This is a genomic window from Fructobacillus tropaeoli (assembly GCF_001047135.2).
GTDB lineage: Bacteria > Bacillota > Bacilli > Lactobacillales > Lactobacillaceae > Fructobacillus > Fructobacillus tropaeoli.
Genome location: NZ_DF968079.1, coordinates 176,663 through 234,333, shown reverse-complemented (window position 1 = coordinate 234,333; position 57,671 = coordinate 176,663). Strand labels below are relative to the sequence as shown.

The 57,671-nt window shown below is 45.1% G+C and carries 49 protein-coding genes, 1 other RNA gene, 1 pseudogene, 1 riboswitch and 1 other annotated feature (1 of these 53 cut by a window edge); of the genes and pseudogenes, 40 read left to right on the top strand and 11 right to left on the bottom strand.

The window, feature by feature from the left end; translation table 11 throughout:
* The 17 genes from mutS to AOQ32_RS02800 form a co-directional block, all read left to right on the top strand.
* Positions 1 to 306: the final stretch of a DNA mismatch repair protein MutS gene (gene mutS / locus AOQ32_RS02880; RefSeq protein WP_059393511.1), read on the top strand. The gene continues 2,430 nt to the left of window position 1, outside the view; only the last 306 of its 2,736 coding nucleotides appear in the window; the start codon falls outside the window, past its left edge; the stop codon is at positions 304 to 306.
* Positions 299 to 2,422 carry a DNA mismatch repair endonuclease MutL gene (gene mutL / locus AOQ32_RS02875; RefSeq protein ID WP_059393510.1) on the top strand — a complete coding sequence of 708 codons (2,124 nt, stop codon included), beginning with the start codon at positions 299 to 301 and terminating at the stop codon, positions 2,420 to 2,422. Before mutS ends, mutL begins: the two co-directional genes overlap by 8 nt.
* 85 nt (positions 2,423 to 2,507) lie before the next feature.
* Positions 2,508 to 2,993 carry a YehS family protein gene (locus AOQ32_RS02870; RefSeq protein WP_059393509.1) on the top strand — a complete coding sequence of 162 codons (486 nt, stop codon included), beginning with the start codon at positions 2,508 to 2,510 and terminating at the stop codon, positions 2,991 to 2,993.
* Positions 2,994 to 3,121: 128 nt separating this feature from the next.
* Entirely contained in the window at positions 3,122 to 4,000 is an 879-nt protein-coding gene (gene murB / locus AOQ32_RS02865) for a UDP-N-acetylmuramate dehydrogenase (protein ID WP_059393508.1), read from the top strand.
* Positions 4,001 to 4,003: 3 nt separating this feature from the next.
* Positions 4,004 to 6,103: a cation:proton antiporter gene (locus AOQ32_RS02860; RefSeq protein ID WP_059393507.1), complete on the top strand. Its 2,100-nt coding sequence runs from the start codon at positions 4,004 to 4,006 to the stop codon at positions 6,101 to 6,103.
* 2 nt (positions 6,104 to 6,105) lie between these two features.
* A complete protein-coding gene (gene cdaA / locus AOQ32_RS02855; RefSeq protein WP_059393506.1) occupies positions 6,106 to 6,930 on the top strand; it encodes a diadenylate cyclase CdaA in 825 nt (274 codons plus the stop codon).
* A complete protein-coding gene (locus AOQ32_RS02850) occupies positions 6,927 to 7,949 on the top strand; it encodes a CdaR family protein (protein WP_059393505.1) in 1,023 nt (340 codons plus the stop codon). Before cdaA ends, AOQ32_RS02850 begins: the two co-directional genes overlap by 4 nt.
* 57 nt (positions 7,950 to 8,006) lie before the next feature.
* Positions 8,007 to 9,371 carry a phosphoglucosamine mutase gene (gene glmM / locus AOQ32_RS02845; protein WP_059393504.1) on the top strand — a complete coding sequence of 455 codons (1,365 nt, stop codon included), beginning with the start codon at positions 8,007 to 8,009 and terminating at the stop codon, positions 9,369 to 9,371.
* 120 nt (positions 9,372 to 9,491) lie between these two features.
* Positions 9,492 to 10,193, top strand: a complete 702-nt coding sequence (rnc, locus tag AOQ32_RS02840; RefSeq protein WP_059393503.1) for a ribonuclease III — start codon at positions 9,492 to 9,494, stop codon at positions 10,191 to 10,193.
* Between the two features lie 24 nt (positions 10,194 to 10,217).
* Positions 10,218 to 13,775: a chromosome segregation protein SMC gene (smc, locus tag AOQ32_RS02835; RefSeq protein WP_059393502.1), complete on the top strand. Its 3,558-nt coding sequence runs from the start codon at positions 10,218 to 10,220 to the stop codon at positions 13,773 to 13,775.
* 19 nt (positions 13,776 to 13,794) lie between these two features.
* Entirely contained in the window at positions 13,795 to 15,120 is a 1,326-nt protein-coding gene (gene ftsY / locus AOQ32_RS02830; protein ID WP_059393501.1) for a signal recognition particle-docking protein FtsY, read from the top strand.
* Positions 15,121 to 15,123: 3 nt separating this feature from the next.
* Positions 15,124 to 15,465 carry a YlxM family DNA-binding protein gene (gene ylxM, locus AOQ32_RS02825; RefSeq protein ID WP_059393500.1) on the top strand — a complete coding sequence of 114 codons (342 nt, stop codon included), beginning with the start codon at positions 15,124 to 15,126 and terminating at the stop codon, positions 15,463 to 15,465.
* Between the two features lie 38 nt (positions 15,466 to 15,503).
* On the top strand, positions 15,504 to 16,979 hold the full coding sequence (gene ffh / locus AOQ32_RS02820; RefSeq protein WP_059393519.1) for a signal recognition particle protein: 1,476 nt from the start codon (positions 15,504 to 15,506) through the stop codon (positions 16,977 to 16,979).
* 109 nt (positions 16,980 to 17,088) lie between these two features.
* Entirely contained in the window at positions 17,089 to 17,898 is an 810-nt protein-coding gene (locus AOQ32_RS02815) for an HAD-IIB family hydrolase (protein WP_242976710.1), read from the top strand.
* A 262-nt stretch (positions 17,899 to 18,160) separates the two neighbouring features.
* Positions 18,161 to 18,922, top strand: coding sequence for a class A sortase (locus tag AOQ32_RS02810; protein ID WP_059393498.1), 762 nt, complete (start codon positions 18,161 to 18,163; stop codon positions 18,920 to 18,922).
* A gap of 36 nt (positions 18,923 to 18,958) precedes the next feature.
* Positions 18,959 to 19,582 carry a Holliday junction branch migration protein RuvA gene (ruvA, locus tag AOQ32_RS02805; protein WP_059393497.1) on the top strand — a complete coding sequence of 208 codons (624 nt, stop codon included), beginning with the start codon at positions 18,959 to 18,961 and terminating at the stop codon, positions 19,580 to 19,582.
* 107 nt (positions 19,583 to 19,689) lie between these two features.
* The gene (locus AOQ32_RS02800) at positions 19,690 to 20,322 is read left to right on the top strand and encodes a deoxynucleoside kinase (RefSeq protein ID WP_059393496.1); all 633 of its coding nucleotides are present in this window, start codon (positions 19,690 to 19,692) and stop codon (positions 20,320 to 20,322) included.
* Between the two features lie 49 nt (positions 20,323 to 20,371).
* Here the strand turns inward: AOQ32_RS02800 and mscL are convergent, their stop codons facing one another.
* The 3 genes from mscL to rpmF all read right to left on the bottom strand — a co-directional run bounded on the left by mscL (position 20,372) and on the right by rpmF (position 22,888).
* Positions 20,372 to 20,827, bottom strand: a complete 456-nt coding sequence (gene mscL, locus AOQ32_RS02795; protein WP_059393495.1) for a large conductance mechanosensitive channel protein MscL — start codon at positions 20,825 to 20,827, stop codon at positions 20,372 to 20,374.
* A gap of 40 nt (positions 20,828 to 20,867) precedes the next feature.
* Positions 20,868 to 22,580 carry an Rqc2 family fibronectin-binding protein gene (locus AOQ32_RS02790; RefSeq protein ID WP_059393494.1) on the bottom strand — a complete coding sequence of 571 codons (1,713 nt, stop codon included), beginning with the start codon at positions 22,578 to 22,580 and terminating at the stop codon, positions 20,868 to 20,870.
* A gap of 134 nt (positions 22,581 to 22,714) precedes the next feature.
* Positions 22,715 to 22,888 (bottom strand): 50S ribosomal protein L32, encoded by a 174-nt coding sequence (rpmF, locus tag AOQ32_RS02785; RefSeq protein WP_047974236.1) that lies wholly within the window; start codon positions 22,886 to 22,888, stop codon positions 22,715 to 22,717.
* Positions 22,889 to 23,093: 205 nt separating this feature from the next.
* Between rpmF and AOQ32_RS02780 the strand changes: the two genes are divergently transcribed.
* The 7 genes from AOQ32_RS02780 to tuf all read left to right on the top strand — a co-directional run bounded on the left by AOQ32_RS02780 (position 23,094) and on the right by tuf (position 29,824).
* Positions 23,094 to 23,762 (top strand): DUF1361 domain-containing protein, encoded by a 669-nt coding sequence (locus tag AOQ32_RS02780; protein ID WP_239061154.1) that lies wholly within the window; start codon positions 23,094 to 23,096, stop codon positions 23,760 to 23,762.
* 62 nt (positions 23,763 to 23,824) lie between these two features.
* Positions 23,825 to 23,949, top strand: a sequence feature (ribosomal protein L20 leader region).
* A 33-nt stretch (positions 23,950 to 23,982) separates the two neighbouring features.
* Complete coding sequence (infC, locus tag AOQ32_RS02775) at positions 23,983 to 24,501, top strand: translation initiation factor IF-3 (protein WP_047974237.1); 519 nt, start codon at positions 23,983 to 23,985, stop codon at positions 24,499 to 24,501.
* A 59-nt stretch (positions 24,502 to 24,560) separates the two neighbouring features.
* On the top strand, positions 24,561 to 24,758 hold the full coding sequence (gene rpmI / locus AOQ32_RS02770; RefSeq protein WP_047974238.1) for a 50S ribosomal protein L35: 198 nt from the start codon (positions 24,561 to 24,563) through the stop codon (positions 24,756 to 24,758).
* A 43-nt stretch (positions 24,759 to 24,801) separates the two neighbouring features.
* The gene (gene rplT / locus AOQ32_RS02765; RefSeq protein ID WP_047974239.1) at positions 24,802 to 25,221 is read left to right on the top strand and encodes a 50S ribosomal protein L20; all 420 of its coding nucleotides are present in this window, start codon (positions 24,802 to 24,804) and stop codon (positions 25,219 to 25,221) included.
* Positions 25,222 to 25,493: 272 nt separating this feature from the next.
* The gene (locus AOQ32_RS02760; protein WP_059393492.1) at positions 25,494 to 27,395 is read left to right on the top strand and encodes a ribonuclease J; all 1,902 of its coding nucleotides are present in this window, start codon (positions 25,494 to 25,496) and stop codon (positions 27,393 to 27,395) included.
* A 156-nt stretch (positions 27,396 to 27,551) separates the two neighbouring features.
* Positions 27,552 to 28,460, top strand: a complete 909-nt coding sequence (locus tag AOQ32_RS02755; protein ID WP_059393491.1) for a hypothetical protein — start codon at positions 27,552 to 27,554, stop codon at positions 28,458 to 28,460.
* Positions 28,461 to 28,636: 176 nt separating this feature from the next.
* Positions 28,637 to 29,824 (top strand): elongation factor Tu, encoded by a 1,188-nt coding sequence (gene tuf, locus AOQ32_RS02750; protein WP_059393490.1) that lies wholly within the window; start codon positions 28,637 to 28,639, stop codon positions 29,822 to 29,824.
* Positions 29,825 to 29,946: 122 nt separating this feature from the next.
* Here the strand turns inward: tuf and AOQ32_RS09040 are convergent, their stop codons facing one another.
* Both AOQ32_RS09040 and AOQ32_RS02745 read right to left on the bottom strand, forming a co-directional pair.
* Positions 29,947 to 30,078 carry a hypothetical protein gene (locus AOQ32_RS09040; protein ID WP_275542753.1) on the bottom strand — a complete coding sequence of 44 codons (132 nt, stop codon included), beginning with the start codon at positions 30,076 to 30,078 and terminating at the stop codon, positions 29,947 to 29,949.
* Between the two features lie 64 nt (positions 30,079 to 30,142).
* Positions 30,143 to 30,667 (bottom strand): hypothetical protein, encoded by a 525-nt coding sequence (locus AOQ32_RS02745; protein WP_059393489.1) that lies wholly within the window; start codon positions 30,665 to 30,667, stop codon positions 30,143 to 30,145.
* 317 nt (positions 30,668 to 30,984) lie between these two features.
* Here AOQ32_RS02745 and leuS point away from each other — a divergent pair, with 317 nt between their 5' ends.
* From leuS to AOQ32_RS02710, 7 genes are all read left to right on the top strand, one after another.
* Entirely contained in the window at positions 30,985 to 33,417 is a 2,433-nt protein-coding gene (gene leuS / locus AOQ32_RS02740; protein ID WP_059393488.1) for a leucine--tRNA ligase, read from the top strand.
* Between the two features lie 114 nt (positions 33,418 to 33,531).
* Entirely contained in the window at positions 33,532 to 35,685 is a 2,154-nt protein-coding gene (locus tag AOQ32_RS02735; protein WP_083994371.1) for a putative polysaccharide biosynthesis protein, read from the top strand.
* Positions 35,686 to 35,861: 176 nt separating this feature from the next.
* Positions 35,862 to 36,836 carry a YitT family protein gene (locus tag AOQ32_RS02730; RefSeq protein WP_059393487.1) on the top strand — a complete coding sequence of 325 codons (975 nt, stop codon included), beginning with the start codon at positions 35,862 to 35,864 and terminating at the stop codon, positions 36,834 to 36,836.
* 76 nt (positions 36,837 to 36,912) lie between these two features.
* Positions 36,913 to 37,009: riboswitch (purine riboswitch) on the top strand.
* Between the two features lie 89 nt (positions 37,010 to 37,098).
* Positions 37,099 to 38,211, top strand: coding sequence for an IMP dehydrogenase (guaB, locus tag AOQ32_RS02725; RefSeq protein WP_114679971.1), 1,113 nt, complete (start codon positions 37,099 to 37,101; stop codon positions 38,209 to 38,211).
* A 35-nt stretch (positions 38,212 to 38,246) separates the two neighbouring features.
* Positions 38,247 to 39,206: an IMP dehydrogenase gene (locus AOQ32_RS02720; protein WP_059393485.1), complete on the top strand. Its 960-nt coding sequence runs from the start codon at positions 38,247 to 38,249 to the stop codon at positions 39,204 to 39,206.
* A 3-nt stretch (positions 39,207 to 39,209) separates the two neighbouring features.
* Positions 39,210 to 40,751, top strand: coding sequence for a glutamine-hydrolyzing GMP synthase (gene guaA, locus AOQ32_RS02715; RefSeq protein WP_059393484.1), 1,542 nt, complete (start codon positions 39,210 to 39,212; stop codon positions 40,749 to 40,751).
* A gap of 266 nt (positions 40,752 to 41,017) precedes the next feature.
* Positions 41,018 to 42,883 (top strand): P-loop NTPase fold protein, encoded by a 1,866-nt coding sequence (locus tag AOQ32_RS02710; RefSeq protein ID WP_114679970.1) that lies wholly within the window; start codon positions 41,018 to 41,020, stop codon positions 42,881 to 42,883.
* 270 nt (positions 42,884 to 43,153) lie between these two features.
* Here the strand turns inward: AOQ32_RS02710 and AOQ32_RS02705 are convergent, their stop codons facing one another.
* The 3 genes from AOQ32_RS02705 to AOQ32_RS02695 all read right to left on the bottom strand — a co-directional run bounded on the left by AOQ32_RS02705 (position 43,154) and on the right by AOQ32_RS02695 (position 47,551).
* Positions 43,154 to 45,133, bottom strand: coding sequence for a glycosyltransferase family protein (locus AOQ32_RS02705; RefSeq protein ID WP_059393482.1), 1,980 nt, complete (start codon positions 45,131 to 45,133; stop codon positions 43,154 to 43,156).
* Between the two features lie 162 nt (positions 45,134 to 45,295).
* Positions 45,296 to 45,964, bottom strand: coding sequence for a phosphatase PAP2 family protein (locus AOQ32_RS02700; RefSeq protein ID WP_059393481.1), 669 nt, complete (start codon positions 45,962 to 45,964; stop codon positions 45,296 to 45,298).
* Positions 45,965 to 46,252: 288 nt separating this feature from the next.
* Positions 46,253 to 47,551, bottom strand: coding sequence for a sensor histidine kinase (locus AOQ32_RS02695; protein ID WP_242976709.1), 1,299 nt, complete (start codon positions 47,549 to 47,551; stop codon positions 46,253 to 46,255).
* On the opposite strand from AOQ32_RS02695, the gene AOQ32_RS08870 reads away from it, so the two are divergent.
* Positions 47,531 to 47,767 (top strand): hypothetical protein, encoded by a 237-nt coding sequence (locus AOQ32_RS08870; protein WP_199504890.1) that lies wholly within the window; start codon positions 47,531 to 47,533, stop codon positions 47,765 to 47,767. The genes AOQ32_RS02695 and AOQ32_RS08870 overlap by 21 nt on opposite strands.
* 89 nt (positions 47,768 to 47,856) lie before the next feature.
* On the opposite strand, the gene AOQ32_RS02690 is transcribed toward AOQ32_RS08870, so the two are convergent.
* Entirely contained in the window at positions 47,857 to 48,558 is a 702-nt protein-coding gene (locus AOQ32_RS02690) for a response regulator transcription factor (RefSeq protein ID WP_059393479.1), read from the bottom strand.
* A gap of 224 nt (positions 48,559 to 48,782) precedes the next feature.
* On the opposite strand from AOQ32_RS02690, the gene AOQ32_RS02685 reads away from it, so the two are divergent.
* Positions 48,783 to 49,133 (top strand): hypothetical protein, encoded by a 351-nt coding sequence (locus AOQ32_RS02685; protein WP_059393478.1) that lies wholly within the window; start codon positions 48,783 to 48,785, stop codon positions 49,131 to 49,133.
* Between the two features lie 137 nt (positions 49,134 to 49,270).
* Here AOQ32_RS02685 and AOQ32_RS02680 read toward each other — a convergent pair whose 3' ends face one another.
* Positions 49,271 to 50,305, bottom strand: coding sequence for a branched-chain amino acid aminotransferase (locus AOQ32_RS02680; protein ID WP_059393477.1), 1,035 nt, complete (start codon positions 50,303 to 50,305; stop codon positions 49,271 to 49,273).
* Positions 50,306 to 50,451: 146 nt separating this feature from the next.
* Between AOQ32_RS02680 and recU the strand changes: the two are divergent.
* From recU to AOQ32_RS02655, 5 genes and pseudogenes are all read left to right on the top strand, one after another.
* Positions 50,452 to 51,060: pseudogene (gene recU / locus AOQ32_RS02675) on the top strand (Holliday junction resolvase RecU); the annotation flags it as partial.
* Between the two features lie 191 nt (positions 51,061 to 51,251).
* Complete coding sequence (locus AOQ32_RS02670) at positions 51,252 to 51,809, top strand: SLOG family protein (RefSeq protein ID WP_059393476.1); 558 nt, start codon at positions 51,252 to 51,254, stop codon at positions 51,807 to 51,809.
* A 257-nt stretch (positions 51,810 to 52,066) separates the two neighbouring features.
* Positions 52,067 to 52,450, top strand: coding sequence for a cell division regulator GpsB (locus AOQ32_RS02665; protein WP_059393475.1), 384 nt, complete (start codon positions 52,067 to 52,069; stop codon positions 52,448 to 52,450).
* 57 nt (positions 52,451 to 52,507) lie between these two features.
* An RNA gene (rnpB, locus tag AOQ32_RS02660) (RNase P RNA component class B) lies at positions 52,508 to 52,876 on the top strand.
* A gap of 181 nt (positions 52,877 to 53,057) precedes the next feature.
* On the top strand, positions 53,058 to 54,545 hold the full coding sequence (locus AOQ32_RS02655; RefSeq protein WP_059393474.1) for an ABC transporter substrate-binding protein/permease: 1,488 nt from the start codon (positions 53,058 to 53,060) through the stop codon (positions 54,543 to 54,545).
* A 118-nt stretch (positions 54,546 to 54,663) separates the two neighbouring features.
* Here the strand turns inward: AOQ32_RS02655 and AOQ32_RS02650 are convergent, their stop codons facing one another.
* Positions 54,664 to 55,695 carry a lactonase family protein gene (locus tag AOQ32_RS02650; RefSeq protein ID WP_059393473.1) on the bottom strand — a complete coding sequence of 344 codons (1,032 nt, stop codon included), beginning with the start codon at positions 55,693 to 55,695 and terminating at the stop codon, positions 54,664 to 54,666.
* A 229-nt stretch (positions 55,696 to 55,924) separates the two neighbouring features.
* On the opposite strand from AOQ32_RS02650, the gene AOQ32_RS02645 reads away from it, so the two are divergent.
* Positions 55,925 to 57,085, top strand: coding sequence for an AI-2E family transporter (locus AOQ32_RS02645; protein WP_059393472.1), 1,161 nt, complete (start codon positions 55,925 to 55,927; stop codon positions 57,083 to 57,085).
* Entirely contained in the window at positions 57,082 to 57,594 is a 513-nt protein-coding gene (locus AOQ32_RS02640; RefSeq protein ID WP_059393471.1) for a tRNA (cytidine(34)-2'-O)-methyltransferase, read from the top strand. Before AOQ32_RS02645 ends, AOQ32_RS02640 begins: the two co-directional genes overlap by 4 nt.
* The last annotated feature ends 77 nt before the right edge of the window (positions 57,595 to 57,671 follow it).

Below are 57,671 nucleotides of genomic sequence, written 5' to 3'. Positions count from 1 at the left end.
GTAGAAGGTGTTGAAGAGACGTCTTCTGTGAATTCAAACGCTGCTGTTACTAGCACTGCTAGTCAGGCGGAGACAAGTGCTTCAACTGGGGCACTGCCAATTGGAGATGGTTTGGCACAAGATATCCCGCTCTTTGAGATTGCACCTGCTAAGGAAATGCCAGCACCAGTAGAAGTGGATTCAATTAATCCGGCTGACCAGAAAGCCCTTGATGAACTCGATCGGGTGAACCTTAACCAGTTGACTCCGTTGGCAGCCCTGAACTTGATTGCCAAATTACAGGAAATGAGGCAAGAAAATGACTAAAATTCATGAACTGCCTGAATTATTGGCCAACCAAATTGCGGCCGGCGAGGTGATTGAACGTCCCGCTTCCGTGGTCAAAGAATTGGTTGAAAACGCGATTGATGCTAATGCCACTCAAGTGGAAGTTGTGATTGAAAATAGTGGTCTAGATTTAATTAAGGTGATCGACAACGGTCAGGGAATTGATCAAGAAGAAGTACCACTGGCCTTTGTTCGCCACGCGACTTCGAAAATACAAGACCGGCATGATTTGTTTAATATCATGACTTTGGGTTTCCGTGGTGAAGCCTTGCCATCGATTGCGGCGGTTGCTGATGTGACTTTGCAGACCAGGACGCAGACAGCTGAAACTGGTTTTCTTTACCAGGTTAAAGGTGGCCAGGTGGCTCAAGAAGGGCCAACCGCCGGTCGCTTTGGGACTATTGTTGCCGTACGTTCGCTGTTTTACAATACACCGGCTCGGCTAAAGTATTTGAAAAAGCCACAGACCGAGATGTCTCTGATGGTGGAAACCATCAACCACTTGGCCATGGCTTACCCAAATGTTGCCTTGACACTGAGTCATAATGGTAAGACTTTAGTGAGAACACCGGGTAATGGCGATTTGCGGCAGGTCTTGGCAGTTGTTTATGACCGAAAAACGGCTGAAAAAATGGTTGCTTTTGAGGGCGCTTCTGATCATTTTAAGGTGAATGGCTACTTGTCCTTACCAGAACAGACCCGGTCTTCCCGGTCTTATTTTGCCGTTTTGGTAAATCACCGTTTTGTCAAAAATTTCTCTGTTTCAAATGCGATTAGTACAGGTTATGGTTCAAAATTGATGGTTGGCCGTTTTCCAATTGGTGCTATCAATATTGAGTTGGACCCACTCTTGGTTGATGTCAATGTTCACCCTCAGAAGGCCGAGATTCGTTTGAGTGAAGAGGGGGAGCTGACGGAGCTGATTACGCAGGTCATTGCTGACCGACTGAGTGGTGAAAACCTGATTCCTGCTGCACTCGATAACTTGGGGCAGGGTGAGACAGAGGAAAGTTCGGGTGCAGCGGTAGATGAGCCGACCGTTCCCGTGAAGAAGTCGGCTAAAGAGGTCCTTTCTGTTCCGGTTAAGGCTGACCGGGTGGTTGAGATTGACGACGAAAACCAACTAGCCGATGTGAAAGTTGCTGATTTTGCCAGCCGCTATGCCGAAGAAGAATACCGGCCGGCTTTTGCGGACGAAGATCAACCTCAGTCGAAGGTTGCTGAACCATTAGCAACTTATCAGCAAGATACCGCTACTGACCAGCCAACTAGCGATACTAAAGCGAATGGTGGCCTTTATGCCCATGCTGATACTGGTCTGGCCGCATTAGCCAGCCAGGCCATGGGTTTGAATCTTGATTCAAAGCAAAACGATGGGCTGAGCGGGCAGCAAAATCAGGACCAGCCTAAAGTGGCTCCTAAGCCCGTTAATCAAGATTTGGATTTAAGTGATGAAACTAGCAAAAAGACAGGTTTTCCTAGTTTGGATTATATTGGCCAGATGCACGGGACCTTTCTCTTTGCCCAAGACCAGAACCATTTGTACTTAATTGACCAGCATGCTGCTCAAGAGCGCTTGAATTATGAGTATTATCGACGGGTGGTTGGCCAGGTAGGTGAGGACCAGCAGCAATTGCTGGCACCGATTACTCTGACTTATTCGACCGCTGATATGTTAAAGATTGCTGATTTTCATGAAATTTTTGAGCAGGTTGGTTTGCACCTGGAAGAATTTGGACCCAATACGATTGCTTTGTATGAGCATCCGGCCTGGATTTTAGCTGATCAGGCTGAAAGCACGATTGCAGAAATGATTGACTGGGTGCTTCATGATGGTAAGCTTACTGTAGCAGCCTTTCGTGAAAAGGCTGCGATTATGATGTCTTGTAAGCGGGCGATTAAGGCCAATTGGCATATTTCAGACGAAGAAGCGAAGACGCTCTTACATGATTTAGCACAAGCTGAAAATCCATATAATTGCCCTCATGGTCGGCCAGTTTTGACTTCGTTTACTCTGAAGGAGATGGAGCGGATGTTTAAGCGTATCCAGGATTCACATGAATCGTGGCAGACGTACGATACCCATCCATTTTAAGCTGGGTTTAGGCAATATTTATGATGAACTTTTTAATTCGGGCGCATAATTTCGCCCGACTAGCCGTATTTTCAAAGGAAAATTAATGAACTATAACGATACAATAATTCGGTTGCGCTATGCCCTTGATTTATCTAATCAAGATGTCATTCGACTTTTTGCCGTCGGTGGCGTCAAATTGACGCAAAAGGATTTAGACCGAATTTTGACAAAACAAGAAGATGATAGTCAACCAGATCAGGCACTTTCAGCTCATGATTTGGAGGCTTTTTTGAATGGCTTGGTGATTGATAAGCGTGGTGAACGCCTGGACAAAGATGGGCAAGTAGTGCCACCTAACTTTGATATGACCAAGGCTGATTTGGTCAATAATGTTGCCATCAAAAAAATCAAGATTGCCATGGCTTACACATCGGATGACTTGCAACAATTATTGGCATTGGCAGGGGCGAAGGTCTCAAACGGTGAATTATCGGCGATATTGCGTCGCCCTGACCACCGAAATTACCGACCAGCTGGCGATCGTTATTTGCGCAAGTTGTTAGCCGGAATGGGCAAGAAGTACCGTTAAAACGGTCCTTTGTCCGAATAGTTGAAACAAATTCAAGAAAGACGGTGCTCTTGCGCCGTCTTTTTTCTTCCTATGAAAACGGTAAAGTTTGGTATGATAGAGAAGATAGGATACTAATGGAGAATACTATGCAAATTGCCCAAGGTTTAATACAAAAAGAGCAAGAAATTGCACCCTACGCCTATACTCAAGCTGGTGGCGTAGCGGATTATTTGGCGATTCCAACTTCAATAGCTGAGTTGACCGCCTTGCTGGATTGGGCCAAGCACGAAAGCCTGCCGGTTCATGTTTTTGGTCGGCTGTCCAACTTGGTGGTTCGTTCTGGTGGCCTACGAGGTTTGGTGATTTTGATGACCGAACTCAAGGCCGTTCAGCAAGAAAATAATCAACTGCTAGCCCAGGCTGGCTGTGACATTATTTGGTTGGCTGCCTTAGCCCGTGATAAGTCCTTAACTGGATTGGAATGGTCGGCTGGGATTCCCGGCTCCGTTGGTGGGGCGGTCTTCATGAACGCCGGTGCTTATGGTGGACAAGCCGATATGGTCGTTTCCTTTGTATTAGCAGTGATGCCTGATTTAAGCTTAAAGACTTTTACAAAGGATGAATTAGAGTTTGGCTACCGTCATTCTGTTTTTCAGGAAAACGGCGGGGTTATCGTCCAGGCAACCTTTGACCTGGCACCTGGTGACCAACAGGCTATTCAAGAAAAAATGGATCAGGTTAACCTTGCCCGTGCCAACAAGCAACCCTTGTCATGGCCATCGAATGGTTCCGTCTTTAAGAGACCAACTGGCTACTTCGCTGGCAAGTTGATTATGGATGCCGGATTGCAAGGTACACGTGTCGGTGGAGTTGAAGTATCGAAGAAGCATGCCGGTTTTATGGTCAACATGGATCAAGGAACGGGCAATGACTACGAAGACTTAATTCACCTTGTTCAAGAAAAAGTTTTTGAGGAGTACCATGTTCGCCTAGAACCTGAAGTTCGTATTTTAGGAGATCGGTAGCCTATGGATATTATTGAGTTAATGATTGTCTTAGTGATTGGTGTCGCCATCTCAAGCATCATCTCTCACTTTGTTCCAGCCGTCCCGATTTCACTGTTTCAAATTGTGATTGGCTTTTTATTGGCCACGATTGGTGGCACCTATATCGAAGTCGATTCCCACTGGTTTATGATGCTTTTTGTGGCTCCGATTCTGTTTAACGACGCCTGGCGCTTTCCAAAAAGGGAATTGTGGAAATTGCGGGTGCCAATTTTGATGAATGCCATTTGGCTCGTCTTAGTGACGACGATTTTGGGTGGCTGGTTGATTCATTTTTTGATTCCAGAATTACCGATTGCTGCTTCGCTGGCATTGGCAGCTGTGCTATCCCCAACGGATCCAATCGCGGTGCAAGCGATTGCCAAACGGGTTAAACTCCCTGAAAACCTTTTACATGTGGTGACAGGAGAGAGCCTGGTCAACGATGCGACTGGTTTGGTTTCGTTTAATACGGCTATCAAAGCAGTAGTAGCCGGGACTTTCTTATTAACGGATGCTTTGTTAAACTTTGCTTGGATGACCATGGCCGGGATTGTGACCGGCGTTATTATTGGGGCGCTGATTATTTGGCTGCGGGATTCCGTCTCACGCTTTGGCTTAGCTGATGTTGTTTTCTATACAGTGATTACAATTTTGCTACCATTTATTATTTATTGGGTAGCTGAGTATCCCATGCACGCTTCTGGTTTGATTGCCGTTGTGACGGGTGGAATCACTGCCAAAATCTTAAATGACCGCCATGTTGGCCTTTTATCGGCCGAAGCAACGATTGTTTCGGTCCATGCTTGGGAGGTCTTAGTTTACGTCTTAAATGGCCTAATCTTTGTCTTACTTGGCGTCACCTTGCCAAATGCCTTGCACAACATCTTAGAAGATACCAATATTTCCAACTTACAGGCACTGGCTTACGGCTTACTAGTCTGGTTTATTATCTTTTCTTTACGCGTGTTGTGGGCTTTGGCTATTCAAATCGGCCAAAGGTTGCGGCATAAGGCAAAAGTAGTTTCTTTGAAATCAGCCATTGTATCGGGTTTGACAGGGGTTCGAGGTGCTGTTACGATGGCCGCAGTTTTGACTATTCCTGTGGTCACCTACAAAGGCGAGCTGTTTATTGGCCGTGATTTAATGATTTTTATTGCGGCGGTAGTGGTCATCTTTTCTTTGGTAGTGGCTTCTGTCATGCTACCAGTTGTGACGAAGCAGACAACGAAGCACGATTTCACTCAACCGGAAGGCGCAACGGAGGTTGATGATGATTTGCCGGAGGAACACCGGGCTGATTTATCAGAAGATCAGGCACGACTTTGGATTATGCGAGTTGGCATTCAGGCCCTACGAGATGTGCAAAATAATCAAAATCGGCGAATTGTCCATGAACTAATCACTCGCCGGCAAAAAAAAGTCCGCCAATTACGACGGAAGCTTCATGAGGATGAGGACCAACATGATTTTGCCGCCGAGAAGGACCTGGAGTTACAGGAAGTCGCTTTAAAGGCCGAGCGCAATCGTCTTCAGCAACTGCTAGTTGATGAAGAAATTACGCCCATTACCTATTCCTTGCAGGATCGACGACTCGATCAGATTGAGGCCGATTTGGGAACAACCCGTGATTTCTTTGCCAACAAGCGTTTAAAGTGGCTATTGCGTCGTTTAGCCGTTAAAGTTCGAATCTGGTTGGCTGAAGAAGAAAATGATCGGGTGCAAGAAGAGGCCGACCATGCCACTCGTGAACTACTAAAGGCTGCGATTGCGGCCATCTCAGCATATGTGGAGAAACAAGTTGGTGATACCGTGATGCAGCGCGTTTTACGGCAAGAAGCGTATAATTTAATTGTGATCTACCGTTTTCAAATTGAAAAGACCAAGGCGGTCTCGACATTTGATCAACAAGAAGAAGACGATCGCATGCGATTAGAGCTTGAATTAAAGGCACTAAATGCGGAACGAGATTTCACCCAGCAACTCTATGAGCAAAAACGGATCTCACGGCAAACGAGTATCAATTTAAGACAAGTAATAAACTATGCGGAAACCAGAGTTTTGGTTGGCCGCAATGAGGAGTAGAAATGGGAATTTGGGCATACATGACCAGTAGTAACCTGGTTCACCTATTAGATGTATTGATTATCTGGTTCTTGTTGTATAAGGTAATTACCTTTGTTGAAGGAACCCGTGCATTACAAATCCTTTTTGGAGTTGGTGCCATTATCTTAATCAAGGTCGTCGCTTGGTATACCGGCCTGGTTGTCGTTTCTTGGTTAATGGATCAGTTAATCACCTGGGCACCAATCGCTTTGGTTGTTATTTTCCAACAAGAAATCAGACGTGGCCTTGAAAATTTGGGTCGGCGCTTAACGGTTCGTCGCCATCACATTGATAATGAACAGGCGCGCGAATTGATTAAGGGCTTGGATATGGCTTTGGAGTATATGTCAAAGCGCCGAATTGGTGCTTTGATTACGATTAATGGCAAAGATACTCTAGAAGAGTATATTAAGACTGGGATTACCCTCGATGCCAAGGTGACAGGGCAACTCTTGATTAATATCTTTATTCCCAATACGCCTTTGCATGATGGAGCGGTCATCATTAACAATGATCGGGTAGCGGTTGCTGCTGCCTACCTGCCACTATCGGAATCAACGAGAATTCCAAAGGAATTGGGAACTAGGCACCGAGCAGCTGTTGGAATTTCAGAAGCAACAGATGCCGTCACGGTGGTTGTTTCAGAAGAAACTGGTGAAATTTCCATTACCCAGCGGGGAGACTTGCTGCGGAATATGGATCGCGACTCCTACTTAAACTTCTTTGAAAAGCAGTGGATTGAGCCAGTTGGTAAGAAGAGCAAGAAATCCTTGCTGGGACAATTGTTCCGGGAGAAGAAATCATGAATAAGTGGACTTCATCAAAAATCGTGAACGTGGCTTTTTCATTTTTGTTGGCACTCTTAATTACCGCTTATGTTTTGTCAACAAAGCCGAGCTACTCGGGATCGAATAATAATCAATATACATCGCTGTTGCCCGAAAAAAAGGCAACGATTACGTCACCTTTGACAGTACAATTTAATTCTTCAGATTATGTCATTGTTGGGGCGCCAAGTTCTGTTGGTGTGACCCTTCAGGGTTCATCAGCCTTAGTAACGGCGGCTCAAAGTCATAATGAAATTCAAGCCGTGGCTGATTTGCGTGGTTTAGGGGTTGGACAACATACTGTTAACGTTGCTTTGACTGGTGTTAGCTCATCGTTGACAGCGACCGCCAGTCCTCAGACTGTAACAGTCACCTTGGCAGAAAAGGATTCCGCTAAGAAGGATGTTCAAGTTCAGTATGATGATTCAAAGATTGCTTCTGGCTACCAGGTGACCAACACAACTGTTGATCCAAAAACAGTGACAATTACTGGACCAAAGGAAAACGTGGATGCTGTTGATCATGTTGGCGCCGATGTGGCCTTAAACAAGAGTACTAAATCTAACGTGACACAATCGACTAAATTAACGGCTTACGATAAGAATGGCGATGCTGTTCAGGTAACCTTATCGCAGCAAACGGCCCAAGTGTCGATGACGATTTCTAGTTCTGGATCGAGTTCAAGCTCCAGTTCCAGTGCCAGTAGTAGCAGTTCACAATCAAGTACGAGCGGGTCGTCGTCAACTACTAAGAAAGTGAGCTTAGTAGGCCAGGCGAGTGCCGGTTCAACGGACAATTTTAACATTAGTTTCAGCCCGAGTTCCGTGACAATTGCTGGCTCAAGTGATACACTAAGTAGCATTGATTCTTTGCCTGTTAGTCTGGACCTGTCCAATATTACTAGCAAAGTAACCAAGACCGTGAGCCTGACGAAACCGAGTGGCGTTGATAGCCTGTCGGATCAAAGCGTTCAGGTGACGATTAGTCCAAAGTCATAAGGTCTGATTTGTTTGCGCTAAAATTATTGGCCAACCATAAGTGGAGATAAATAAAAAATGACAGAATCGCAGTTAAAATACTTTGGAACAGATGGGGTCCGAGGCATTGCTAATGAAGGCTTAAAGCCTGAATTAGCCTTGAAACTCGGTCGTGCTGGTGGGGCAATTTTGACTCGCCACAACGATAATCCTGATCGACGCCCAGTTGTAATCGTTGGTCAAGATACTCGAATTTCTTCTGAAATGTTGCAAGAGGCTTTGATTGCCGGCTTGCTTTCTGTGGGCGTTGACGTGTTGAATTTGGGCGTCATTACTACGCCAGCCGTTGCTTACTTGGTTGAAGCTTTGGAAGCGGATGCCGGCATTCAAATTACGGCATCCCATAATCCAGCCGCCGATAACGGTATTAAGTTCTTTGGCCAAGACGGTTTTAAGCTTTCAGATGAACTTGAGAGCGAAATTGAAGCACTCTTAGACGGCGATGGCTATGAAGACTTACCGCGACCAAGCGCTAAGGGGTTGGGTGTTGTTTCTCATTACCAAGAGGGTGCTCAGAAATACTTGGCCTTCTTACAGAAGACTATCCCTGGCGACTTATCTGGCTTTAAGTTAGCCTTAGATGGAGCCAATGGGGCGACCTTTGACCTTCTACCACGTCTTTTTGCAGATTTGGGAGCTGATTTCAAAACAATGGGGACAGAACCAGACGGCTTGAATATCAACGACCAGGTTGGCTCTACTCATCCAGAAGCTTTGATTGATATGGTCAAAGAAGGGGAGTTCTCAGCTGGTTTGGCCTTTGATGGGGACGGAGACCGTTTAATCGCTGTTGATGAAAACGGTGAAATTGTGGATGGTGATAAGATTATGTATATCACTGCCCGCTTTATGAACAACCAAGGCCGTTTGAAGCACCAAACTGTGGTCTCAACTGTGATGTCTAACATTGGTTTCTATAAAGCGTTGGAAGCTCAAGGAATCAAATCTGTCCAGACTCAGGTCGGTGACCGCTATGTCATGGAAAAGATGGTTGAAGATGATGACAACCTTGGTGGTGAACAGTCCGGTCATATTATTTTCCGTGACTGGGCCAAGACTGGGGATGGCTTGTTGACGGCCTTGCAACTGCTCTTTGTGATGAAGGAAACGGGACAATCACTGTCTGAACTAGCAGCTGACGTTACGTTATATCCACAAAAATTAGTGAACGTGAAGGTGCCGGATAAGCAAGCAATGATGCAAAATCCAGCCCTGTTGGCTAAGATTGACCAGGTTGAAAAGCAAATGGCCGGTGATGGTCGAGTACTGGTTCGCCCTTCCGGGACGGAATCAATTGTGCGAGTAATGGCGGAAGCCAAAACTGAAGAGTTGGTCAGCGCATATGTTGATTCAATTGTTCAAGTTGTTGAAGCTGAAAAATAAAAGTTAAAAACCAAGGAAAGCCAAAGTGCTGATCCTTGGTTTTTTTGCCCTGTTTTGCAACAAAAGCCGACCTAAAAATCTGTTATAATAAAAACAACTGAATTTTGAAAGGAAAACACCTTGTCACCATCTGACTTTAGTAACTTTTTAAGAGAAAAGTTTCAAATTAGTTTTAATAACTTAAACCTTTTGCAAGAGGCTTTGACCCAACGCAATTACTTGAATGAACACCCTAAGGAACAGGGCCGGGATTACCAACGGCTCGAGTTTTTGGGTGATGCCATCATGCAGGCAACGGTGACGGAATACCTCTTTAAGCGCTATCCTGATTGGGATGAAGGCCAATTGACTGAAATGCGAATCACCATGGTTCAAACAAAGTCCTTTGCTCACTTCGCCCAAGTCATCCACCTGAATGAAGCCATTCGTTTGGGGAAGGGTGAGGAAATGAACGGTGCCCGGTCACGTCCTTCACTTTTGGAGGATATCTGGGAAGCCTTTATCGGGGCATTGTTCTTAGATCAGGGCCAGGCTGCCGTGGTTTCATTGTTGAACCAAACGGTCTTTGCGGCCATCGATGAAAACTTCTTTGACCAATTTATTGACTTTAAGTCCCGCTTGCAAGAAAAGTTGCAGGCTCAGGGATCTGTTGATATTACTTATCAAATTGAGAATGAAATTCGTAACGAAGACAACAGTCAGGTTTTTGAAGTCTTTGTTGCGGTTGATGGCAAGACTTTGGCCCATGGGTCAGGTCAGTCCATCAAGGATGCGGAAAAGGCGGCCGCACAAAAGGCCTATCAAGATTTAACTGCCAAATAACACACAAGAGTACACAAAACGCCCATGAAATTAAAGACACTGGAAATTATTGGCTTTAAGTCTTTTGCCAATAAAACCGTGATTGACTTCCAGCAGGGAATGACTGGGATTGTTGGTCCAAATGGTTCTGGAAAATCAAATATTATTGAAGCCATCCGCTGGGTGATGGGGGAACAGTCGGCTAAAGATTTGCGAGGCAATAAAATGGCCGATGTTATTTTTGGTGGCACAAAAAACCGGAAGCCCTTAAACCGGGCGGAAGTTTCGATTACCTTTGACAATGCTGACCATTATATTGCTTCTGATTTTACCGAAATTCGAATTACAAGACGGCTGTATCGGACTGGGGAATCTTCGTACCAATTAAACGGGACGGAATGCCGACTCAAGGACATCCATGAACTCTTTATGGATACAGGCCTTGGTCGGGATGGTTTTTCAATTATCTCCCAGGGCCAGGTCGAGAAGATTTTTTCGGCGAAGCCAGAAGAACGACGGGGCATTATTGAAGAAGTTGCCGGTGTTTACAAGTATAAGCAAAACAAGGACAAGGCCGAAAAGGACTTGGCTGCCACGGAAGATAACTTGGACCGTGTTGATGATATTATTGCCGAAGTGGAAGGCCGACTGACCCCTTTGGCTGACCAGGCTTTAAAGGCCAAGGATTACTTAGCTAAACGCGAAAGCTTTGAAAAATTAGACCAGGTGCGATTGACCCGGTCGATTTTGTCGTTACAAGGACAAGTCGCTGATCAAAGCCAGGAGGCCGGCAAAACCAAGGAAGCAGTTGCAAAGCAGCAAGCCCAGGTAAGTTCGATTCAAGATGGCCTTAGTCAAACCCGTAGCCAATTAGAGGCAATCCAACACGACCGTGACGCCTTACAGGCAGAGATTGTTGCCAAGGCGCAGGAAAAAGAACGGTTAATCGGAAATCAGAAGCTGGCCTCACAAGAGCAGGCCACTCTGGTCCGCGATTTGGCTCATTTAGCCGAGCAACAAAAAGACGATCAGGCTCAAGTCGAAGAAACCCAGGCTGATTTAACGCAGGTGCAGGGCCAATTAACGGCCTTAGTTGACCAAGAACGGTCATTAAAACAGACCATCAAACAAATCGACCAGGACCACGGAGCGACGAAAATCGACGCAGTTCAAAACGAATTGGCCGAAAATCGCAATGCTTATGTGGCAACAATGCAGGAAATTGCTTCCTTACATAATAAGCTGACTTATCAAGAGAAGGCTTTGGCTCAAACTGAAGCCCAGTTAGCTTTGAAAAAGACGGCGATGACGAAGGCCCAGGGCGACTTGGATGCTGCAGAAAGTGCCTTGGCAGCCTATCAAAAAGAACATCCGGACCAAACGACTGGCGAAAATCCTTTCGAGGCTCAGGTGGCGCAAGCAGAGGATGCCTTAGCAGACGCTAAGACAACGGCTCAGGACCAACAAAAAAGTTGGCAAGAGGCGGCCTATGCTCTCGACCAGCAGCGGTCACGTTATCAGGCGGAAGCTTCCTTGGATGATTATGCTGGTTTTTATCAGGGCGTTAAGAACCTGATGGTACCGGCTGTGCGACGAAACTTTCCAGGTATTAAGGGTGTCGTTGCCGAATTGTTAACGGTGCCAAAATCCTATACTAAGGCAATTGAAACCGTTTTGGGTGGGGCCTTACAGCAAATTGTAGTGGACTCAACTCAAACAGCTAAGTCAATTGTTGCCTACTTGACTAAGAACAAAAAGGGTCGGGTAACCCTTTTGCCAATTGATACGATTCGCCCTCGTCAGGCGCGCGATGTTGCTGCCGCTAGCCGTGAAAATGGTTATATTGGCTTAGCTGCCGACTTAGTTTCCGTGCCAGCTGGGATGGAAAATATTCTGTCTTCGCTATTGGGAACAACGCTAGTTGTTGAAAATTTGGATGCGGCAACTCGAGTCGCTCGGGCTTGTCAAAATCGTTTGCGGGTCGTTTCATTAGACGGTCAGCTGGTCAATGCCGGTGGTTCGATTACCGGTGGTGCCAACTTCCGTCAGGGTCCATCCGTTCTGTCACGGCGAGCTGATTTGAAGGAAAAAGAAGCAGCGCTGGTTAAGCAACAGGCACTGGTTGATGACCTGGCTGAAAAGCGTAACCAAAGTCAAAATCAGGTTAACACTTGGCAGGAAAAGTTGGCGGACTTGATGCAAAAAAGTCGCGATTTTGTTGCTCAGGGACAGCAGGTTGATTATGAATTGGCTGGCTTAAAGGATACCGTCGACCGCCATCAAACCAGTGTTCAAACGTTATCTTTGGACCTGGCAGATTTGCAGGTTGCCAAAGAGGATGCTGAGCAGGAGCAGACAACGGCCCAAGCGGCCTTGACTGAAAACGAGGATAAGAAGGGGCAAATCGAGGGACAAACTGCTGATTTGACCGCCGAGTTGGACCAGTTAACCAAGGACCAACAGGCTTATCAGGACCAAAAAGCCGAATTCCAAGCAGAACTCGCCAAGGTTTCCGCCCAGCGTGCTGCTCAGGAAGAAAATCAGAACCGCTTGACCGAAGCCTTGACAAAGGTGCAAGAGCACTTGTTGTCATTGCAGGAGCAGGCGGGGCAGATGCAGGAAAGCCTCGACCAGACGAAGAGCGCTGAAGAACTGAGCCAGGCGGTGACGGATTTGTCGACCGCCTTAACACAGGCCCAGGAAAAGGCTGATTCACTGGCCGAACAATGGACCAAGTTATCAACGACGGTTAAGGAAGAGGAAGAAAAGCTCGCCTTGGCCCAAGAAGAGTTGAATAACGAGGTTGTTGATCAATCAGCCGCTAACCATCGTTTGCAAAGTAGCCAAGAACGCTTAGCCAAGCAAATTGCAACGTTGCGGCAGACTTATGGCTTGACTGTAGAATCAGAGGACGATGTGGTTGCTTCTGATTTGTCTGACCAAGAAATTGACCAAACTTTGGCCGAAACAAAGAAGGCCATCGATGCGTTGGGACCCGTGAACATCGCTGCCATCCAGGAGTACGATGAAATTAAAGACCGCCACGACTTCTTGACGAACCAAGCAGAAGACCTGAAAGCGGCCAAGCAAACCTTGCAGGATACCATCGATGAGATGGACCAAGAGGTTCAGATTCGCTTTAAGGAAACCTTTGATGCCATTGCGGCTAATTTCTCAGATGTCTTTACGAAGATGTTTGCGGGTGGTCAGGCTCAAATCGAGTTGACCGATCCAGAGCACCTATTAACAACCGGAATCGACATCAAGGCGCAGCCGCCTGGTAAGAAATTCCAGCAAATGTCGTTGCTGTCCGGTGGCGAAAAAGCTTTGACCGCCATTTCGTTGCTGTTCGCGATTTTACAGGTTCGCCCGGTACCGTTTGCCGTTTTGGATGAAGCCGAGGCGGCCTTGGACGAGGCAAACGTCGATCGCTTTGCGGCCTATTTGAAAAACTTTGCCGGCGATACCCAATTCATCACCATTACGCACCGAAAGGGAACGATGGTTGCCGCTAAAATTCTGTATGGTGTTACAATGCAAGAAGCAGGGGTGTCAAAGATGGTTGCGGTTAACCTGGAAGAGGCACACCAACAACTCGCTTAATCACATAGGAGAGTAGTCTATGGGACTTTTTGATATTTTTAAGAAAAAAAAGGTTGATCAGGAAAATCAGTCAGCCGAAGTTGATCAGCAGACAACGCCTGAGTCAGCACCAAGCGAATCAGAGAAACAGGTAACTGATGCTGACCAAAATCAGCCGGCTGAGAAGAGTGCAAACGTGGCGGCAACGGACCAACAAAACCAGCCTGCTAAAAAAGGCACAGCTGAGGGCACCACTGGATCAACCGCAACTGAAGCCAGCGAATCAGCCACAGCTGATAACGACGAAGCTGAACCAGAGTCAGCTGAAGTGGTTGCAGAAGATAATGACGGAGACCAAGCTGTTGCTACTGGCCACAATCAGGACCAGGGTCAAAAGCAAGACCAGAATGAAGACCAACACCAAGACGAGCAATCCAATCAAGAGGTTTATGATCGTGGCTTGAAGCAGTCACGGAACGGCTTTGCCGAACGGTTTAACCGCTTTTTGGCTAACTTCCGCTCGGTTGATGAAAACTTCTTTGAAGAATTAGAGGATACCTTGATTGGGGCTGATTTAGGCTTCGATTTGGCCATCCAAATTTCCAACCAAGTGCATGAGGCTGTTAAGGTTCAAAACATCAAAGATAAGGACCAAATCCGTTCTTTGATTATTGAACAAATGGTGGCACAGTATGAGGCTCAAGGTCAAAACGAAGACCAATCCATGCATTTTGCGCCAGCCGGTCAACCAACCGTGATTCTCTTTGTTGGGGTGAACGGTGTCGGCAAGACAACAACTGTTGGAAAATTAGCTTCAACTTACAAAAAAGAGGGTAAGAAGGTCCTTTTGGCGGCAGCGGATACCTTCCGTGCCGGTGCGGTAAAGCAACTGCAGGAATGGGGTAACCGGGCTGATGTGCCAGTTGTGGCTGGCCCTGAAAAGGCTGACCCAGCGTCTGTTGTTTATACGGCGGTTGAACGAGCTAAAGAAGAGCACTATGACGTCTTGTTCGTTGATACGGCCGGTCGTTTGCAAAATAATGTCAACTTGATGCAGGAATTATCAAAGATTAACCGGGTGGTAAAGAAGGTTTTGCCTGATGCACCACAAGAAGTTTTGCTGGTCTTGGATGCGACGACTGGGCAGAATGCCTTGCAGCAAGCCAAGTTGTTCCAGGACTCTTCTGATGTGACTGGCATCGTCTTAACCAAGATGGATGGGACTGCCAAGGGTGGCATCGTCTTTGCCATCCGTGACAGCCTTCATTTGCCAGTCAAATGGATTGGCTTTGGCGAGAAGGCCACTGATTTACGCGTCTTTTCGGCCGAAGACTTTGTTTATGGCATGTTTAAGGACTTGGTCTAAGCGATGGATTTAGACAAAAAAAATCAAGTGAACGCACTATTACCGTTTTACGGACCGTTGCTGACGGTTAAGCAACAAAACTACTTGCGGGCGTACTTTGAGGATGATTACTCCATCATTGAAATCGCCGAGGCCGAAGTTGTTAGCCGGCAAGCCGTTTCGGATAACTTGAAGCGTGGCGTTGACTCTTTGGAACATTACGAGGCTGTTTTGGGCCTCTACAAGGATTCAGTCCACCGTCAGGCGCAGGAACAGGATCTGCTGGACTACGTTGCCGAGCATTACCAAAACGATCAACACCTAAAGCAAATTTTAGACCAACTGGTCAACCAAGAAATTAATTAAGGGGGAAGCCGGTGCCAAAGTGGCCCGGCCAAGCAATCATGGCTTTTGAAAACTTGACACAGCGCCTCTCCAAGACGTTGAAAAACCTAACTGGTCAGGGCAAGATTAGAGAAGAAGACCTGCAGGCCTCTCTTCGTGAGATCCGCTTAGCCTTACTGGAGGCCGATGTTTCTTACTCAACAGTGAAGAAGTTCATCGACCAAATTCGCCAAAAGGCGAAGGGCCAAGAAATTTTGGAAGGTTTGAACGGAGCCCAACAGGTCATCAAGATTGTTAATGATGAATTAACGGCCTTGATGGGGGACGAAGCTGTTCCGCTCAACAAATCAGAAAAGATTCCGACAATCATTATGATGGCCGGTTTGCAAGGGGCTGGTAAGACGACCACCATTGCCAAATTAGCTTATAAGTTGAAGCGTGAAAATAACGCCCGTCCACTTTTGATTGCGGCCGATGTTTATCGTCCGGCCGCCATTGATCAGTTGGAAATCTTGGGAAAAGATTTGGATGTTCCGGTCTTTTCACAGGGGACGGACGTTGATCCACGCGAAATCGTGAAGGCTGGGTTGGCTCAGGCCAAGGAAAATAAGAACGATTACGTCTTGATTGATACGGCGGGTCGTTTGCAAATCGATGCCGAATTGATGGCCGAATTGAAGGACATCGAAACGATTGCTCAACCGGATGAAGTCCTCTTGACGGTCGATGCGATGACCGGACAGAACGCTACGGAAACAGCGCAAGGTTTTGCCAACGAGTTGAACTTGACTGGTGTCGTTTTGACCAAGTTGGATGGTGACACCCGTGGTGGAGCTGCCCTATCAATCCGTGACGTCACGGGTAAGCCAATTAAGTTCGTTGGTCAAGGTGAAAAGCCAACTGATTTGGACGTTTTCTATCCAGACCGAATGGCTTCACGAATCTTGGGCATGGGGGATATGCTGACCTTTATCGAAAAGGCTCAGCAAGAAGTTGACGAAAAGAAGCAGGCAGAGCAGCTCGAAAAGATGCGCCTGAACACCTTTGACTTCAACGACTTTATCGACCAACTGCACCAGGTCCAAAACATGGGACCAATGGAAGATTTGCTGAAGATGATTCCTGGAATGGCCGGTAATCCCGCATTGGCGAACCTGCAAATTGATGACAAGCAGTTTGCCCATATGGAAGCGATTATCTCATCGATGACGAAGGCCGAGCGAGAGGATCCCGATTTGTTGAACCCATCTCGCCGCCGTCGTTTGGCAGCCGGTGCTGGGCGGCCAATTGTCGAAGTCAACAAGATGATTAAGCAATTCGATCAGATGCGCAAGATGATGAACCAAGCCTCAAACGGAAACTTCTCCGGTATGGAATCCATGATGGGACAAACCGGAATGGATATGTCCCAAATGATGGGCGGCATGGGCGGTGGTATGCCAAGTGGTAACTTTGGCCAAAAGGTACAAAATTTTGCCATGAAGCAAGCAGCCCGGAAGATGAAGAAGTTAAAGAAGAAGCGTGGCAAAAAATAATTATTGCCTGTTGTTAGTGAAACGATAGCAGGTGACCGGCGGCAGTCATTGCCTATGGTAGAAAAGGGGCGACATATCCCAGTTTTTGAACGTAGCTACAGATAGGAAAATGATGACGATTAAACTAATTGCAACTGATTTAGACGCCACCTTTTTACGAGCGGACAAAAGTTTTGACCGCCAGGCTTACCAGGTAATGGTCGATTTAGCCAAGAAAAAGAATGTAACCTTTGTGGTTGCGACTGGTAATCATCCAGATAAGGTGGCCAAATACTTTGCCGGAGCCAACCAAGACTTTACGTTGATTGCTAACAACGGTGCTGAAGTCGTTGAACAGGGTGAAATCATGAAGACTTACCCAATTGAGACGGCCGCTTTTCAGCCGATTGTGGAAACTGTTTTAGCTAATCGCGACAGAGTCTCAATGGGCCTAGTCTTCACTGGGGTCACTCAGGCATTTATGCTGAAAGAGATGGCTGCATTGGGGTATGGTAATCGCAAGGCGCAACAATATTTCAAGGATTTGAGAATTGTTGACAGTTTAAGCGAGATTAACGAACCGATTTTGAAGATGACGGTCGATCTACCAGACTTTGAGCGTCCCTTCATGGAAGCGGTCAATAACCGTCAACTACCAATCCACGTCACAACTTCGGGTTATGGTGCCGTTGACTTGGTCAACCCAGCTGTTAACAAGGGTGTCGCCTTAAAGGATTTAGGTGATCAGTTAGGGATTCTGCCAGAGGAGATGGCTGCCTTTGGTGACGGCCTGAATGATTTGGAGATGCTGCAATTGGTTGGTCATCCCTTCGTGATGCCGAATGCCGATCCTGAACTCTTTACCTATGGATTTGAGGAAGCAGTTGCTGATTCCAACAATGACGGGGTCTTGAAGACGATTTTGGCTGACATCCTGTAAGCAAAGAAAAAATCAGTTATCGAGTCTAGCTGAGCTATTGGTGTAAAACCTGTTACCATTTATTTATAAACATTTAAAAGCAATCGAATGATTGCTTTTTTAGTGCTAAAAACCATGTTCGTTAGGTCAAACGGGGGCGACTAGACCAATCTGTTTTTATGCTATAATAGTGGCATTAAGTCAAACGTTTTAATGCTGATTTATCCTACAGAAAAAATCAGCATCATGAGACAATGAAAAACTGTCAGGAGGAGAAAGCCAAATGACTGACCGCATGAGAAAGTGGGTTCGACGCCTGCTTTGGTTAATAATTATTGGTATTATCGCTTTTTTGGGTTACAGCTGGGCTGAATCACAGCCTGCATTAAGTCCAGTAAAAACGGTTCCAAAGCAATTGTTTGGTCAAACAAAGATTTATAGCCAAAATGATCGACAACAGATTGCCAGCAAAATTAGTGCTCAAGATCAAAGTGCTAAAGGGTTAACAAAGCAAGGCTTTGTGGCTATTCCAAAACTATCGATTTTACTACCGATTTACGATAATGCCTATTCAGCCGTTGCCTTGAATGTTGGGGCTAATACGGCGCAAAAAGGTACGCCTGTACCAACAATGGGACAGGGAAACTATACGTTGGCTGCTCATAATTGGGATAATGGTTATACGGCTTTTTCCGCTCTGCAACAGAAGCTTAATCAGAATGCACCTTATTACGAAAATGGTCAAGCAGGGAGCTCAAGCTGGTTAAATGGTCAATCAATCTATCTGGCTAATGGTGATGGGGTCTTTACTTATCAGATTACCGGTCAGGTTGGTGTTGATGAAAACGATGGTTCCGTTTTGAATCCGGATGACCGTGATGACGATAAGGCAAAAATTACGATTATTACCTGTCTCTTCCCTGATACTACGAAGCGCATCATCACGAATGCCAAGTTCATGAAGTTTGAATCTTGGGCGGATGCTAGCAATGACGAAGTTGGCTATTTCGATACGAAAAAGCAAAAAATTAACTTAGTTCCGTAATCTGCTTTACGGTAAAATAGATATCCAGGAGTTATTATGTATGAATACTTGCGGGGTGTGATTACCCAGGTCTGGCCAGGCTATATCGTCTTAGAAAGTAAGGATGGGATTGGCTACAAGATTTTTCCGGCCAATCCCTATCACTACACCGTTGACCAGGAAGCCCAAGTTTTCGTGGAACAAATTGTTCGCGAAACGGAGTTAACCCTTTATGGTTTTGCTTCGATGACTGAAAAGGGACTGTTCAACAAGTTATTAAATGTTTCAGGCATTGGGCCCAAATCAGCCTTGGCAATCCTGGCTGGTGCAGACCCAGCTTCCTTGGTGGCGGCCATTGACCAGGATGAAGTCGGTTATTTGACTCAGTTCCCAGGTGTTGGGAAGAAGACAGCTCAGCAGATTATCCTGGATTTGAAGGGCAAGATGGCGGACTTTGCTAATTTGGCTCAAGGACAAGAGCTTAGCTTAGGTCTAGACTTGTCTGATTCTAATCGCTTGGTTGCCGGCGATAGCCAGAACCTTGCCGATGCGATGGCGGCTTTGGAAGCCTTGGGTTATGCCCAAAAGGATATTAAAAAGGTGAAGAAGGCCTTGGCTGGCGAAAAGGGGAAGACAGAGGAGCTGATTTCAAAGGCTTTAGCCCTGCTAGTTTCAGCATAAAGAACGGATTGAATGCGGTGTAAGCAACCGTTTGTCACAAGAGCGCAAGCTGAGGTATTCTTTCCAGTGAGGAAAGAAGGCTTTGGCCACAAAACAGAGGAGCATGTATGGTGATTATTACAGCAGGAATGATTGGTGTTGGGAAAACAACGTTGACTGGTTTGATTGCAGACCATTTTGAAACGCAGGCCTTTTTTGAACCAGTGGGGGATAATCCGGTTTTGCCACTGTACTACAAGGATCCAAAACAGTATGGTTTCTTGCTCCAAATTTTCTTTTTAAACCGTCGTTTTGAGATGATTAAAAAGGCCTTGGCTGACGATAACAATGTCTTGGATCGGTCAATTTATGAAGATGAACTCTTTACAGAGGAAAACCATAAGGATGGTAATATCTCCGATATGGAAATGGATGTCTATCATAACTTGTTGACGCGGATGATGGATGAATTGCACGCCTTGCCAAAAAAGGCGCCTGATTTGATGGTCTATGCCGATGCTGATTTTGATACGATTTTGGCCCGCATTAAGAAGCGTGGCCGGGATTATGAACAATTTGATGGCAATGATGAGTTGAAGGCTTATTATCGCAAGATGTGGGAAGCCTACCAGGGATGGTTCGATTCATATGACCAATCACCAAAGATTAAAGTGGATTTGCAAAAATACGATTTGGAAGATCCAAAAAATCAGGAAATCATCCTGGGTCAAATTGATGATGCCTTAAAGGCGATTCGTTAACTGGCCATATAAAAAGCCTGTCTTTAAAAGACAGGCTTTTTATATTACTTTATTTATCGCTGGCAGACTGGGATTGTGAGTCAGTTGCATCTGCTGTTGTTGCAGTTTGGGTGCTGGTTGTTTTCTGTTGGTCAGCCAAAATCTTTTTGATATCTTGTAGCACGAGCAATTCATCACTCGGAGCCGGTGCAGCTTTTTGCTTTGGCTTAATAATGTACTTACTAATGATTTTAATCAGAAGAAAGACAACAAAAGCCGTAATCAAGAAATTGATGACATCATTCAAGAAGGCACCATATTTGAATGTCAGGTGCTTGTAAGGGACCCACTTCAAACTGTCTAAGTCGTTACCGCCACCGGTGAAAAAGCCAACCAAGGGGTTAATCAGGTTTGTGGTCAATGATTTGACTAAACCAGAGAAAGCACCACCAATGATGACCCCAATTGCTAGGTCAATCATGTTACCACGATTAATGAAAGCCTTGAATTCTTTGACGAAATGCATATTACTTACTCCTCACATGATTCAGAATAAGTCTATTATATCACGAATGTTTCAACTTTTGCACTAAAAGTGGGTCGGGTGTGACGTAAGTGGTCGATTGTCCTTCAAAAATAACGTAACCAGGCTTGGCACCATTTGGTTTGCGCAACTTTCCAGCTGGTAAGTAATCAACGGGCACATTGGCCGAATCGCGGGCCTTTGAGAAGTAAGCTGCCAATTTAGCGGCTTCCTCGATGGTTTCCTGTGAGGGATTGTCGGAATGGACAATGACGTGGGAACCAGGTAATTTTTGGACGTGCATCCAGATGTTTTGGCGGTTAGCCTTTTTGAGGGATAATTTGTCGTTTTGGAGATTGTTTTTGCCAATTTCAATCAACGTGCCATCACTAGCCGTAAATTGGTCGGGAGCAGACAGAACATGCTTTGGCTTTTTTGTCTGCTTACCCTTGGTCTTGATTTTGACTTTTTCGCGGAGGTAGCCTTGTTCAATCAATTCGACCTTGATGTCAGCAACGTCCTTGGGCGAAGCCACTGCCAATTGGCTAGCGATTTGATTAAAGTAGTCAATTTCCGCATCGGTGGTTTTCAGCTGCTCTAAGACGTAGTCCTTGGCTGAACGGAGTTTACGATACTTACGGAAGTAGCGATTGGCATTTTGTAAACCGTCAAAGCGTGGATCGAGGTCGATAGTCAACAACTGGTTATTGTCATAGTAATTTTCGATTTCAACCGAATGCATGCCCTTATGAACAAGGTGTGGATAGGTAATCAGTAGGTCGCCCTTGACCTTATAGGTCTCGGCATTTTGCGAGTCTGTGAGGGTTTGTTGGAGCTTTTTTTCTTTGGTTTGATTTTTCTTCAATTCATTTTTAACAAGACGAACCAAGGTCCCAGCCTGTTGATTAACACGGTCAGATTCGGCCTGGCCCTGGAAGTAGGCATCCAATAAATCACCGATTGTGTCATAAGGCTGGCCCGCTTGTTCAGAATCCCAATCAAAAGCGGCAAAGGTAAACTTTTTGTCTATTTGATAAAGGGTCGGCTGTGGCGAGTCGAAATGAGCCAACCAGTCCTTAGCTGTCTGCATGGCATCTGCCCCAGTTTCCAAATGCTTTGCCAAATTCTTGGCCGAGAGGCTGGCAAATCCCTGGTAGGTCTGCTGAATGGCTTTTGGCCAATCAGCCTTATCCATATCCAATAAAATTTTAGCCAAAGCCGTCAAATCGTGGCCAAATGGATTGGTCATATTTTGGGCAGGGGGCAATGTATAGGTTGCACCAGGGATCAATGACCGAACACGGTTTTGATCGGCAGGGACGTGTTTGATGAGTTCCAAGATGCGCTGATCTTTTTCTCGGACTAAGAAGAGGTTTGAATGACGTCCCATCATCTCAAGCGTTAAAATCAGCGTTTGATCATCACCCAGTTCATCGTGGGTACTAATCGAGAAGTGAAGGATTCGGTCATTTTCAACTTGTGAAACCGAGCTTAAACGAGCGCCTTCCAGGTTACGACGCAAGAACATCGCAAAATTAGGCGGTGTGGCGGGATTCTGGTAGGGAATTCGAGTCACTTGGGCTCTGGCATAGGCCGGGTTAGCCGAAAGCAGGACCGGATAGTTCTGACTATTATTGCGAACGACCATCACGATTTCGTTCGGGTAGGGCTGGTGAATTTTCGTAATACGACCACCAGCGAGTTGTTCATTTAATTCTTTGGCCAACGAATGGACAAAGAGGCCATCAAGGGGCATTGTCTTTCCTCCTTCAAAGGGGTATCAATTCTATTATAACGGAAATCAGCATTGAAAAAGTGATGAAAGCGGGTGATTGGGCACTGATTTGGTCACAAAAAAACCTCACTACACAGAGTGAGGTTTTTTAAAACTTACTTATTTTCGGTCACTTGCTTACCGTTGTACATCCCTGATGGAGAGACGCGATGAGCAACGCGGTATTCACCAGTAGTCTTGTCCAAAACAATGTTTGGCACATTCAAACCGATGTGTCCGCGGCGGTTACGCTTGTGAGACTTAGAATTCTTGTTTGATGGGGTAGCCATGCTGGCACCTCCTTTCGGTTCAATTTATCAACCTGTTAAGTTTATCGAATTTATGAGGGAATGTCAACCGGTGGAATCTTTTTCCTTGTAAAATCTTTGAAATAAACGGCTAAAAAGGCTTAACGAACGGGCTTAGTTCTGTTAAAATAGATGATATTAAATTATCTCTTCCCTTTGAAATAAAAGGGAGAGTTAAACGAATGTAATGGGGTACAAAAACGCGATGACGAAACGAAATGTAATGAATATGCTAGTTGTTCACCTGGTCGTTTTGGCCTTTATTTTGTTCGTCTTAGTGACACCAACCCATTTTGACTTCTTAATGTGGAACGTCTTTTTGGCTTTGTTGCCATTGGACTTTGCCTTGTTGGTGCTAATTTTTAAATCGAAGCTTCTACAAGCATTCTTTTCCTTCCTCTGGTTGCTGTTTTTCCCAAATACCATGTACATGATTACGGACTTTATCCATCTGCAATATATTAGTGATTCTTTGGACGTCCGTTATCAGTACTTTAATTATTCTGTTCTATCGGCAGGAATTTTTATTGGTGTTTATCTAGGTATTCTTTCATTGGAGTTATTGATTCAAAAGTTCTTTATTAAAAGAGGCGGGTTAACTGTCTTGGTGCTTTTGGCCATTGTTTCACTGGTTTCGTCGATTGGTATTTATTTGGGTCGTTTCTTGCGGTTAAACTCTTGGGATGTCTTCACAAACTTTAAGTTTGTGTTGGCTAATACGCAAGATGCTGTCTCGGCACACATGGTCGCCTTTGTCCTGCTCTTTGCTGGTGCTCAATTTGCTATTTTAGTTGTTTATCACTTTGGCGGTCGGTTATTGGCTAATTTGGCAGTAGAGGATAGCCAACGCGATTGAGTTTTCAATAAAAATCAAAAAAGTCTTGACTTCAAGATGAAAAGTGCGTATAGTATTGGGTGTTGAACAAGTAGGAGCACCCGCTTCTCGCCTCGTGACGATTGCTGTTGCTAGGCAGATACACGTTGTACTTTTTGTACAGTCAGGTAAAGTGGGTGAACTTCGGTTCGCCCATTTTTTTCTTCGTTGTTCACAACAAAATTTTTGGAGGTACCTAGCCATAGCACGTCAACCACGACAAGTTGATTTAGTCAACGATAATATCCGAGCAAGTCGGGTTCTATTAATTCATGACGGTAAGCAAGAAGAAATGTCAACGCGTGATGCGCAAAACATCGCCGATGACTTGGGACAAGATTTGGTGCTTGTACAGGCCAACGCTGTACCACCTGTTGCCAAAATCATGGATTGGGGAAAGGCCAAGTTCGAGGCGCAAAAGCGTCAAAAGGAACAACGCAAGAACCAAAAGGTTGTCCAGGTGAAGGAAGTCCGGATGTCGCCAGTCATTGATTCTGGTGATTTCGAAACGCGGAAGAAGGCTGCCATCAAGTTCCTTGAAAAGGGAAACAAGGTGAAGTTGAACTTGCGTTTCCGTGGCCGGATGATCACTCACCAAGATATTGGACGCGAAGTCTTAGAACGAATGGCCAACGAATTGGATGATATTGCCAAGGTTGAACAACGTGCTAAGATGGACGGTCGCCAAATGTTTTTGGTCTTAGCTCCTAAGAAGGGTTAAGCACGATTCATTTTGACCGGTCGCTAGATACTTGAAAAACGATAGGAGAATATGGACTCATGCCCAAGATGAAGACTCACCGCGCTTCAGCAAAGCGTTTCAAGAAGACAGCTAAGGGTGGCTTTAAGTCAGCCTCAGCTTACACATCACACCGTTTCCACGGTAAGACAAAGAAGCAACGTCGTCAATTACGTGGTACTCGGATGATGAACAAGACAACCATCAAGAAGTACGCTAAGTTGTTGTCTACCCTCTAATTTAAAGGGTCGTTTAATTAATACTATTTAGGAGGAATTACCCATGCGAGTTAAGGGTGGTACAGTTTCACGCGCACGTCGCAAAAAGTTTATCAAGTTGGCTAAGGGTTACCGTGGCCAACGTCGCATCAATTATAAGGTTGCTAAGCAACAAGTTTACAAGTCATACTTGTACGCTTACCGCGATCGTAAGAACCGCAAGCGCGACTTCCGTAAGTTGTGGATTGCTCGGATCAACGCGGCAGCCCGGATGAACGGTTTGTCATACTCAAAGTTGATGCACGGTTTGAACATGGCTGGTATCGAATTGAACCGTAAGATGTTGGCTGATTTGGCCGTATCTGACTTCGATACTTTTGCTAAGTTGGCTGACCAAGCAAAGCAAGCCTTGGAACAAGGTTCTGTCTTGGTTCAGGAACGTACAGCAGCAACAACCGAAACAACTGTTAAGGTTGAACGTTAATTTTAATTAACATCTAAAAAATCAGACTTAGATTATTCTAAGTCTGATTTTTATTTGAAGGCCAAGCCAATCAAGGCATTGGCTTTTTCTTTTTGATGTGCATTTTCTAATTTTTGCCAATTTTTGAGCTGAATCGGTTGCCTTTTGCCCAAGCTAGTGGATTTTATGTTAAACTAGATATAATTGAAATCGAGACAAGAAGAGGCTAATAATCCAATATGCCTTTTCAAGATGATTCGCTTTAAAAAGTAGTAACGACAAAAGGATAGAACATGACAGATTTAAGAATAATTCCCTTTGGGGGAGTGCGTGAAAACGGCAAGAACATGTATGCCGTTTCGGTCAACGATGAAATTTTCATCTTAGATGCCGGACTCAAGTACCCCGAAACGGAACAACTCGGGATTGACGTTGTCATCCCTGATTTTGAGTACCTCGTTAATAACCAAGAAAAAATTGCTGGAATCTTTTTGACACACGGCCATGCAGATTCTATTGGTGCTTTGCCATACTTGTTGCAACAGCTTCAAGTGCCAATTTTTGGTTCTGAATTGACCATTGCTTTGGCCAAATTAGCCATCCAAGACGAAGCCGACTTAAAGGCTTTTGATGATTTTCACGTGGTTAATGAAAATACTGAAATTGATTTTGGGGCCGTTAAGGTGTCATTCTTCAATACCACACATACAATCCCTGAAGCTTTAGGGGTTGTTTTGGGAACGGATGAGGGTCAGATTGTTTATACTGGTCACTTTAAGTTCGACCAAACGGCGGAAGCTTCTTACCAAACAAATTACGCTCGTTTGGCTGAAATTGGTGCCAAGCCAGTTTTGGCATTGTTAGCTGATGCGGCTGGAACCGAAGACATCGGTAAGCCAATGGTCAGTGAGAAGAAGATTCACCAGTACGTTGAAGACAGCTTTGTGGCTGCTAAGGGCAAGCGGATTATTGTGGCTGTTGTCGCTTCTAATATTCAGCGTGTTCAGCAGGTGATTGATGCGACGGCAAAGACCCATCGACGCCTGATTTTCTCTGGGCAAGATGTGGAACAAATCGTTCATGCCGCTTTGAATTTGGGTAAATTGAACTTGCCAATGCCAAAGGAAGAACTTTTTGCTGATTTGAAAGACTTGGAAACGTTGCCAGCTGGCCAAATCGTTGTTTTGGAAACCGGTAAGATGGGTGAACCCGTTAAGAACTTGCACAAGATGGCGAAGGGTGAAAATCCAAACATCCGCTTGGGCGATTCTGACTTGGTCTTTATTGCAACAACACCATCCTTTGCTGTTGAGTCTTACGTGGCGCAGACGCGAAACTTGCTCTTCCAACAGGGTGCTGATGTCAAGCAGATTTCAACTGATTTACGGTCATCTGGCCACGGATCAGCTGAAGACGTGCAGATGATGATTAATTTCATGAAGCCGGAATTCTTCTTCCCTGTTTCTGGTGAATTCCGGGTGATGGTGACGGCAAAGGCTGCCGCCGAGGAAGTTAATATTCCAGCTAAAAAGATTATCATGGCTAAACGTGGCGACCAGTACGTTTATGATGGCCAAACCTTTGAAAAGAAGGGCGGCTTTACGATTGGCGAAACCATGATTGATGGTGATTCTTTGAATGATATCGGTAATGTGGTTCTTCGCGACCGCCGAATTTTGTCTGAAGATGGTGTCTTTGTGACGGTGGTGACGATTGATCGCAAAAAGCGCAAGGTTGTGTCAAAGCCAAAGATGACGTCTCGTGGTTTTGTCTATGTGAAGGCGAACCGTGACTTGATGAAGGAAGCTGGCAAGCTGACGATTGATGCCATTGAAGATTATTTGAAAAATGCTAAGGCCTTTGACTGGAACGAGTTGAAGAATGGCGTTCGCGAATCATTGTCTCGCTTCTTGTTTAACGAAACTCGTCGCCGGCCAATGGTGATGCCTGTGGTGATGGAAGTTAACCAAAACCGCCGACCACACCACACCAAGGGGCAGGAAACTACCGGTCAAAAGGGCAAGAAGGCAAACGGAAATAAAGATCAAAAGAAGGGTCAAAAGAATCCGGGCCAAAATAACAACCAAAAGAAGCAAAATAATCAAGCAAAGCAAAATAAGCCCAAGAACCAGGGCAACAAGGCTAAAGGTCAAAAGAATCAAGACCAAGCCAAGCAACAAGCAGCAAACCAATAATTAAAACTGAAAGTGGCTCAACGGGTTCGATTCCTGTCATCGGCATTTTTAGCCACTTGCAGTTATCAATCATTTTGAGAAAAGACCCGTCAGGGCCTTTTTTCTTTGTTAGAATAGAGGCGCAAGTTGCCTTATTAGAGTAAAAAGGAGTTTCACTTGGAAAAGACATTGATTGAAATCAAAGATCAGGCTGAGGCCGAGTTTAACCAGGAACATTACCACCAGGCAGCTGATTTATTTGTGACAGTATATCAAGAAGAGCAAACTTTGGCTCTGAACCGACAGTTGGTACTGGCTTTAAAAGAGGACCAGCAATACCAATTGGCCAAAGATTACGCTACTGATTTTTTGTCGGATTATGCCCAACATGAAAATCTGTTCTTATTGTATTTTGACCTGCTTTTGCAAATACAAAACTTTGTGTCCGCTCAACAATGGGCCTTAAAGAGTCCAAATCAGGCATTAACAGAAGATTTGTTAGCACAGATTCGAGATGGTGAAAGGAAGGCTGAAGACCAGCAGGAGCAGACGCTCAAGACGATTGCCCAGCATTTTTACCATCTTAGCGATGAATCAATGGTGGCCCAGCAGGAACGCTACCAACAAGCCTTTCACTTGCCCGTAGCTACTTTTGTGACGGGGGCGAAATTCTTACTGGTTGATCCCTTTGCCAGTCCATTGATGCGCAGCACGCTTTTGAGTGACTTGCAGGAGCTCGGGGAAACGGGGGTAGTCACCTATCAGTGGCTTGACCAACAGCGCTACCAAATCGATTTGCAGGCCATCTTGCCACTGTTCTCCAATCAGGTCTTTCAAAAACTGGTTGCAGCTTTAGATGACCAGGTTGGCCAAGAAGACCCAATTGCCTACCAGGCTTTGTTTGATCAGCTACGCTTAGAGTCCATGTTATTGTTCCCACGGCTAGAAGAAAGTATCTTGGATGCCACGGCTTGGGTGGATGCTGATTTGTCAGCTTTTTATCAGGAACAAGTACCGGAAGAAGAGGCCCAACAAAAGCAGGCGCACGACTTGGTTTTGCAGGCACTGAGTGAACTGGCAGGGTAGTAAACCCCTTAGGAAATGGGTGTTTACAAAGATTCGAGAACTTAGTATAATAAGTGTCGGCTTAAGTGCCAGAAAAACGCAGTTTAATGGTTGCCTTTATGGCCCAGGCGTTGTAAAATATAAACATACGATTTTCTCGGGACAAAAACTGAGAGATAAAATTGGAGGAAACTACATTGGCTAAGGAAACTTACGTTCGCAATAAGCCCCACGTTAACATTGGTACGATCGGACACGTCGATCACGGAAAGACTACTTTGACTGCTGCTATCTCAAAGGTATTGGCAGAAAAAGATGGTGGAACTGCTACTGATTTCGCTGAAATCGATAACGCTCCTGAAGAAAAGGAACGTGGTATCACGATCAACACGTCTCACATCGAATATGAGACTGATGCTCGTCACTACGCCCACATCGATGCCCCTGGTCACGCGGATTACGTTAAGAACATGATCACTGGTGCCGCACAAATGGATGGTGCCATCTTGGTTGTTGCCGCAACTGATGGTCCTATGCCACAAACTCGTGAGCACATCTTGTTGGCTCGCCAGGTTGGTGTTGAACATTTGGTTGTCTTCTTGAACAAGACTGACTTGGTTGACGATGAAGAATTGATCGACTTGGTTGAAATGGAAGTTCGTGAATTGCTTTCAGAATATGATTTCCCAGGCGATGACATTCCTGTTATCAAGGGTTCAGCTTTGAAGGCTTTGGAAGGTGATGAAGAACAAGCTAAGGTCATCATGGAATTGATGGACGCTGTTGATTCATACATCCCAACTCCAGCACGTGAAGATGACAAGCCATTCTTGATGCCTGTCGAAGACGTATTTACGATCACTGGTCGTGGTACTGTTGCTTCTGGTCGTGTTGACCGTGGTGTTTTGACTACTGGTACTGAAGTTGAAATCGTTGGTTTGAAGGATGAAATCCAAAAGACTACGGTTACTGGAATCGAAATGTTCCGTAAGACTTTGGAAGAAGCTCAAGCTGGTGACAACATCGGTGCTTTGCTCCGTGGTGTTGACCGTGACCAGATCGAACGTGGTCAAGTTTTGGCTGCTCCTGGTTCAATCAAGACTCACAAGAAGTTCATGGCCGAAGTTTATGTTTTGACTAAGGACGAAGGTGGTCGTCACACACCATTCTTCACTAACTACCGTCCACAATTCTACTTCCACACGACTGATGTTACTGGTGTTGTTGAATTGCCAGCCGGTGTTGAAATGGTTATGCCTGGTGACCAAGTAACGTTCGACGTTGAATTGATCGCACCAGTTGCCATTGAAAAGGGATTGAAGTTTACTGTTCGTGAAGGTGGCCACACTGTTGGTGCCGGAACTGTTACTGAAATCGAAGAATAATTTATTATCTCTTCAAAAAGTCCACTTTTGTGGGCTTTTTCTTTTGCTTAAAATTGCTCGATTTAAACTAAAAACCCGCGACTGTCAGTGATTACTGAACAGCCAGCGGGCTTTTTTAAGCTTTATTTGTCTTTTTTAATACCCAAAGCCTTATCGCGAGCTTCCTTATCTTGCTTGCTATCAAGAATGGGTAGGTCGATGAGGTCTTCTAAGGGTGTGTTAATGTGCTCTTCTTGGTTGACAATTCGTCCCATGAATTTTGCCTCCGTTTTTGTTGATTGGCGCTATTATACCATTTTACGAGTTGATATGTTGGGACTAATCGTCTTTGCGTTCAATCAAATAGGTTAAATCAGAATGAGTTTGGTAGCTAGCCTTATCCGTATCATTTGTAATGGAGACGTCAAAGTTGGCTGCCTGTTGGTTACGGGTTAAGTTGACAATCAAGAGACCGTCATCTTTCAGGTGGTCCCAAAGAAGGGTGATTTGTTCGTTAAGCGTTTCTCGGTTAGGAAGGGAAGTACCGGTGTCAGAGCCGTAGTCAAGAATGGCGAGGTCAAGCTTTGAAACTTTACCAATTTGTGCTTGCAGCTTGTCTTGTGTCAAAACGCCGTTGATTACGTCAACGCGGTCTTGTAAACCAGCCATAAAAAGAGAAGAAGCGATTTGATTCGCATTTTCTTTCTCTTCGCTAAAGGTCAAAACTTGGCCTTGTGAGCCCACACGGCTCGATAGAAAGCGTGTGTTTAAGCCGATACCAGCAGCACCATCCACAACGAGGTTACCAGGTTCGACCGTTTCTTCAAGTGTACTTTGAATAAAATGTCGATTTGAAATTTGCATCGCGAGATCCTTTTTCTTTTCTAATCTATAGTATACGAATTTTTACTGATTTATGCTATAATAAAGGTACTTTTCAACAATAGTAGTGATTGCGGAGCATCAGAAAGTAAGCGGGGCTGGAAGCTTGCCAACTAAGATCATGAACTCGGTTGAAACCCCTACCGGTGAAGTGGAGTAGTCGGTACGTCTTGCTGCGTTAAGGCAACTTCGAGGTTCAAAAAATTGAACAAAACGTAGGTGGTACCGCGATGATAATCGCCCTATGTTAGGCCCAAGTGGCTTAACATGGGGCGTTTTTTAGTAGATGGAGGAATAAAATGGGATACGATCATAAAACAATTGAGAAGAAGTGGCAAAATTTTTGGGATGAGGATCAAACCTTTGCAGCACCAGATAAATCAGATAAGGAAAAGTTTTATGCCTTAGACATGTTCCCATATCCATCTGGTCAAGGATTACATGTTGGTCACCCAGAAGGGTATACGGCCACGGATATCGTATCGCGTTTTAAGCGCGCTCGTGGCTTTAATGTTTTGCATCCTATGGGTTGGGATGCTTTTGGTTTGCCAGCCGAACAGTATGCTTTGAAGACGGGTCACAACCCCGCAACTTTTACGGACCAAAACATTCAAACTTTTAAGAACCAAGTGAAGTCATTGGGCTTCTCTTACGACTGGAACCGTGAAATTAAGACAACTGACCCTAGCTATTACAAATGGACGCAGTGGATCTTTGAAAAGCTCTATGAAATGGGCTTGGCTTATGAAGATGAAATCATGGTCAACTGGGCTCCTGATTTTCCAGGTGGTGGCTTGGTTGTTGCCAACGAAGAAGTGATTAACGGCAAGACGGAACGTGGGGGTTACCCTGTTTACCGCAAGCCAATGAAGCAATGGGTTTTGAAGATTACGGCCTATGCGGACCGCTTGATTGACGACTTGGATGATTTAGACTGGCCTGAAGCAATTAAGGAGCAGCAGCGTCATTGGATTGGCCGCTCAGTCGGTGCCTCTATTCGCTTTGCGGTCGAAGGCCATGATGGTAAAAAGATTGAGGTCTTCTCAACGCGTCCAGATACGTTGTTTGGTGCTTCTTACCTGGTTTTGTCACCAGAACATGATTTGGTTGATCAAATCACCACTGCTGATCAAAAGGCGGCTGTGGCAGCTTATCAAGAAGAAATCGCCACTAAGTCTGACTTGGAGCGAACTGATTTGAATAAGGATAAGTCAGGGGTCTTCACTGGGGCTTATGCAAAGAACCCAGTTAACGGTGAATTGTTGCCAATCTGGATTGCCGACTATGTCTTGGCTTCTTATGGAACCGGAGCCGTGATGGGTGTGCCAGCGCACGATCAGCGTGATTACGACTTTGCTAAGAAGTTCGACTTGCGCATTACGCCAGTTATCGAAGGTGGCGACATTGACAAGGAAGCTTATAGTGGCGAGGGCGTTCACATTAACTCAGGCTTCGTAGATGGCTTGGGCAAGCAAGAGGCCATCGACAAGATGATTGCTTGGTTGGAAGAAAATGGTGCCGGTGAAAAGAAGGTCAACTACCGCTTGCGTGATTGGATTTTCTCTCGCCAGCGTTACTGGGGTGAACCAATTCCTGTTATCCATTGGGAAGATGGCACGCAGACGTTGGTCCCAGAGGATGAATTGCCATTACGTTTGCCAGAAATGACAGAAGAGCAATTGAAGCCTTCTGGTACTGGTGAATCACCATTGGCCAATGCCAAGGACTGGCTGGAAGTCACTCGTGCAGATGGCATGAAGGGCCGTCGCGAAACTAATACTATGCCACAGTGGGCTGGATCATCATGGTACTTCTTACGCTATATCGATGCGAAGAATGGCGAGGCTTTGGCCGATCCTGAGAAATTAGCTTACTGGAAGAACGTCGACTTGTACGTCGGTGGAGCAGAACACGCGGTTTTGCACCTCTTGTATGCTCGTTTCTGGAACAAGGTCTTGTATGACCTTGGCGTGGTGAAGGAAAAGGAACCATTCCAAAAGTTGGTTAACCAAGGAATGATTTTGGGTGCTAACCACGAAAAGATGTCAAAGTCGAAGGGCAACGTGGTCAACCCGGATGATATCGTCAACGAATATGGTGCTGACACGCTTCGAATTTATGAAATGTTTATGGGCCCATTGACTCAGAACAAGCCATGGTCTGAGGAAGGGGTGACAGGATCTCGTCGTTGGTTAGACCGTGTTTGGCGCTTGCTCATCAATGAAGATGGTTCTGTAACGGACAAGTTGACGGATAAGGCCGATGACACGCTCAAGAAGGAATACAACTTGACGGTCAAGAAGGTCACGGAAGACTTGGAAAACATGCATTTCAACACTGCCATCTCAACGTTGATGGTCTTTGTCAATGATGCTTACAAGGAAGACAAGCTTCCAGCTGCTTACATGGAAGGCTTTGTGCAAATGTTAGCACCGTTTGCACCACACTTGGCCGAAGAATTGTGGCAAAAGTTGACGGGTTCAAAGGAATCCATCACTTATGTTGCCTGGCCAACTTATGATGAAGAAGCCTTGGTCGATGATACAAAGGAAATCATCTTCCAGGTGAACGGCAAGGTCCGTTCAAAGCAGGTCTTACCAGCTGATGCCAGTCAGGACGATTTGATTGCAGCAGCAAAGGCTGATGAAAAGGTTCAAAAGAACTTGGATGGCTTGGAAATCAAAAAAATTATTGCCATTCCAGGTAAGTTCGTTAATATTGTTGCGAAGTAAGAGCGAACGTGTTATCTTGGTGTTTAGCTGATTTAATCGAAACAATCCAAGAATAGCCCGTTAGGAAGACGGATTTTCCTTCCTAATGGGATACATATTAAAGGTGATACAGGTATGACCCAGGATTTTTATAACGAACAAGAGGGTGGTCAAGAAAAAAAAGACCAGGCGCCGCTTGATGACCAACATCTAACGGCTGACGAGTTGCTCGCCAAGTTAGAGCAAAACCTTCGCCCTAAAACCAAGCAAGAAAAAATTGTCGCTTTTTGGCCAAAACGGTCGCAGCGACGAAAACAGAATTTGAATAATGGCGATTCGAAAGGTGATCCAAAACCATTGTCTGAATCCGAAATCAAAGTAGAACAACCAGCAGTAACAACTAAAAAATTAGCCTTCTTTCAGCGCCGGTCAAAGCAGTCGGTCAACCAAAAAGATGGCAATGATGGTCAGCCAGTTGATGACGTAACAGCTTTGGCAGACCAAACAGTGGCTTCGTTGGGGCGGTCTGCCAGTGATGAGCAGGCTCTTGACCAAAGTCAGGGTGGCGGAAATAGTGCCTTGGTCCGCGGGTCCTTTTGGTTATCCTTGGGAAACATTGTTTCTCGCCTCTTAGGAGCAGTTTATATCCTGCCGTGGTTGGCCATGCTTGGTAAGGCAGCCAACCAGGGAAATGCCCTCTTTTCGCAAGGGTATAATATCTATGCGATTTTACTTTCAATTGCTACCTTTGGTTTTCCATCAGCCATTTCCAAGGTAATGGCCCAACTGATTGCTAAAAAGGACCAGAATGGTTTATGGGCCCTTACCAAACGATCACTACAGATTGGGGTAGTGCTTGGGATTATCTTTTCGACCTTGTTGTACGTTGCAGCGCCGCTCTTATCGAACGGCAATGCCCAGGTCGTCCCAGTTCTGCATTCTTTGGCACCGGCTGTCTTGGTCTTCCCAGTGATGTCGATGGTTCGTGGAATCTTCCAGGGACACCAATTAATGCACATTTCAGCCTTGTCTGATATTTGGGAACAGGTTGGTCGTGTGATTTACTTGTTGTTAGCCACTTGGATTGTCTTAAGCCATGACAGCAGTAATTGGACTGGGGCCGTTGTCCAGTCAACATTTGCCGCCTTTATCGGGGCGCTCTTCTCATTGGCCGTCTTGGGCTATGGCTGGGTGCGCTATGCGCGGTTGATTCACCCAGTTGCCGGCGTGCCGGACGAGCAAGCCGCTTTGGCACAAATGAGTGCTGCGAACCAGCAAGTAGTCGCTGAAAATCAAACAGCTACTGACCAACCTTTGCACCGTCGTCATCAACAAGATGACAGTCAAGGACAAAAAAATCAGCCAACCAGGTCAAAAGCACTATCGATGGTCATCAATATTTTGAAGGAATCATGGCCCTTTGTCGTTATTGGTTCGTCAACGAATTTGTTCTTGTTCGTTGACCAGTATACTTTCTTCCCATTGATGAAGGCCTTTTTCCATACGAACCTTAGTCAGTTACAGATTGATTTTGCCTTGTTCTCGGCCAATCCAAATAAATTGGTGATGATTGTCATTTCTTTCGCCACAAGTATTGCGGCAACGGCCTTGCCAATCTTGGCAGCCAAGAAAGCGGCTAAGCAAATGGGGGCCTTGAAGGAACAGTTAATTGCCGTCTTGCGATTGACCTCCTTAGTCTTGGTGCCATCTGCGCTTGGTATGTACGCTGTTTCAGATCCTTTGTACCGATTCTTCTATCCAATTGATCAAACGGTCCAAGCTGGGATTTACTTGCTCCAATTCTCAGCTGTTTTGACGATTATTATGTCCTTCTTTATGTTGTTGGCCTTTGTCTTACAGGCCTTGTCACACGGTAAAGAAGTGATGCGGGCCTTTGGTTATGGCTTGTTAATTAAGATTGTGATTCAGGCACCATTGATTTACCTCTTCCAGGGGATGGGGGCTTTGATTGCTACCGCCCTTGGTTTAGGTTGGTCGCTATATCTGATGATGAAGTATCTGAAGGAGCATTACCAAGTTTCGATGAGAACCATCCAAGATACCTTGCTAAAGACCTACCTATCAGCAGCCGTAATGGCCATCGTTGCCTTTTTGTTAACTTGGGTCTCAAAGACTTTCTTGCTGACGACTGCAACAAAGGTTGGTGCCGGCTTAGCAACTGCTTTAGGGGTGATTGGCGGACTTGTCGTTTTGCTGGTCTTATATCGCTGTTTTGGCCTGTTAAATCAGGTTCTAGACCGTGGCCACGAGCCAGAAAAAACCAAATAATGATTGAATTCTTAGCCAGACAAATGTCTGGCTTTTTTGTATCAAGAATCAATCTATCGTGGTTTTTGTTTTCTTTTCTTTTGTTTGGGAAATGTTGGCTACCAGGCTGAAGATACAGGCTTTCTATGATATTATGAGAGACAGTGATAAATTCTTTTTTGAAAGAGAGGCTCGCCATGCAAGCTTTAACAAAATCTTGGCGTAAGGTCGCGCTGACAAGCGCTGTTTTCGTAATCTCCGTTGGACTACAGGTTTTTGGATTGAATTATTTCTTAATCCCCAATAGTATTTTTTCTGTTGGAATTAATGGAATTTCGCAATTGCTTTCCCTGTTGGTCTTTGATGCTTGGCATTTACGGATTCCAACCGGACTGTTCTTTCTGATTTTCAATATTCCAATTGGAATTATGGGTTGGAAATTAATTGGTGGTAAGTTTACTATTCTATCCTTTATCAACGCGATGGTGGTAGCATTGGCTTTGATTTTCGTGCCAGTCCATCCTTTCACGACTCAGCCATTGCTGGCCTCACTCTTTGGTGGTCTGCTGGTTGGTTCTTCTGTTGGAATTGCTCTGCGCTATGGTTTTTCAACGGGTGGCTTTGATATTATTTCGATGGTTGTGCAAAAGCGAACTGGAAAATCAATTGGTGCCTTTAATAACGCAGTTAACTTTGTGATTGTGTTGATTGCTGGTTCCTTTATTGGTTGGCAAAATGCTTTGTACACTTTGATTGGGATTTACGCAACCGGACGGGTAATCGATGCCATTTATACTGGTTACCAAAAGCTAACGGCTTTGATTGTGACGAGTCGGGGACCGGAAGTCATCGATGCTTTGCACCGTGACTTGATCCGTGGCATTACCATTCTGCCATCAGAAGGGGCTTATACGAAGCGGGAGTCAACAACGTTGATGATGGTGCTATCCCGTTTTGAACTGTTTGAAATGCAGGAAACGGTTCGCCAGGTCGACCCAAAGGCTTTTATTAACTTCTTGTCAACGGTTTCCGTTGCAGGCGAGTTTTGGGATGCCGACCGGCAATTACAAATGAAGAAGTCAATGGGACCAAAGGCGGTCACGATTGACGCCCAATTGGAGGCTGAACAACAGTTGGCTGACCAGTTGGATCAACTAAAAGATGAGGATTAAATTCTCATCTTTTTATAATTTAATGTTCGGGAATTTTTATTGCTAAATGAGAAAAAACCGAGTACAATTATCAATAATAATTTAAGAGAAATTTACAGATATATCGCTGGAAAATGGCCAGCAGTCTCTACCGCGCCCCAAAAGTCGTGACTATCCGTGAATGCGAATCAAAGGTTTTTTTGACGGAGCATTTTGCGGAGCTGTGGTAGCTGCAAAGTGCTCTTTTTTGGTCTATATTGTAAGCAGGATGGTGAGGAGAATCATGGCAGAATTTAAGATTAAAAATAAGTTCGTCCCAATGGGTTTGACCTTTGACGATATGAAAATGGTCGCCCCAAAACAAGACGAAATTTCAGTTGATGCCGTTTCTTTGGAAACGGAATTGACGCCTACGCTCAAGCTGAAGATTCCTTTGCTATCAGCCGCAATGGATACTGTCACAGAAGCGAATTTTGCCATTACCCTGGCACAGTTTGGTGGCTTGGGCGTTGTTCATAAGAATATGACGATTGCTGACCAAGCAGGTGAAATCAAGAAGGTGAAGGAACACCAGGTTGATTTGAATCAATTCCCTAACGCAGCTTTGGATGCCAAGGGTCGCTTGATTGTTGCCGGTGCCGTTGGGGTAACCAATGACACGGTCGACCGTGCTGGTGCAATGGTTGATGCCGGTGCCGATGCTATTATCTTGGATTCTGCTCACGGCCAATCAGAAGGTGTTTTGCGTAAGGTGCGCGAGGTCAAGGATGCTTTCCCTGACGTCAACATCATTGCTGGTAACATTGCCACTGAAGGCGCTGCTTCTGATTTGTACGATGCTGGTGCTGATGTCGTCAAGGTTGGAATTGGACCTGGATCTATCTGTACAACACGTGTTGTTGCCGGAATCGGCGTACCACAGTTGTCTGCCATTCGCGATGCTGCTAAGGAAGCTAAGCGCCGTGGCAAGGCAATCATTGCTGATGGTGGTGCTAAGACGCCTGATGACATCATGAAGGCAATCGCCATGGGTGGCAACGCCGTGATGCTCGGTTCAATGTTCTCAGGCACAAAGGAAACTCCTGGGGAAGTCTTTGAAGATAACGGCCAGAAGTTTAAGTTCTACCGTGGCATGGGTTCCATTGCTGCCATGGAAAATGGTTCAAAGGACCGCTACTTCCAAGGTGAAGTTAACGAAGCCAAGAAGATGGTGCCAGAAGGAATTGAAGCACGAGTTGCCTACAAGGGCACTTTGGCTGATATTTTGATGCCAATCTTGGACCACTTGCGCAAGGAAATGGCCGAAATGGGCGTGCACAATGTGCAAGAAGCCATTGACCAAGCCGAAAACGTTGAGAAGACCACTGACGTCTTTGACTACCAGGCTTCTTTGTAATTTTTACGAACACAAACTTTTGATCGGGAGAAATTATGACTGACATGAATACACGACACGGCTTGGGTTACGACGAAACCCTTTTGGTCCCAGCAGCTTCAAATGTTTTGCCACACTTGGTCGACTTGAAGACGCATTTGGGCGCATTGGCTATGAATAACCCGTTGGCAGCTGCAGCAATTAATCCAGCTGCTGATCAACAAGAAGTCGTTTTGGCTGTGGCTCAATCTGGTGGATTGGGTTTGGTTGCTGCTAGTGAAGCTGTTGCAGATCAAGTGGCTGCCGTTGAAGCTGTGCGTGCCGCAACTGTTGATTTGGACAAGAACCCACAGACTTTGGTAACTGAAGATGGTCACGTGGCTGTTGGTGCTGAAATCTGGTTGGCCGCTGACGTGAAGGAACGTGCATTAGCATTGGTTGGCGCTGGTGTTTCTGCTTTGTTCCTCTACTTAAATGATGATTTGAAGGCTGATATTGCCGCTGAAATCAAGGATTTGAAGGCAGCATTGGGCCGGGTTACTTTGGCCGTTGGAACTATCGAAGATCCAGCAGTTGCTAAGGAACTCTTCGACTTGGGTGTCGACGCCGTGATTGCTGGCCGTTCAGTTCATTCTGACTGGCCTGATGACATTCACTACCCATTCTTGACGACTGTGATGGGCATTGCTGAAGTGGCAGACCCAATGGATAAGACCGTTATCGCTCAGGGCGGTATCCATTATTCCGGTGATGTTGTTAAGGCCTTGGCTGGTGGTGCTGATTTGGTCATGGTTTCTGACTACCTTGCCAAAGAAGACGTTGCTGAAGACGCTGTTTTCCAAATTGATGGTGGTTTACGGGCCGGAATGGGGTATACTGGTTCACATACGGTTGCTGATTTAAAAGAGTCCGCACAATTCGTTCAAATCACGGATAACGGCTTGAAGGAATCACATCCTCATGATGTGGAAATCACTAAAAAAGCGCCAAATTACGTTGAACAGGAAAGAGACTAAGCCATGACCACAGGTAATGACAAAATCTTAGTATTGGACTACGGGTCCCAATACAACCAATTGATTACGCGACGCGTTCGAGAACTCGGCGTTTTCTCTGAATTGAAGTCATCAAAGATGACGATTGATGAAATTAAGGAATACAACCCTAAGGCAATTATCCTTTCGGGTGGTCCAAAATCAGTTTATGATGACGATGCTTATCCAATTGACCCTGAAGTATTCAAGTTGGGGATTCCCGTCTTGGGTGTTTGTTACGGGATGCAATTGATGGCCCAACATTTGGGTGGTAAAGTCGAAGCCAACCCAGGTAATGGGGAATTTGGTCAGACTGTTATCAAGCAGACTGCTCCTTCAAAGCTCTTTGCTGGTACACCAGAAGAGCAAGTTGTTTTGATGTCACACTCAGACAACGTCACAAGGTTGCCTGACAACTTTGTTGTGGCTGCTGGTTCTGAAAAGACGCCAATTGCAGCGATTGCTAATGATGATGACCGTCTGTACGGTGTTCAATTCCACTCCGAAACAACGTTGTCTGAACACGGTAAGGAAATCATTAAAAACTTTGTCATCAACATTGCTGGAGCAGACGCTTCTTGGACAATGGCTGGTTTCATTGATGAACAAATCGAAAAGATTCGCGCCGAAGTTGGTGACAAGAAGGTCTTGCTTGGTTTGTCTGGTGGGGTTGACTCATCTGTTGTTGGTGTCTTGTTACAAAAGGCTATTGGCGACCAATTGACTTGTATCTTTGTTGATCATGGTTTGTTGCGTAAGAACGAAGCACAACAAGTGATGGACATGTTGGGTGGCAAGTTTGGCTTGAACATCATCAAGGTTGATGCACAGGATCGTTTCTTGTCAAAGCTTGCTGGTGTTACTGATCCAGAACAAAAGCGTAAGATTATCGGTAACGAATTTATCGAAGTCTTCAACGATGAAGCCATCAAGTTGAAGGACGTTGACTTCTTAGCCCAGGGAACGTTGTACACGGATGTGATTGAATCTGGTACGGATACGGCCCAAACAATCAAGTCACACCACAACGTTGGTGGTTTGCCTGAAGAAATGAACTTTACTTTGATCGAACCTTTGAACAAGTTGTTCAAGGATGAAGTTCGTGCCTTGGGTGAAGAGTTGCAAATGGACCACGAGTTGGTCTGGCGTCAACCATTCCCAGGACCAGGTCTTGGTATCCGAATCATGGGTGAAATCACTGAGGACCGGTTGGAAACTGTCCGTGAATCCGACTTTATCTTGCGCGATGAAATCGCCAAGGCCGGTTTGGAAGGTGATGTTTGGCAGTACTTCACTGTCTTGACAAACAACAAGTCTGTTGGTGTCATGGGTGATTACCGTACGTACGAATACACGATTGCCGTCCGTGCTATCACTTCTGTTGATGGTATGACAGCGGACTTTGCCCGCTTGCCATGGGATGTGTTGCAAAAGGTTTCTTCACGAATTGTCAACGAAGTGGATCACATTAACCGCGTCGTGTACGACATTACCGCTAAGCCACCTGCAACGGTTGAATGGGAATAAAAGGTATATGTAAATCGAAACCGGAATGTTGATTTGACGGCATTTTCGGAATATACAAAGGATATGATTGGCGGGGAAATTGTTACGTTCCCCGCCAGAATCCCCGCCAAGTTTGGGCCGAATGAGGGCTGAGTTGGCGGGGATTTTTTATGTGGGCGTGTTCAAGAAGAGTAGGAAATTAAAACTATGTGAAGTATCATTAGCGTAGGTGTATTTAGTCAGCGGGAGAATCACTGCAACTTTTTTGTCTGTACATATTGTGAGGTATGAATTTGGAAAATAGTCAGTTGCTCGAAAGTTTATCGAACTATGTTAACAGTGACGATCAGTTTGCAGTGATGATTGATGGGCCTTGGGGTTCCGGTAAAACTTATTTTTTAAAGAATACTGTGGTACCGCATATCTGTGGGGAACATAAGGTTGTTTATTTCTCTGTGTATGGATATGAATCGCTGGCAAAGTTAAAGTCAGAATTAATTGGGAAATTATTCATCTCTAGCTTTGGTAAGAATCAAGACAAAGAAGATCAATTCAAAACCCAGGACATAGTGTCTATTGTTAATGAAGTAGGTGGAGCTGTTTGGGATAAGTTTGCGACTTTTAAAACACTAGCAGCAACAACCGAAAACTATGTAATTAATAAGCGATTACGCTCTCAAGTACTAGATTCATCTCCGGTTTTAATTATTGATGATTTAGAACGTATTAGTCGAGATATCCACACGTCGGATTTAATTGGTTTTCTGCTTACTGACATTATTGAGACGTATGGATATAGGGTAATTGTTGTCGGTAACGCTAAGGAAATTCGGGATGATGAAATCAACGAGTTTAATATGACTCGCGAGAAGGTCGTAAGTCGGATATTTCCCTTTACTTACGATTTTAACAATATCAGACAAGAGTTCTTTCAGGGCTCAGGCAATCGTTTCTTACAAGAGGACTCAGAATGGCTTGTGGAAATCGTTGCTGACCACGCTCGACGTAATGGAGAGCAAATTAACTTAAGAACGTTGGAATTTATTCTGACTACATTTACGATCATTGACAGGGAGCTAAATCAGTACTGGGAAAGCAACACGCAAGGCAAGGTTGATGGTCTTCAGATTAAACGCTCGGTATTTGCAAACTTATTTGTGATTGCAACGGAATATCGTCAAGGTAAGTTGACTCGTGAAAATCTTGAGTTGATTGCTCAGATTCTCAATACTCGTAGCTTTTTCTTTATGCATATGAAGGACGATGAAGAAAAGTCACTAGCAGAAAAAATCACGCTTAAATATCATGATGACACCAATCTGAAACAAGTTATTATGTATGATAATTCAGTTAATGAAGCTGTTTTTAGTGGCGTTTTTGACGCAGCAAGTTTCATCAAGTCATGGATACAATTGTTTAGACCAAGAGGAAAGGCATCTAGCTTGGACAAGGTCGCAAATTTTAGAGAAATGACTGATAAGCAGCTTGAAGAGCTTGAACGGCAGTTACTCAATGACGTACAGAAACCGGATATTTCAATCAAAGATGTCTTGTCGACAATTAATAATTTCTTGTTCTTTGATCAGAGTGATTTATATTTTTGCAAGGAGGATTATTTAGCAGTCCTGTTAGAGTCGCTAAAAAACGCGGTCAATAAAGCAGTACTTGAAAATAAGCCTACTTACGATCGTGGAGATATCGGATTTATGTACTCTGTGATTGCAACGGATAACGATATCCTGAAACGAGTTCGTGACATATTAGAATCCGGAGATAAAGCAAAGCATGAATTGCAAACCGAACAGTTAGTCACTGCAATTTTTGATGATAACTATGAGTTGATGCGTGACTTCACACAGTCCGGTTTAAATGCAAATATTTTTCGCGAAATTTTGGATTCTAGTCAATTAGATTCTGAACTTCTCACTGCTGGCTCAAAGGCGAATTTACTAGATCGGTATCTGCACCATGAGTACATTCGGATAACAAATTCTAAGGACTTTCATTCGGGAGAAAATGCGGATATATCAGAGCTAATTCAAAAAGTTGAAGAGTTTATAAATGAGTCACTAGATATCGGACGAATTGATAGGTTTAACCTGAGAAACTTGCTCAAAACCTTAAGAGAAATTTTAAGCAAGTTTAGTGAATAAATAAAAGCATCACATTCTATTATGGTTGATAAAGTATTATGATCGTTGTGTTATAAATATTGGAATAGCAATTAATTTTTAGTATGATGAAATTTTATTATAATTATTAATAAAACGTTGCACTTATGAGTGTACCTCATTATTATAAACATATTTATGATGGGACTAAACAACCGACTGACAATAAAAGACGAACCATGCTTCACAATGGTCATGCTGACCAGGTTAGTGTTGACGGGTTCGTCTTTTTTATTCGGGAAATGGCTATTATTAGGATGACTTCGTATTGAGCCATTCAAAGAGGTAAATCAGCGAGGCGTTTTTATTTTCAACCTGGTTAATGGTTACCGGAAAAGGTGCCAAAGTGTAATTGTTGGTTTGAACTAAATCAATTAATTGGGGAACCAGTCCTTGGTTTTGAATGACAATCTGGTAAGAGCCTGCGGGAAGGGGCTGGTTTAGGATAAACTCATCGGCCTTTTCTGTTAAGGTCCAAACTTGGCCGCTTTGAAGGTTTTGGAGTGTGACAGTCATGGTTGACTTGGCTTGGATTTGAACTGAGAAAGTATTAGCGGGTTTGGCTAAATTAACTTGTTGCTCAAGCGTTGTGCCGGGGCTGATAGTCGTTGGCTGAGCGTGGTATTGAACGGACAGCTGACTCCGTTGTGCGGCCACAACAATGGTGGATAGCGAGTAGGACTGAAGGAAAACGGCATAGATGGCAATGGTTGCCGAAATGAGAAAGGCCACACGAGGCCAGTGTTTTTGTCTTTTAACCTTAGTAACCTTTTGTCGACGGACGACAGGGGCTGGTAAAGCGACTAGAAGGACGAAAAGAGCTGGTAGGATACTTTGCCCATAACGTGATTCAGCTTCCCAAAAGATAACATGGAAGGCCAGATAACCCAAGGCGGTTAAAACAGCTAGCAGAGCTAGTTGGTCTTTTTGACGATGAAAGCGTGGTCGCCAGCATAGCAGACGGAGGCTAACCGTGAAAAAGAGAATGATCGAAGCGACAACGTAGCCGATTTTAATGGCTTTTTGATAAAAGGCAATATGGTCTTGATACCATTTTGGAGCCGATTCAAAGCCACCGTTATACCAGTCTTGGACGGCGCTGACGTCTAACAAAATTGTTAATTTTTTCAGCCAGAGTTCACTGAGACCCAATGGACCGAGCGTTTGAATTCGATGAACAATTTGTTGACTATCATATTGTCGGCGGGCAGAGGCGTTCGCTAGGCTGATATCCTTTTCGACGTCTTGGTCATCGTACATGCCATCTCCACTCTTATTGAGGCCCATTAAGACCCAATGACTAGCAGGAAAGGCTTCGGCACTATGTGGCTGATAGGAGCTGGCATGGTCAATTAAGAGGGTGCCTGGAATAATCGCTAGGGCCATCCCCAAGCTTAAGCAAATAATCGGGAGCAACAATTGCTTTTTTGTCCGTTCTTTTTTGATGGCCAAAATCAGTAGTGTTAACAGTCCAGCAGGTAACAAGACAATCATATTCGGCTTCATCAGCATGCCAAGCAGCGCCGCGATACTGAGTCCCAGGCTGATTTTAACTTTGGACTTGGTCGTGTTAGCTTTTGGCCAGCGCCAAAGAAGGCGGAAAATAACTAGGACGGCCAACATGGCTGGCAAATCAGAATAAAAAACCTGGAGGTAATAAGTGTAGGCAAAGGGTGTTGCGGTCAGAAAGGCTAGAAGGCCTAAGAAGGTGCTCTGACGACTCTTTAGGTCAGCACAGGTCTTCAAGACTAAGACAATGAAGGTGTCGAGTAGGCTAATCGTGAGTAGGTGAATCGTGATGTTGTTGGATAGATGCGCGAGCTGACCCAGCGCAAAGAATTTGGACAGGATGTAGGTGATTGGAACGTTGTTGGGGTAGCGCCAGAAATAGGTACTTTGCCAGACGTGGTCACCAGCAGCCAGTTGATCAGCCTGGGACAGGACCCGGTAAGGGTCGTGGTAGACGGACACCGGCAGAAAAATCAGAATCAGCACCTGGCCGATAACCATTAACGTCAGGGCTAGGTAGGTGATAGTTCTGATTTGGCGGATGCTCAAGCGGTTGAAAAAAGGTCGCAGGTAGTAGCTTGCAATCAGGAGCAAGACGGTGGTGCTGACAATGGCGAGTGATGTTTGTGAACTAAAACTACCGGTACTACCAATAATGAGGCAGAGGGCAAGTAGGACAGCCAAAAGGGAATAGGGCCTGTGGCTTTTGGATGTGATTGACATGGTGCTGGCGATACCTTTCGTATTGACTGAATTGAGATCAATCAGTTATTTGTTTATGTATGGGCAGCGTCTTGCTTGAATCATAAAAAAATGCGAAGGACGCTGACAGCGGTACTGTGGTTCATCGATAAAAAATCAGGAAGTGTACTGTTTTCGTTTAGACTAGTTTTTACTTGGTAAAGCACGCGCTTGCCGTCGGGTTAAAAAGGCAGTCGCAGCTTGATGCAGGAGGTCGCGATAACCTTCTAGTCGCAACCACAATCCAGTTGCTAGGAGCAGGCTAGCGAGAACGTCTGATGGGTAGTGGTCACGCAGGTAAAAACGTGAAAAAGCCACTAAAATAATCCAAGTGCAGGCAGGGATAATCACGTAGTAGCGACTGTCCACTGGAATCTTTGGCAAAACGACCATCAGCAGGCAAATGACGAAAATTGTCGTACAAAAGGTGTGGCCACTTGGAAAGCTAAAACCGGTATCAGCAATGATTTGATGGCTGGGCCTAGGCCTAGCAATAGTCACCTTGATGATTTCAGTCAGTGCGGAACCGCCGAACTGGAGTAAAATGATCCAACAAGCTAGGAAGCGGTCTTTTTTGTAGAAGACGTAGCCAGCCAGTAGGACGGTCAGTGTAATCGCCACGAGTGGGCTGCCCAGGTCGGCTACGACGGTAAAAAAAGCGGTATTCGTGGGTGTCACTAATTTGGCCGTGCTTTGGCTAATCGTTGAATCGAAAGTCGTAATGGCTGGTGAATTGGTCAAGACGCCGAGAGCTAGAATGGCGAAAGCTAGAATAAGGGCGAAACTTAAGAGTGTTTTTTGTTTATTTTTCATCGTATTTCCTCCGAAACGTATACCAAATAGTTTAGTTGGCATATGCATCTTGAACTACTTATGAAAAATAAGGCCAAGCTTAATTTTTTTCAGAATGGGACAGGCGGGCTGGACGGTAAACAGTCTGTGAAATGGAGCGATGGCTGGTTTGATGGTGACAGTAAGCAATCGTAACATGACGTGAAATCGATTAAATTCCAAATTAGACCAAGGAAGGTCAACCTTTTATTGGACTAAAAAAGCCACCCAAAAGGGTGGCAAAGGAATGCTACCAATGTGAATCAATGATTACGAATGGCCGCTTTGGTGGGTAGTATCAATAGCACTCGGCAACAGAAGGGTGAAGATTGTTCCACCAGTCGGATTATCGGCTACGGACAAATGCCCGTGAATCAGGTCAACGAACTGCTTGGTAATGGCCAGGCCAAGGCCGGTTCCGGGGATGGAGCCACGGACATCGTCACTGCGATAAAAATGCTCAAAAATATGTGCCTTATCGGCCTCTGGAATACCCAAGCCCTGATCCATCACCGTGAGAGCCACAGAACCATTTTCCTTGTTCGAAAGCGTAACGACAATTGGGTCTGAGGGTTTTGAATACTTGCTAGCATTTTGAATCAAATTGTGCAGAATCTGCTCGAGGGCCTCCAAGTTGGTCTGCGCCATCAAGTTGGGTTCTAGCTGTAAAATCAGTTTTTGAGGAATTGTTTTTTCTAATGGTTGCATGATTTCGCTGACAGCCGTAGTGACATTCATCCTCGTTAATGCCAATGACAGCGTTTCAACGCGCAGAATGGCCAGAAGGTCTTCGATAATTTGCTGCATTGCCCGTGATTCTTTGGTGATGTAGGTCACTGATTTTTCAATAATTTCTGGATGGTCAGCACCATGGCGGTCGATTAATTGTGCATGACTCTTGATGGTGGCAATTGGCGTGCGCAGCTCGTGAGCAGCGTTCATGACAAAGAGCTTCTGCTGGTCTTGTCGTTGGTTGAGGAGAGCGAGCAGGTGGTTGAAGTCTTGGGCAAGTTCCGTGACCTCGGTTGGCTGACTGGGAACAGGCAGTTGAATTAGACCAGATTGCTCTGCTTGGTGGACCACTTGGGTGCTAGTTGACAGGTCGGTGAGCGGGTCCGTTAATCTGGCGGTTAACCGACGAATGTAGATGGGGGCGAGAACCAGAGTGACGGCGAGCAAAATGGCTGAGACTTCAATCACACGCATTAAGATGGAGAGTTGTGGACCGATATTTTGCCATAGGGTGTAGTAAATGCCATTGGAAGAAACAAAGCGTCGGTAGAGAAAGCCAAAGCCTGGCCGATAATACAAGTTATTGATAAAGGGCACTTTAATCATCTTCTTTTGCAAGAGGTCATCGGCTCGCGGTGAGAAGTAATATCTGGCTTCGGCATCTTGGCGCAGGTTATGGACGTAAATATAGCTATGGTTAATATCCACGGTACTGTTTTTTCGCCAATCATCCCAATCATGGTCGCTATCAATTTCATTTTTCTTCAGACTGGCGGTAATCTGCCAGGTTGAGAGCTTCACATCGTTTAGGAGCTTATGGCCTACGCCAAAAATCATCATCAGGCTAAAAGAGATGGTGATGACGATAATCATTTTGATTTGGCTGCGGAGCATGATGCTGGCGCTGGATTGTTTATTTTTCTTTGGCCTTTTATTTTTGATCAATGGTGGGGTACCTTCATTGACTTTGTGTCTTGGAAAATCAGCTGTTGGGCGCCTTGGGCTAGGCTATGGGTGCAGACGAATCAGCTGTTGGGAGACGTGGCGCTATGATTACGGACAAATCAGTTGTCGGCACCGCCAGCCATTGCTGTGCTAACAAATCAGTTGCCGGCATCGCCAGCTATTGCTGTGCCGATTAATCAGCCATGAGAAACGTTGGCCGAAAGCATATAGCCCGTACCGCGAATGGTATGGATCAGCTTTGGCTGGTCTTCATTCTGGTCGAGTTTATTGCGGAGATTTTTAATGTAGACATCGAGGATATTTGGTTGGCCCTCAAAGTCAATCCCCCAGACGGTGTCCAAGAGATAATCGCGGGAGCAGGGCTCGTTTTCATGGTTCATCAGCACAACCAAAAGGTCGAATTCTCGCTGGGTGAGGGGGATGATAATGCCGTTTTCCGAGACTCTTTTTTTCTTAATATCGACAATTAAATCAGCAACCCGCAGTTCCTGATTTTCCTCAAGAGGTCGTTGGCCATGGCGTTTGGCGATTTCAATGCGCGCCAGGAGTTCTTCTGTTTCAAAGGGTTTAGTGATATAGTCATCGGCACCGTTGGTCAGGCCGGCCAACTTATCACCAATGTAGTCCCTGGCCGTCAGCATAATAATCTGGACATCGCTTTCCTTGCGGATTTTGCGTAAAACGCTAAAGCCATCCAGGCGTGGGAGCATCCAATCTAAGATGATTACGTCAAATTGATCTGGTTGGTCATTAAAAATTTCCAGGGCTTCCAGGCCATCGTGAGCCTGGGTCACTTGGATGCCTTCTAGCTGAAATTCGGTGGAGAGGGAATCGGCCAAGCCTTCCTCATCCTCGACAAGTAGTAATCTGGTCTCCATTTGTCTCTTTCCTTCATAAAATGGGTTTTGATTTTAGTTCTAGGATACCGCGACTTGGTTCTTTTCGATACTAATCTTAACTAATTGCTTTCTGAAATTTTTTCAGAAAAGAATGATTCTCCTTCGGACAAAAATTCGGCAAAAGGTCTGCAGGAGTGTGGTAAGATGAGCGTAACAGATGAGAAAGGGTTAACTAATTCTGATTTGGCCCTAAGGAGAGTTGGATGAAGCAATTTTTACTTGTTTTGAAAAAAAGGCGAGGAGTTGTCACGGTCGTGGTTGGACTATTAGCAGTCTTGCTGGCTGAACTGGCCTACCAAAAGATTACCTACCAGCAAACCCACCTGTCAGGAAGTTACCGGGATATGAACGCTGAGGTGACAATGACCTTTAAGGGCGATCAGGCGACGATTTATTCGGACGGTCAAAAGACGATGACGGTTAAGTATCGGCTCAAGGATAACAAACTGACCCTTGAAGGAAGCGACGGTGTGACATCAAAGGCTACGGTTACCAAGAACCACCGGACCTTCATTAGTGATGTAACAGGGGCAACCTACCAAAAGCAAAGTTAAATTAATTCCAGCCATTAGGCTGGGATTTTTATTTTTGCACATAAAAAATCAGAACCAGCCTCGCGGCTCGTTCTGATTAATCGGACATCAAATGTTTTATTTGGGTAACCTGATTTTATAAGTTGAATAAGCGGGTATTAGACCAAAGGTACGTCTTGCACCCAACCTTCAGGACCTTCTTGGTCACCGTATTGGATACCAATCAAGCGGTCATAGAGAGCTTGGGTCTTTGGACCAACTTCAGTTTCTGAGAAGAAGACATGCTTCTTGCCTTCGTGGGTAATGGAACCAACGGGCGAAATCACGGCCGCTGTTCCCATGGCTCCGGCTTCAGCAAATTGATCCAAATCATGAATGGAAATGGCTTCTTCAACTGGGTTCATGCCCATTTCTTCGGCCAAGGCCAAGAGTGAGTATTTTGTAACGGAAGGGAGAATTGATGGTGACTTTGGTGTCTTGAACTGGCCATCCTTGGTAATTCCAAAGAAGTTGGCAGAACCGAGTTCCTCGATATACTCGTGTTCGCGTGGGTCCAAGTAGACAACATCGGAATAACCGGCCTTGTGGGCGTTGTCACCAGGCAACATGGAAGCGGCATAGTTACCACCAACCTTGGCTTGTCCTGTTCCACCGTGAGCAGCACGGTCAAATTCAGAAGTCACAAAGGCCGTTGGGGCCAAACCACCTGGATAGTAAGCACCAACTGGCATGGCAAAGATGGTGAACAAGAAGTCGTGGCCGGGGTGGACACCAATTTCAGGTGAAGTTGAAATCAACAATGGTCGCAAGTACAAAGAACCACCAGATTCGTAAGGAGGGATGAAGTCTTGGTTGGCCTTCACAACTTCCTTCACCGCTTCAACAAACTTATCTTCTGGATATGGAGCCATCAACAAACGTTCTGCTGAGTTATGCATTCGATGGGCGTTACGGTCGGGGCGGAAGATGTTCACGCCACCATCCTTACGACGGTAGGCCTTCAAACCTTCGAAGACTTCTTGTCCATAATGCAAGGCAACGGCTGACTCGCTCAAATGGATGGTTGAATCAGTCGTCAATTCGCCTGGCTGCCACTGACCATCGTGGTATTCTGCCTTATAGCGGTAGGGCAAGTCATGATAACCAAAACCCAAGTTCTTAAAGTCGAGGTCGCTTACTTTTGCTTTCGTCATAATAATTCTCCTTCTGTTACTCAATGATTAACCTTATATTAGAATAAAATGAGAAAAAGTCAAGGGATTTTATCAGATTTTCATCAATCCGCCTTATTTATGTAATATGTTAAAATAAGTGTAACTTAGAAATTCGAGGAAACACGATGGTGAATTATCCCAAGGGTGTCCATGGCGATGGACAGCAAGTGCAAAATCAAATTCAACGCGGCAAGAAGACGCAAAAAGGCCTCCTCTTCGGGCGACGGGGGATGGCTCTTGAAAGCCTGATTAACGATGCCAACGAATACTATTTGGCCAACCATCTTGCGGTTATTTATAAGAAACCGACACCGGTGACGATTGTTAATGTTGATTATCCAGCACGATCAGCAGCTAAAATCACGGAAGCTTATTTTCAGCAACCATCAACGACCGATTATAACGGTGTTTATCAGGGCCGTTATGTTGATTTTGATGCTAAGGAAACCAAGAACAAAACTTCGTTTCCAATGAAGAATTTCCATGAACACCAAGTGCGCCACTTATCCGAGGTGGTGGCCCAAGGAGGCGTTGGTTTTGTCCTCATCAAATTTACGATTTTAGATGAAACTTACCTCTATCCAGCACCTGATTTGGTTCGCAATTGGCAGGCCCTTGATGGCCATCGGTCATTGCCGTATGCTGATATTGTGGCAGCAGGCTATTTGGTCAGGCCAAGCCTGATGCCCAGTCTGGATTATTTGCAGGCGCTCGATGATTACCTGGCAGATTTGTCAGTTGGCAAACGGGCTGGTCAGCCGGTGGCTGATCAAAGAGCACAGCGGCATCAAAAAAAATCAGCTGAAAATCAGGCAAAACAAGCGCTTCCGAAAACCGTGGGCAAGCTGGTTCAGACAAATCAGTCTCAACCAGTAGATGGTAATCACCTAGTCGAACAACCACAATCTGATGGGCGGCACCCATTATGAGTCGGATTTGGATGACCGGTTATCGAACATATGAATTGGGTGTCTTTAAGGAAAAAGACCCCAAAGTTCAGGTTTTGAAGTATGCTATCAAGAAAACGATGATAGAACAGTTGGACCTAGGTCTGGAATGGGTAATTACGGGCGGTCAACTCGGAGTGGAGACCTGGGCGATTGAAGTAGCGTTGGATTTAAAAGCAGACTATCCGGATTTGCGCGTCGCGATGCTCTTGCCCTTTGGTCATTTTGGTTCGCAGTGGCAGGAGGCGAGCCAGACGCGGTTGGCTGATTTAAAACAGCAGGTTGATTTCTATGCCGATGTCCATAAGGAGGACTATCAGGGGCCGTATCAATTGCGCCAGTATCAGGACTTTGTCCTAAACCACACGGATGGAGCGGTGCTCCTGTATGATGCCGAATTTCCGGGGAAAGCCCAGTATGATTATCAAGCGATTTTAGATTTTCAGGCACAGTCTCCATACCCACTGGAAACGATTAGTATGGATGACTTACAGGAATTTGCCAACGATTACCAGGAAAATCAGCATGACCAATGAGGAGGCGAAAATCCTTAAAATAAGGGGTGGCTCTAACTGATTGACTTGCTTGAAGGCACTTTATCTCAGTGCCGGGCGTTTCTTTTGCCTTGGTAAATAAATAATCGACAAAAAGTTGGATAAAATTTAAAAAATTAACGTTTGTTTAATCTGAAACAATTACAGTAGTATTACTAGCATGACTGTAAAACTTGCTACTGCCAGGTTTTCCTGGTATTATTATCCTAGTTCAATTAGAATTTAAAGGAGTGTTTCTTGTGGCTCAAGTAAAGTATACTCAAAAAGATATTTACAACCGCGTTTTTAAGGAAAAGCGCGTTGGTGTCGGTTACGATCCCAATGATGTTGATGGTTTCTTGGATGACATCATTTCTGATTACGGCGTTTTCACCAAGCGCATTGAAGAATTGCAGACGCAAGTCGGTCAATTGCAGACTGCTTTGAAGCAGACTCAAGAAGAATTGACTGCTGAGGATCATGTTCGCGAAGCCCAACCGGTTGTACCAGCACCGGTCATTGAAGAGGTGCCAGCACCTGCTCCAGTTGAGACACCAAGCGCAACACCAACTAACTTGGATTTGATTAAGCGCGTTGCTAATTTGGAACGAGCCGTATTTGGTTCAGAAAATGGTGCAAACTAAGTTAAAAAGTGGTAAACTTTTTATTGCGATTAACGATGGTTTAATTGTTTAATGGCAGGTACTGAGTAATTGCGCATGATACTTCTCATGTGAGGAAGGTCCATGCTCGCACACTCTGCGATGGGTGTAGTGTTTGTGCTGGGATAAAGAATAAACCCAGGCGTGGTGCAAACCACGACGGCGACTGAAATGGCTAAGGCTTTGCTATGTCAAAATAGGTCTGAAAGTGCCATAGAAACGGATTCCTAGGTGAAAGTCTAGGACTTGAGACGAGGTAAACCCCACAAGCGGGCAACCCAAACTTTGGTAGGGGCGGCTGACCTAGTGAAATGAAACGATGGTCGGTATGGCGGTAACGCTTAGATAGATGATTACTGAAGGTGCTTAATCCCTGTTAAGTACTGGAACAAAACATGGCCTACAGGTACCTGTTTCAGGGAGTCCACACTTCGTGTGGGCTTTTTTTTATGGCTTATTATTGGTAGAATAGGTAAGTGCGAAAAGAGCTGGTTACTTTGCGAGCTCTTTTTTGATGTCAGACATTGCAAAATGAATGGTCAGATAACAAAAATAAAATGTTGGTCCCTGACTAACAAAAGGATTGAATATGTTCAAAAAAATTAGCAAAAAAATGCTGACCTGGATGACCTTGGCTATCTTGGTTTTGCCCCTTGTACTAGCATCTGCGGCAGCCTTCACGACCAAGGCCAGTGCAGCTGAAACGGATCCAACTTTGGAGCGGATTCAAAAGAAGGGGACATTGGTCGTTGGCTTGTCAGCCGACTATGCACCTTACGAATTTCATAGCCAAATCGATGGTAAGGATCAAATCGTTGGTTTCGATGTCTCCTTAGCAAAGGCGATTGCTAAGAAATTGGGCGTTAAAATTCAAATTGAAGACATGGGCTTTGATGCCCTTTTGGGGGCTTTGAAAACTGGCAAGATTGATATGATTGCTTCTGGCTTCTCAGCAACACCAGAGCGAGAGTCACAAGTCGACTTTTCCCATGTCTATCTGAAATCACCCCAGACAATGATTGTGTTGAAGACAAACAAGGCCAAGTATGAAAGTGGCGAATTGTCAGCCTTCTCTGGTCAAAAGATTGGGGCACAAACCCAAACCATCCAGGAAGATGCTGCTAAGACGATTCCTGGGGCGACGGTTGTTTCATTGCAAAAGTATCCCAATCTGATTTCTCAGTTGTCACAAGGGGTTGTAGCCGGGGTCGTGGCTGAAAAGACGATTGCCCAAGCCTATGCGGATCAGAATCCGAAGTTTGCGGTGGTTGAGCCAAAGTTCTCGGCGGATTCAACCGGACAGACCTCGATTGCTGTTCCTAAGAATTCACCAGCCTTGGTTGCTAAGGTTAACCAGGTAATCGATAAGGTGACGACCAATGGCCAGTTTAATAGCTGGAAGAAGCAGGCCCAAAAGCAGATGTTTGCCTCAAAGGACAAGTCTTACTGGCAAAAGTACGGTCACTACTTCGTTGAAGGAACCGGTATTACTTTGGCCTTAGCCGTGGTTGGTGTTTTGATTGGAACCACTTTGGGAACTTTCTTTGCCCTCTTGAAGCTTTCATCCGTCTTTATCCTCAAGGCGATTGGAAACATTTACGTTGAATATGTTCGGGGAACACCTTTGCTGGTCCAGGCCTTTATGGTCTTCTTCGGAACACAGGCGATTGGCTTGCACTTGTCGGCTTTTGTAGCTGGTTCGCTGGCGATGGGCTTGAATTCCGCTGCTTATGTGGCTGAAATCATCCGTTCTGGAATTGAATCGGTTGATAAGGGACAAACGGAAGCTGCTCGGTCTTTGGGACTTTCTCATGCCAAGACGATGCGTTTGGTAATTTTGCCACAGGCTGTCCGCACGATTTTGCCAGCCTTGGGAAATGAGTTTGTTTCGGTCATCAAGGAAGGCTCTGTTATCTCGGTTATCGGTGTCGGCGAGTTGATGTATGAAACGGGCGTTGTTCAGGGAGCTTCCTTTGAACCATTTATGCCACTGGTGATTGCCTCACTGATTTACTTTGTGTTGACCTTTACCATTTCACGGGCATTGGGCTATGCTGAACGACGTATGGCTCGCTAATTAAAAATTTTTATGGAAGATTCTTGCGATAGCAAGGGTCTTTTTTTTTGATTGCCTTGACGAAAAAGGGCGTAAAAAAAGAGTTGCCCGAGCAACTCTTTGAAAAATCAGTTTGGTTTTAGCCTTCAAACTTTACTCGGACACCTTCAGGGATGGCAAAGTCTTTTTGAACTAGTGTTAATTCACCAGTTTCGTGGTCGCGTGAGAAGACGGAAACGTTGTCCGTTTTCTGGTTAGCAACAACCAAGAACTTTTCGGCTGGATCGAAGTTCATGTCGCGAGGGAATGAACCTTCAGTCGAAATCGTTTGAATCAATTCGATTTCTGCTCCCATGTTGGATGTTTGGAAGACAGAAACGGAATCATGACCGCGGTTTGACGTGTAGATGAAACGGCCGTCTTCCGTTAAGCGGATGGCCGCAGCACCATTGTGTTCGTCCCAGTCAGAAGGGATGGTTGAAATCGTCATGACATGGGCAAATGAACCGTCTTCTGCGTCGTACTTCAAAACGGAAAGCAATGATGACAATTCACCCAAGACGTAAGCGTATTGGCCGTCAGGGGAGAAGCGTAAATGACGTGGTCCAAAACCGTCGTCCGCCTTATAGCGAGCAACATCGGTCAAAAGGCCGTCAGGGTCGACATCTAAGGTAATGACTTCATCGGTTCCCAAATCAACAACAGCCAAACGGTTGTCAGGCGTCAAGTTGACATAGTGAACGTGGGAGCCGTCTTGTTCTGGACGAGGACCAGAACCGCTATTGTGCCATGTGTCCTTTAAGACCAGGGAACCACCGGGCTGAATAGCGTAAACTTCAACCGTACCACGGTGGTAGTAGCCAGCAAAGACCAATTGACGGTCTTCATCAACGGCGATGTAAGCGGGGGCAGAGCCCTCGGTTACATTCAAGCCGATTTCAGACATGGGACGGGTGGCGTTATCAAGCGAAACAACACCAGCTTCATCGCCACGTTTTTCAACGGCGTAAACAACGTTTTCCTTGGAAATCGCCAAGTAGGTCGGATTCGTGCCAGCAAAAACTAAGCGTGCATCGGACAATTGACCAGTTGCTTCGTCAAAATCAGCTTCGTAAATGCCCTTTGAACTTTGGCGGGTATAAGTACCAAATAGTACGTGATGAACAGTCATGTTCAGTGTCACTCCTTTTTTAATATTCTAATCAGGGATATTGTAGCACATTTTTGTCATGGTCTCGACTGAGTAGCTAAAAAAGTAACAACATGTTGGTTTCTGATTTTTAAGGAAAGTGGCTCATTTACCACCGAATTACCACGGGGAAAGCGTTGGTCAAGGCCCTTTTTGAGTTAGTGCTATGGTAAAATATTTAGTAATAGAAATGTCATGAAAAGGAGCAACTATGCCGAGAGAAAACGGAAAAAAATCGACGGGGTTGACATCGGTTAAGGGACTTAAAACTTTAACTGCGGTGGTCTTAGTCTTGTTAATCATTTGGTTAGCCTATCAAGTGCGCTTTATTTTTGGACCGATTGAGTCCTTTGTCGCAGCGGTTGGGGCACCGATTTTGATTGCAGGAGTCTTTTACTACCTATTGAATCCCTTAGTCACAAAGTTGGAAACGAAGTTAGGCTGGAAACGAAATCGAATTGTATTGGTTGTCCTTGTCCTTTTTATCCTCATCTTGGTAGCGGCGATTGCCTTTCTGGCTCGAGTAGTGACAGTCCAGGTAACAGATTTGTTGACCCACTGGCCAAGTTACTTACGTGAGGGCCAGGATTGGATTAAGGAAACATTTGAAGGAAAGCAGTATGATCAGTTGCGGAACATTTTGGTCACGTCGAACGACCAAATTAACCATACGGCGATTGCTTGGGTACAATCTCATCTGGGTGCTAGTATTTCTGGTGTTGGCCACTTTGCGGCCCGCTTAAGTGAAGTCGGTGTTGTTTTGGTTTCAACGCCTTTTATTCTATATTATTTATTAGTTGACGGTGCTCATTTGCCAGAATTTATTATCGACAAGTTGCCGCCCAAGGTGCGACCATCAACGAAAAATCTTTTGGCAGAATTATCAGGACAGATTTCAAAGTATATTCGGGGACAATTGGGAGTCGCGTTGTCCGTAACGATTATGTTTGCCATTGGTTATACGATTATCGGTTTGCCCTCTGGAATCCTGTTGGCTATCTTGGCTGGTGTCTTGAACCTGATTCCGTACTTAGGTTCCTTCTTGGCGCAGGTACCGGTCTTTGCGGTAGCCTTTGTGACCGGTGGAGTGAAGATGGCAGTTTTGGCAGCGATTGTCTTAGTCATTGAGCAACCATTGGAAGGTCATGTCATTACACCGAAGATTTTGGGGGATGCCTTGGATATCCATCCAGTGACGGTAATCGTTGTCTTATTGGCCTCTGGTCAAATTTTTGGTCTGCTTGGCTTTATCCTGGCAGTCCCTGGTTATGCCGTCTTAAAGGTTTTGGTGGTTCACCTTTATACCTGGTGGCGAACAAACTCAAAGTTATTTAAAGAAGAATTAGACAAAGAATTAGGAGAAACAAAATGACGAATCATGTTGTTTTATTTGAACCGGTCATGCCGGCGAACACGGGGAATATTGCCCGAACGACTGCCGGTACAAATGCTGTCTTGCATTTAATCGAGCCTTTAGGTTTTGATATTTCAGATAAAGCGGTGAAGCGGGCAGGTCTGGATTACTGGGATCATGTGGATTTGGTTAAGCACGATTCCTTACCTGATTTTTTGGCTACCTTAAAGCCAACTGATCACTTATACCTGGTTTCAAAATTTGCTAACCAGGACTATACGGATCCGGATTATACATTGGATGATGGCGACCATTATTTCCTTTTTGGAAAGGAAACAACTGGCTTACCTGAAGTCTTTATGCGTCAAAATCCTGAAAAGGCAATTCGGATTCCGCAAAATGATGAACATATTCGTTCTTTGAATTTGTCGAACACGGTGGCAATCGTGGTCTATGAAGCCTTGCGTCAACAGGATTTTGCCAACTTGGATAAGATTCATACCTATGAACAAGATAAATTAAAATAAATTTCCAAAAAAGGGTTGCAATTTAGAGATATGGTTGATATACTAATATAGTTGTTTGATAGAGATATCAAGCAACA

Excerpts from the sequence above, each read along its gene's own strand:
- AOQ32_RS02760 (WP_059393492.1), top strand. The coding sequence starts at position 25,494 with ATGACAGATTTAAGAATAATTCCCTTTGGGGGAGTGCGTGAAAACGGC.
- glmM (WP_059393504.1), top strand. The coding sequence starts at position 8,007 with ATGACAGAATCGCAGTTAAAATACTTTGGAACAGATGGGGTCCGAGGC.
- AOQ32_RS02860 (WP_059393507.1), top strand. The coding sequence starts at position 4,004 with ATGGATATTATTGAGTTAATGATTGTCTTAGTGATTGGTGTCGCCATC.
- murB (WP_059393508.1), top strand. The coding sequence starts at position 3,122 with ATGCAAATTGCCCAAGGTTTAATACAAAAAGAGCAAGAAATTGCACCC.
- AOQ32_RS02690 (WP_059393479.1), bottom strand. The coding sequence starts at position 48,558 with ATGGAGACCAGATTACTACTTGTCGAGGATGAGGAAGGCTTGGCCGAT.
- AOQ32_RS02695 (WP_242976709.1), bottom strand. The coding sequence starts at position 47,551 with ATGATTTTTGGCGTAGGCCATAAGCTCCTAAACGATGTGAAGCTCTCA.
- AOQ32_RS08870 (WP_199504890.1), top strand. The coding sequence starts at position 47,531 with ATGGCCTACGCCAAAAATCATCATCAGGCTAAAAGAGATGGTGATGAC.
- AOQ32_RS02870 (WP_059393509.1), top strand. The coding sequence starts at position 2,508 with ATGAACTATAACGATACAATAATTCGGTTGCGCTATGCCCTTGATTTA.
- ruvA (WP_059393497.1), top strand. The coding sequence starts at position 18,959 with ATGTATGAATACTTGCGGGGTGTGATTACCCAGGTCTGGCCAGGCTAT.
- AOQ32_RS02745 (WP_059393489.1), bottom strand. The coding sequence starts at position 30,667 with ATGCAAATTTCAAATCGACATTTTATTCAAAGTACACTTGAAGAAACG.
- AOQ32_RS02780 (WP_239061154.1), top strand. The coding sequence starts at position 23,094 with ATGGGGTACAAAAACGCGATGACGAAACGAAATGTAATGAATATGCTA.
- mscL (WP_059393495.1), bottom strand. The coding sequence starts at position 20,827 with ATGCATTTCGTCAAAGAATTCAAGGCTTTCATTAATCGTGGTAACATG.
- AOQ32_RS02680 (WP_059393477.1), bottom strand. The coding sequence starts at position 50,305 with ATGACGAAAGCAAAAGTAAGCGACCTCGACTTTAAGAACTTGGGTTTT.
- AOQ32_RS02810 (WP_059393498.1), top strand. The coding sequence starts at position 18,161 with ATGACTGACCGCATGAGAAAGTGGGTTCGACGCCTGCTTTGGTTAATA.
- AOQ32_RS02640 (WP_059393471.1), top strand. The coding sequence starts at position 57,082 with ATGACGAATCATGTTGTTTTATTTGAACCGGTCATGCCGGCGAACACG.
- ylxM (WP_059393500.1), top strand. The coding sequence starts at position 15,124 with ATGGATTTAGACAAAAAAAATCAAGTGAACGCACTATTACCGTTTTAC.
- AOQ32_RS02710 (WP_114679970.1), top strand. The coding sequence starts at position 41,018 with ATGAATTTGGAAAATAGTCAGTTGCTCGAAAGTTTATCGAACTATGTT.
- AOQ32_RS02645 (WP_059393472.1), top strand. The coding sequence starts at position 55,925 with ATGCCGAGAGAAAACGGAAAAAAATCGACGGGGTTGACATCGGTTAAG.
- AOQ32_RS02720 (WP_059393485.1), top strand. The coding sequence starts at position 38,247 with ATGACTGACATGAATACACGACACGGCTTGGGTTACGACGAAACCCTT.
- AOQ32_RS02790 (WP_059393494.1), bottom strand. The coding sequence starts at position 22,580 with ATGCCCCTTGATGGCCTCTTTGTCCATTCGTTGGCCAAAGAATTAAAT.
- AOQ32_RS02730 (WP_059393487.1), top strand. The coding sequence starts at position 35,862 with ATGCAAGCTTTAACAAAATCTTGGCGTAAGGTCGCGCTGACAAGCGCT.
- AOQ32_RS02815 (WP_242976710.1), top strand. The coding sequence starts at position 17,089 with ATGATGACGATTAAACTAATTGCAACTGATTTAGACGCCACCTTTTTA.
- AOQ32_RS02670 (WP_059393476.1), top strand. The coding sequence starts at position 51,252 with ATGAGTCGGATTTGGATGACCGGTTATCGAACATATGAATTGGGTGTC.
- AOQ32_RS02655 (WP_059393474.1), top strand. The coding sequence starts at position 53,058 with ATGTTCAAAAAAATTAGCAAAAAAATGCTGACCTGGATGACCTTGGCT.
- guaB (WP_114679971.1), top strand. The coding sequence starts at position 37,099 with ATGGCAGAATTTAAGATTAAAAATAAGTTCGTCCCAATGGGTTTGACC.
- AOQ32_RS09040 (WP_275542753.1), bottom strand. The coding sequence starts at position 30,078 with ATGGGACGAATTGTCAACCAAGAAGAGCACATTAACACACCCTTAGAA.
- AOQ32_RS02850 (WP_059393505.1), top strand. The coding sequence starts at position 6,927 with ATGAATAAGTGGACTTCATCAAAAATCGTGAACGTGGCTTTTTCATTT.
- AOQ32_RS02735 (WP_083994371.1), top strand. The coding sequence starts at position 33,532 with ATGACCCAGGATTTTTATAACGAACAAGAGGGTGGTCAAGAAAAAAAA.
- AOQ32_RS02800 (WP_059393496.1), top strand. The coding sequence starts at position 19,690 with ATGGTGATTATTACAGCAGGAATGATTGGTGTTGGGAAAACAACGTTG.
- rplT (WP_047974239.1), top strand. The coding sequence starts at position 24,802 with ATGCGAGTTAAGGGTGGTACAGTTTCACGCGCACGTCGCAAAAAGTTT.
- rpmI (WP_047974238.1), top strand. The coding sequence starts at position 24,561 with ATGCCCAAGATGAAGACTCACCGCGCTTCAGCAAAGCGTTTCAAGAAG.
- mutL (WP_059393510.1), top strand. The coding sequence starts at position 299 with ATGACTAAAATTCATGAACTGCCTGAATTATTGGCCAACCAAATTGCG.
- guaA (WP_059393484.1), top strand. The coding sequence starts at position 39,210 with ATGACCACAGGTAATGACAAAATCTTAGTATTGGACTACGGGTCCCAA.
- ftsY (WP_059393501.1), top strand. The coding sequence starts at position 13,795 with ATGGGACTTTTTGATATTTTTAAGAAAAAAAAGGTTGATCAGGAAAAT.
- AOQ32_RS02700 (WP_059393481.1), bottom strand. The coding sequence starts at position 45,964 with ATGAAAAATAAACAAAAAACACTCTTAAGTTTCGCCCTTATTCTAGCT.
- leuS (WP_059393488.1), top strand. The coding sequence starts at position 30,985 with ATGGGATACGATCATAAAACAATTGAGAAGAAGTGGCAAAATTTTTGG.
- AOQ32_RS02650 (WP_059393473.1), bottom strand. The coding sequence starts at position 55,695 with ATGACTGTTCATCACGTACTATTTGGTACTTATACCCGCCAAAGTTCA.
- AOQ32_RS02705 (WP_059393482.1), bottom strand. The coding sequence starts at position 45,133 with ATGTCAATCACATCCAAAAGCCACAGGCCCTATTCCCTTTTGGCTGTC.
- AOQ32_RS02685 (WP_059393478.1), top strand. The coding sequence starts at position 48,783 with ATGAAGCAATTTTTACTTGTTTTGAAAAAAAGGCGAGGAGTTGTCACG.
- ffh (WP_059393519.1), top strand. The coding sequence starts at position 15,504 with ATGGCTTTTGAAAACTTGACACAGCGCCTCTCCAAGACGTTGAAAAAC.
- rpmF (WP_047974236.1), bottom strand. The coding sequence starts at position 22,888 with ATGGCTACCCCATCAAACAAGAATTCTAAGTCTCACAAGCGTAACCGC.
- smc (WP_059393502.1), top strand. The coding sequence starts at position 10,218 with ATGAAATTAAAGACACTGGAAATTATTGGCTTTAAGTCTTTTGCCAAT.
- cdaA (WP_059393506.1), top strand. The coding sequence starts at position 6,106 with ATGGGAATTTGGGCATACATGACCAGTAGTAACCTGGTTCACCTATTA.